The sequence below is a fragment of the Pseudoflavonifractor sp. 60 genome (genome assembly GCF_009911645.1).
Lineage (GTDB): Bacteria > Bacillota > Clostridia > Oscillospirales > Oscillospiraceae > Lawsonibacter.
This window is the reverse complement of the sequence record NZ_QWKI01000032.1, coordinates 1-43,706: the sequence shown is the minus strand read 5'-3', so window position 1 is coordinate 43,706 and position 43,706 is coordinate 1. Positions and strand designations below refer to the sequence as shown.

Below are 43,706 nucleotides of genomic sequence, written 5' to 3'. Positions count from 1 at the left end.
CGGGGGGGGGGGGGGGGGGGGGCGGTCCCGGCGGGGGGGCTTGGCCGCCTTCCTGGGCTGCTGAGCTGCCGGCTTGGCGGGCTTCTGCTGCTTTTGAGCCTGGCGGGGCGGCTGCTCCTGCCGGGAATCTGCGGGTCTGCCCTGCCTGCCCTTGGCCTGCTTCGGCTGGGGGGCGGACTGCTTCTTTTTCTCCTCCGTCTTGGGGCGGGGGGAGGAGAAGAGGGGAATACGCCGGGGGGCCAGCAGACGGGCGGTGGCGTCCATAATCACGTCGCTGTCCAGGGGGTTGGGGCGGCGGAAATCGGTGTTGGGCAGGGAGTCTCCGGTGTCCACCAGCCCGCCGGGACGGACTCCCCGTTTGGGCGGGGCGGGGGATGGAATCTCCGGCTCCGGGGCGGCGGGGCGCAGGACGACCTCTTCGGAAGTCGTACCGCTCCGCTTCCGGCGGCGGCGCTTTTTCTTCCCGGGCTGCTCGGGCGGGACCGCCTCCACCGGCGCGGGGGGCGGCGTCTTCTCCTTGGCGGCCTGGGCAGCCCGGCGGGCCTCCTCCCGCTGCTGGCGCAGCTGACGGGCGGCGGCGCGGGCCTCGGCGTCCTCCTCGTTGATGATTTTTCCGTTTTTGTCCCGCTTGGGGGCCTCGAAGACCTGCATGGGATAGGGGTGGTCCTCCACCAGGGGGACCTTCTTGCCGATGAGCTTCTCAATGTCCTTCAACAGGGGCTTCTCCCCGAAGTCGCAGAAAGCGATGGCCTCCCCGCCCCTGCCAGCCCGGCCGGTGCGGCCAATGCGGTGGACGTAGGTCTCGGGGACCTCGGGGAGGTTGTAGTTGAAGACGTGGGACAGCTCCTCGATATCCAGCCCCCGGGCGGCGATATCGGTGGCCACCAGGGCGCGGATCTTGCCCGCCTTAAAGTCGGACAGGGCCTGCTGGCGGGCGGTCTGGCTCTTGTTGCCGTGGATGGCGGCGGCGGAGATGCCCGCCCGGGCCAGATCCCGGGCCACCTTGTTGGCGCCGTGCTTGGTGCGGGTGAAGACCAGGGCGTTTCGAACCCGCTTGGTCTCCATCAGGTGGGCCAGCAGACTGGTCTTGTTCCCCTTGTCCACCAGGTAGACCCACTGGCGGATGACCTCCACCGGGGAGGAGACGGGATCGACCGCCACCTTCACCGGATTTTTCAGCAGGGAGTTTACTAGGTCGGTGATCTCGGGGGGCATGGTGGCGGAGAAAAAGAGGGTCTGCTTCTTCTGGGGCAGCCACTTTAAAATCTTCCGCACATCGTGGATAAAGCCCATGTCCAGCATCCGGTCGGCCTCGTCCAGCACGAAGATCTCCAGGCTGTCCAGGTGGACAAAGCCCTGGTCGTGGAGGTCCATCAGCCGTCCCGGGGTCGCCACCAGGATATCGACTCCCTTTTTCAGGGCCTCCACCTGGGGATTCTGGCCCACACCGCCGAAGATGACGGCGTGGCGCAGCTTCAGATATTTGCCATAGGCCTCAAAGCTCTCTCCAATCTGGATGGCCAGCTCCCGGGTTGGGGTCAGGATCAGAGCCCGGATGGGGCAGCGTATACCGGCAGGTCCCTCCAGCCGCTGCAAAATGGGGGCGGCGAAGGCGCAGGTCTTGCCGGTGCCCGTCTGGGCGCAGCCCAGCACGTCCCGCCCTGCCAGCGCGGGGGGAATGGCCTTCTCCTGAATGGGAGAGGGTTTGGTGTAGCCCTGCTCCTCCAGGGCCTTCAGAATCTGGGCGTTCAGCCCAAGGTCTTTAAACTGCATGGAATACTTCCTTTTCAAGTTCGGACTGAGGCTCCGCGCCCAACGGGAGCCGCCCTGTCCGGCCCGCGCTTTTGACCCTGCGGGCTGGGGCGTTTTTGTTCAGCGAATCAGGCCGCACTCCTTCAGCGCGGTCTGAACCCACTGCACCGTCTGGTCCAGGGGCTGCATCGGCGGGCAGTCCACAATCAGATCGGCGTATTTGCGGTAAAGGGGGTCCCGGTAGGCCAGCACATCGGCTAGGGTCTGTCCTGGCTCCATGGCAATGCCCCGCTGCGCCATATTTTGAATACGGCGCTTCAGCTCCTCCAGGGGGACATTCAGATAGACGATGGGTCCCAGGCCGCTGAGGTGCCGGGCAGCCCCCTCCCGGCACAGGGCGCTGCCCCCGGGGGCGATGACGGTGCGCCGGCAGTCCAGCGTGCACACCGCCGCCTCCTCCGCCTCCAGAAAGGCGGCGGTGCCCCGTTGGTCCAGAATGTCCTGGAGCAGAGCCCCCTCCCGCTCCTGGATGACCAGGTCCACATCCACAAAGCCCAGGCCCAGCGCCTTGGCCAGCAGGACGCCCACGGTGCTTTTGCCGGAGCCCGGCATTCCTGTAAGGGTGATGTTATCCAAAAGAGTTCCCAGCCTTTACATACAAATTCATTCCTTAGTATACCACAAGGCTGGGAAAAAGAAAAGGGGGAAGGGAACGAAAAAGAAGACAGCGGACCTGCCGCTGTCTCCCTTTGCATTAGTCCGGCTGATAGGCCGCCGCTACCTTTTCCAGTTCCTTGGAGAAATCGCCCTTGATCTCATAGAAGCCGCCAACTGTCAAGGCATTTTTCAGGGCATAAATCTTATCCTCGCTGATTAAGAGCAAAGTGTCCAGCTCCCGTCCTTGCTGTCCGCACAGTATATACTGTGCGCCGTCTTTTACGGCCGCTTTTAAATCATTTGAGTCGATTTTTCCATATACCTTTTCACCGCGGCAGTAGACGTCGTCGAAGCCTCTGGTTTTGTTGTACTTGCTCTTGGAAACATCATCCACCAGGCCGTCGTAACGGTCTGTCACATAAGTAGTACCCGCTTGGAAGTCGCCGCAATAGCCGGTGTAGGTGTTTCGAGTTTGCGTTCCAATAGACTCCATCCCTTCCACCCCCAGACCTTTGGAACTGGAGGAAGATGAGTCGCTATATCCGTCATAGTAGCCACCCAGACCGGGCTGTACCACATAAACCTTGCAGTGTTCCAGAAGCATATCAAGGAAAGTACTGGTATTTGGATAGCATTTCATCAGGGATCCGGAGGATATCTTCCATTTGAGTTCGTCACTTAGCTTGTCAAATTCTCCGTTCATCAGGTATGATTCAATCTTTTGGCGCGCTTCAGCGAGAGAACGCTGGGTCTGGATATACCTATATCCCTGAAACGCAGCGAAGAGTGCGATCAAGACGGCTACCACAATGATAATCAGTTTTTTAGCTCCGAGGGACATTCCGCTTGTACCTGTACTTATGCTTGTATTTGTATTGTTTGCGCTCATAGCAATCCGCTCCTTTTCCAAGAAGAAATATGAAAAGTTGTCGCTTCTTACAACTTTTCGCACATTTTATCATATATATATATATATATATTGTCAAGAGGTTTTTGAAAAATTCTATATAAAAATTTCTTTGTTCCAAAAAGGTGACAAATCAAAGCGGAAATGGTACAATCCCCTGTAGATTGGAAACGGGAGAGGAAACAAATGGATCTGTTGGCTGCATTTGGAGTGTTTTTAGCCGGCGTGGCCGGGTGTATGGCCGGGGGGCGGTCTCTGGCCTGGGCGCTGGCGGCGGGGTTTATATGCTTTTTCCTGGTGGGCCTGCGCCGGGGGCACTCCGCCCGGGGGCTTATCAGGATGGCGCTGGAGGGGATGGGCACCGCCTTTAAGGTGCTGCGCATTCTGCTGCTGCTGGGCCTGCTCACCGCCCTGTGGAGGGCCGGGGGGACGGTGGCCTATTTCGTCTGGCTGGGGGTGCGGCTCATAACCCCGAGAAGTTTTGTCCTGGTCGCATTTCTACTCTCCGGGGTGTTCAGCCTGGCCTTTGGCAGCTGCTTCGGTGTGGTGGGGACGGCGGGGGTCATCCTGATGACCATTGCCCGCAGCGGCGGAGCCAATCTGGCGGTAACGGCGGGAGCCATCATGTCGGGCATCTATCTGGGGGAGCGGCTGTCCCCGGCCTCCTCCTCGGCAGCGCTGACGGCGGCGGTGGCGGAGGTGGACCAGCACACCTTCCAAATGCGGATGTGGCGGGACACCCCCGTCCCCCTGCTGCTCACCCTGGGACTGTACGGGGGGCTCTCCCTCCTCTTCCCCATCCAGGGGGTGGACCCTCAGATCCTCTCCGCCCTGGAAGAGGGCTTTTCCCTCACCTGGCCCGCCATCCTCCCTGCCGCCGCCCTGCTGATCCTGCCCTGGCTGAAGGTGAGCGCCATAAAGTCCATTGCGGTGAGCTGCGGGCTTTCCGCGGCCTGCGCCCTGCTGGTCCAGAGGCTCTCCCCGGGAGAGGTGCTCCGCGCCTGCGTATTGGGCTACCGGCCCGCCCTCCCCCAGCTGGCGGAGCTTATGTCCGGGGGCGGACTGCTCTCCATGGTCAACGTGGTGTGCATCGTTTTGCTGTCCTGCGCTTACTCCGGTATGTTCAGCGGCACCGGCCTGCTGACGCCGGTGACCAGCCGGGTGGGAACTCTGGCGGAGAAAGCCGGCCTCTTCGGGGCCCATGTGGCGGTGTCGCTGGGCTGCTGCGCCCTGTTCTGCAACCAGACGGTGGGCGTTGTGATGAGCGCCCAGCTGCTGGGGGAGGAGTACAAAAAACGAAATCTTCCCCCCATGGAGCTGGCCGCCAACATTGGAAACTCCTGCATCAACCTGGCCGGTCTGGTGCCCTGGGCCATTGCCGCCAGTGTCCCCCTCACCACCATGGAGGTAGGAGCCTCCGCCCTGCCCCTGGCCTTCTACCTGTGGCTGCTCCCCCTGTGGTGCGGGCTGAAAAATTTGCCAAAAAGCGGTTGAGTTTTTGCGGACCCTGATATATAATTGTACTATTACCCACCTGGGCCCTGGCCCGGGCGCAAGACGAAGGAGAAGGTATGAAATTTCAGATTGTCAGCGACAGCTCCTGCGACCTTGGGCGGGAGGAGATGGCCCGGCTGGGTGTGACCATGGTGTCCTACTACGTGGCCTTTGACGACGAGGTCTACTACCGCGAGGAGCGGGACATCCCCACCCACGACTTCTATCAGATGATGGCCGACCGCCCCGGCGTGTTCCCCAAGACCTCCATGCCCACCCCGGAAGACTACTTGGAGGCCTTCCGCCCCCTGGCGGCCCAGGGCGCACCTATTTTGTGCATCTGTCTCAACGCTAAATTCAGCGGCTCCTACCAGACAGCCCGGAACGCCGCCGGGGAGCTGAGAGAGGAGTACCCCGGCGCGCAGGTGCGGGTCCTGGACTCGACCCTGGCCACCGTGCTCCAGGGGATGCTGGTGGAGGAGGCCGCCGCCCTGCGGGACGCGGATTATTCCCTGGAGGAGGCGTTCCAGGCGCTGGAGGCCCTGCCCGAGACGGGGCGCATTTTCTTCACCACCAACGACCTGGAGTACCTGCGCCACGGCGGGCGGATCGGCCGGGCGGCGGCGGCCACCGGGGCCCTGCTGAAGGTCAAGCCCCTCATCGGCTACAAGGACGCCGGACTGATCTCCGATGGCATCGCCCAGGGGCGGAAGAAGTCCCTGGTCAAGGTGCGGGAGCTGTTTTTCCGCCATATCCAGCGGGAGGGCATCGACCTGAGGGACTACCGCCTGGCCACCGGCTTCGGCCTGGACCGGGAGGAGCACGCGGTCTTTGCACAGGCGGTGTACCAGGGCCTGCTGGAGCTGGGCTACGACCGGCCCGAGGTAAAGCGGCCCTATCAGATTGGAGTCACCATTGGAGTCCACACCGGCCCCAGCCCCCTGGGGGTCGGCCTGCTGCGCCGGGCCATTCCGGCATAGCCAAAATAACCGGCGCGCCCCCGCTGAACCGGCGGGGGCTTTTTTGCCCTTATGGGAGAGGGGAGAAAAAATACAAAAAATGGGGGCGATTTGTAACGGTTTTGTCACTTGAAATTTAAGCAAAGTGTGGTATCCTAAATGGGTACGATTTCGACAGGGCGGGAGGTGTTTTCTGTGGCTTATCGGGGAAAACGGACGGCGGGCGGAGGGAGCCTGCTCTGGGCTGTGGCGGCAGTGTTGGTGACCGTCGCCGTGCTGATGACCTTTCAGACTGCACCGCCGGTCCAGACGCCGCCCCCGGCAGATGCCAGCGGGGGAGAGTCCTCCCACATCTCCCCAGACCTGAGCCAGCCTCAGGGGTCCGACGACTCCGCCATCCCCTCTATGGCCCCGCTGTCAGAGCCCTACGACTTCTCCCAGCCCGCCCCGGCGGGAGAGGCGGTGGACAACAGCTACTTTGCCGACGCCGCCTTTGTGGGGGACTCCCGCACTGACGGCTTTATGGTGTACAGCGGCATTGGCTGCGGGAAAAATTTGACCTCTAACGGCCTGTCCATCTTCCGCCTGGATTCGAAAAAGGCGCTGACCATCGACGGGGAGACGTATACCCTGCTGGAGGCCCTGGCCCAGGAGCAGTACGGCAAGGTGTACCTCTCCCTGGGGGTCAATGAGCTGGGCTATCACAACGATCAGGGCTTTTACAACAGCTACTGCCAGGCCATCGACCAGATCCGCGCCATCCAGCCCCAGGCGGTGATCTATATCCAGGGGCTGATCCCCCTGAATGAGGACCAGATTATGGCCTCCAGCGGCCGGGACTACCTGACCAATGAACACCTGCGCACCTATAACGACCTGATGCGCCAGGCGGCCCAGGAGAAGCAGGTGGTCTATCTGGACCTGTACAGCGAATTTGCCGACGAAAACGGCGCGCTGCCCGAGGGCGCCAGCCGGGACGGCGTCCATCTGGGCAAGGAGTACTGCCAGCAGTGGCTGGAGTATTTGAAGACCCACACGGTGGAGCTTGACCGGCTCTACCCCGACGGCCCGCCCGCTGTTCAGACGGTCGGACCGGACACCTCAACTGCGGATGGGAGTGCATTAGAATGAGACGGATATGGAAGCTGACTCTGGCGCTGCTGGTCCTGCTGGGGCTGGCGGCCTGTGCTGGAGAAAACGACGCCCCGCCCCTCTACGCCCTGGGCGACGTGGAGCGGATCAGCCAGTCGGAGGCCTTCACCGCCGAGCTGAACGACCTGGAAGAAGTGGACGCCGACACCGCCTTTGCCCTCTACCGTCTGGGGGACAGCGGCCTGGTTCGGGAGGACCTGAAGGAGTCCGCCGTCCTGCGCTCCGCCGGGGCCACCTGCGAGGAGGCGGCGGTGCTGGTCTTCACCAGCGCGGACAAGGCGAAGACGGCGGCTGACGCCCTTCAGGACTACCTGGCCGGACAGATGGAGTCCAACCGGGACTACCGCCCCGCCGAGATCCCCAAGCTGGAAAACGCCCTGGTGGACCTCCGGGGGGAGACCCTTCTGCTGGTGGTGGCCAACGACCTGGACGCCGCCCAGAACGCCCTGAAATAGCGGAAAATCCTGTGCTCTCAGGCACGGGATTTTTTTGCCCCGGTAAAATCCTTTTCCCCCCGCTCCCCTTTTTTCCCATTGAATCTCCTGCGCCCGTCTGCTATAATGGCGGGGTACGCTTTGACACATACGATAAAGGAGCATCCCATGAGACATACCAAATCCCTATCCCGCAGGGCGGCGGCGCTGCTGTTGGCAGTACTGTTAGCCTTCCCCACCGTCTACGCTGCGGCGGGCGACCAGAAGCTCCAGACCACGACCCAGATCGTGGACGGCCTGACCTACCGGAACACCATTACGGAGAACGCCGGCAGCCGGGTCGAGAGCTTCTCCTTTGAGCTGGCCCCCCACAGTGCGGCCCAGCCCATCCTGGTCCAGGGGGACACCACCATTTACGCCGCGGCCAGCATCAACCGGGCCATCTCCAACGCCCAGGCCGCCGGCTGGCACGTGCTGGGTGGCATCAACACCGACTTTTTCGCCCTGTCCACCGGCGTCCCTCTGGGCATTGTGGTGGAAAACGGCGTCTACAAGTCCAGCAACGAGGGGGAGAACACCATGGTCATTACCGACGGCCTGGTGTCCATCCTGGAGTCCCCCAAGGTCTCCATGACCCTGTACAATCCGGTCTCCGGTTTCTCCACTCCCGTCCACAACCTCAACAAGACCCGCCACCCCCTGGGGGGGCTCTACCTGCTGAACGAGTACTTCTCCGTGGTCTCAACCCGCAGCGACAGCGCGGGCTGGTATGTCCGTATGCGGCAGGTGGCCGACCCCTACACCGGGCAGATGCCGGAGCTCACCGTCAACGCGGCCCTCAATCTGGAGGTTATCGAGGTCTTTCATTCGGACGTCTCCCCTGTGATCGGCCCCAATGAGTACATCCTTACCGCCGCCGCTGAGGCCGGATATGAGGGCACCTTTGAGTCCTTCCAGCCGGGCGACCTGATGACCCTGACCACCGCCTGCGACAACGCGGTCCTCTCCTCCGCCCAGTGGGCCGGGGGCGTGGGGGACATTATGATCCGAAACGGTGCGGTCACCGACAGCACCAGCTGGGTCTACGCCAGTGACGGCCGTCAGCCCCGCACCGCTCTGGGCATTAAGGCCGACGGGACCCTGGTCCTCTACGCCGTGGATGGACGCCAGTCGGGCTACTCGGTGGGCCTGTCCCAGGTCAACCTGGCCGATGAGCTGCTGCGCCAGGGCTGTGTCACGGCGGTCAACCTGGACGGGGGCGGCTCCACCTCCTTCTCCCTGTGGACTCCGGGCCAGAACGGCCCCGCAGTGGTCAACCGGCCCTCCGACGGGAAGCCCCGGGGCTGCGCCACCTATCTGCTGCTGGTGACCGACGAAAAGGGGGACGGCTGGCCCAGCCGCCTGGTCCCGACCCAGGACGGCCAGGTGGTCCTGGCGGGCGCCTCCCTCCCCCTGCCCCAGGTCCAGGCGGTGGACACGGGGCTTAATCCCGTCTCCGCCGACCTGAGCGCTCTGACCTATACCTCTCTCAACGGCCTGGGCACTGTGGGGGCGGACAGCTACACCGCCGGGCTCCAGGCGGGGACCGACACCCTGTCCCTGTCCGCCGACGGCCTGACGGGCACTGCCCAGCTCCATGTAGTGGACCGCCTCACCGAGCTGAAGATAACCCGGGCGGGAAGCACCTCCGCCCTGACCTCCCTGAATCTGAAGGCGGGGGACCAGGTCCAGCTGGCCGCCTCGGGGAGCTACTGGAGCCGCACCGCCCTGCGGAGCATCTCCGACGTGACCTGCACCGTCCAGGGAAATGTGGGCACGATAGACGAAAACGGACTGTTCACCGCCTCCCGCGCCTCGGGAAGCGGGTCCATCACCTTCTCCGCCGGCGGCCTGACCCAGACGGTGAACGTCACCATGACCAACCTCCACGAGGACGTGCCCCCGGATGACTGGGCCTATGAGGCGGTGGAATACTGCTATGCCAAGGGGATTGTCAGCGGCATTGCCCCCAACCTCTTTGGCCGGAACTCTTCCATAACCCGGGGCGACTTTATGGTCATGCTCTACGCCGCCGCCGGCAGGCCGGAGGTCTCCTCTCCCTGCACCTTTACCGATGTGGATCCCAACGGCTACCAGTATAAGGCCCTCTCCTGGGCCCAGGCCAACGGTCTGGCGTCGGGCACCGGGGACGGCGCATTCTCGCCCAACGCCAACATCCTGCGGGAACAGGCCTTTACCATCCTCTACCGCTTCCTGCCCATCGCCGGGAAGGACTGCCCTGACGCCAGCCTGTCCGTGCTGGACCAGTTCCCCGACAAGGACCTGATCTCCACCTACGCCCGAAACGCCACCGCCACCATGGTGGCACAGAAGCTGGTGTCGGGCGGCACCGGCGGCATAGGACCCCAGCGCACCCTGTCCCGGGCAGAGATGGCGGCCCTGCTGCGCAGTCTGCTGGAGCACACCCCCATTACCGATGTGCCCACCGATCCCGCAGAGCCTACCGAACCCAGCGAACCGACGGAGCCCACCCAGCCTGTGGAGCCCGCCGAACCGCCGGAGCCTGAGCAGCCGGAAAATCCCTCCGACCCCTCTCAGACCGTGACGCCCCCCTCTGGCGGGAGCTGGATGCTCGCCCTGGACCAGAGTGCGCTGACCCTGGTCTCCGGCAGCAGCGTCGCGCTGAACGCCGCCATTCTTCCGGCGGCGGAGGGGGCCGTTATTACCTGGGAAAGCAGTGACCCGGAGACCGCCCCGGTGACCCCTGCCGGTGTGGTCACCAACCTGAATCCTGACCGGGAGGACAAGACGCTCACCGTCACCGCCAGCTGGAACGGCCTGTCCGCCAGCTGCACCGTCACCTGCCAGCGGGCCAGCCGGGCGGGTACCGTCACCGGCGCGGATACCGGGCTCAATGTCCGCTCCGGCCCGGACACCAGCTATGGACGCTCCGGGGCCCTGTTCAACGGCGACCGGGTCCTGGTGCTGGGCCAGCAGCCCGGGTGGTACCAGATCCTATTCCGAAATCCCAGCGGCCAGGCCGCCATCGGCTACGTGTCGGCGGACTACCTGACCCTGGACTGACCAAAACTCCCGCTCCTCTTGCAGGAGCGGGAGTTTTTTTTGTGGGCGTCTGACGCCGCTTTTGCGTTTCTGCGTCTGCGCAGGGTAGAACAACCCTGTACACCCTGCAAATTTTGTCCGCTTTTTGAATGGAAGAAAGAATTGGATTTTTTATTGACTTCTCCCCGGTAATTCAGTATGATTAGTGACAGACTGATTTTTTACAAAAGGAGAAAACCGCTATGCTGACCTTGGAGTCATTTAAATCCTCCCGCAGTGTTTTGCAGGGCGTTCTGCGGCCCACCCCACTGATTCACTCCCCCTACCTGTCCAAAAACTGCGGAAATTCCGTCTATCTCAAGCCGGAGAATATGCAGGCCACCGGCGCCTACAAGCTGCGGGGGGCCTACTATAAGATCAGCACCCTGACCCAGGAGGAGAAGGACCGGGGACTGGTCACCGCCTCCGCGGGCAACCACGCCCAGGGAGTGGCCTACGCCGCCCAGGCCGCCGGGGTGGAGGCCACTATTGTCATGCCCACCACAACACCCCTGGTGAAGGTGAACAACACCAAGGATTACGGGGCCAAGGTGGTGCTCCACGGCGAGGTCTTCGACGATGCCGCCGAGCTGGCCGCCAAGCTGGCGGAGGAGGAGGGGCTCACCTATGTCCACCCCTTCAACGACCTGACCCTTGCCACCGGGCAGGGCACCATTGCCTATGAGATTTTCCAGGACCTGCCCGATGTGGAGGCCATTCTGGTCCCCATTGGAGGGGGCGGCCTGGCGGCGGGGGTATCCACCCTGGCCAAGCTGCTCAACCCCCACGTGGAGGTCATTGGAGTGGAGCCCACCGGGGCGGCCTCCATGAAGGCCAGCCTGGAGGCGGGACAGGTGGTGACCCTGCCCTCCGCCTCCACCATTGCCGACGGCGTGGCGGTGAAGACCCCGGGGGACAAGGTGTTCCCCTATGTACAGAGCAATGTGGACCGGATCATCACCATTGAAGACAGCGAACTGGTGGAGGCCTTCCTGGACATTATGGAGCGGCACAAGATGGTGGTGGAGAACGCCGGCCTGCTCCCTGTGGCCGCCCTGCGCCACCTGGACTATCAGGGCAAAAATGTGGTCTGTGTGCTGTCCGGAGGCAATATGGACGTGATTACCATGTCCTCCCTGGTCCAGCACGGGCTCATCTCCCGGGGACGCATTTTCACCTTTGCCGTCCAGCTCCCCGACCGGCCCGGCTCCCTGCTGGCGGTGTCCCAGGTGCTGGCCGCCAACAACGGCAACGTCATCAAGCTGGAGCACAACCAGTTCGTCAACATCAACCGCCAGTCCGGCGTGGAGCTGCGGGTCACCCTGGAGGCCTTCGGCCACGACCACAAGGAGCAGATCCTCAACGCCCTGCGCGCCCGGGGCTTCCACGCGGTGGAGACCGATACGGCGGAATTTTATAATTAATGGTTGTTCCTTGCCGCCCGCCGGAGGCTTGAACGGCCCCCGGCGGGCGGTTATCTGAAAGCGGCGGACCGGCCGGAGCGGCGGGAACGGGATTGGGCCGTGGGCCCGGCCTGGAGCGATCCCCCCGCGTCCGGGGCCTCTCTCCGCTGCATTATCCTATGCGCCGGGGTTGTCCTCAGCGCCTGTCCAACTATAAAGGAGGAGCTGTCATGGTAAAGATTGCCCCATCAATTCTGTCCGCCGACTTTGTCAACCTTGAGCGGGACATCAAAAGGGTGTCCTCCGCCGACTACCTCCATGTGGACGTGATGGACGGAGCCTTTGTGCCCAACATCACCATCGGCATACCGGTGGTGGAATCCATCCGCAGATGTACCAATCTGTTTCTGGACGTCCATCTGATGATTGACAAACCGGCGCGGTATGTGGAGGCCTTCGCCAGGGCGGGGGCGGATATGCTGTCCGTCCACCTGGAGGCCGACCATCCAACCCGCATCGCCCAGGCCTTCAAAATCATGGAGGACTGCGGCGTGAAAAAGGCGGTGGCCCTGCGGCCCATCACCAAGGCGGAGGCCATTCTGCCCTACATCCAGCAGCTGGACATGGCGCTGGTGATGACGGTGGAGCCCGGCTTCGGCGGCCAGAGCTTTATGGAGTCCCAGCTGGAGACCATCCGGCAGGTCCGGGCCATCATAGACCAGTACAATCCCGCCTGCGACCTGGAGGTGGACGGGGGAATCTCCCCCAAAACCGCCCCCCTGGTGGTGGAGGCCGGGGCCAATGTGCTGGTGGCCGGCTCCGCCGTCTATGGGGCCGACGACATTCCCGCCGCCATTGCGGCACTGAGGGGTTGACCGATATGCAGTACTTTCCCCCCGCCCTGGAAAATTTAGTGGAGCACTTCGCCAAACTGCCCGGCGTGGGCGTCAAGTCGGCCCAGCGGCTGGCCTTTCACGTGCTGTCCTTGCCCGAGGAGGAGGCCGCCGCCTTCGCCCAAGCCATTGTGGACGCCAAACGCTCCATCCACTGCTGTCCCGTCTGCCAAAACCTCACCGAGGGGGACGGCCCCTGCCCCATCTGCGCCAGCGCCAAGCGGGACAGCGCCACCATCTGCGTAGTGGCGGACCCCAAGGACGTGGTGGCCATGGAGCGCAGCCGGGAGTACACCGGGCAGTACCACGTGCTCCACGGGGTCCTCTCCCCCATGAACCACGTGGGCCCCGACAACCTGCACATTCGCTCGCTGGTGGAGCGGGTGGCCGCCGGCGGCGTGGAGGAAGTGATTATGGCCACCAACCCGGACACCGAGGGGGAGGCCACCGCCATGTACCTCTCCCGCCTGCTGAAGCCCTTCCAGGTGAAGGTGACCCGCCTGGCCTACGGCATCCCTGTGGGCAGCCACCTGGAGTACGCCGACGACGCAACCCTGGTCCGCGCCCTGGAGGGCCGCAGGGAAATCTGACAAACACCGTTCCATCAGATCAAAACACACCCAACAGGGTCGATTCCTGTTGGGTGTGTTGATGATTTATCAGAGTGCGCCGGCCTCCCCGCCGGCGGCAGGGGAACTCTCCACGGCGGCGGATTCCTCCGTCCCGGCGGTCTCCTCCCCCTCCTTGTCCTCGTCCTTGAGCACACTCTCGCACTCCTCGTCGTCCTCCTTCACCGTGGAGCGCATGGCAATGGCCAGCTTGTAGCCCTCGGGGTCGTTCTCCATCAGATACCGCTCGTCCTCCGGCGGCACCTTTTTGCCCTTCATAATATTGGCGGCAATCTTCATGCACTTCATCTGGACGTCTAGCTGCTTGGACAAAGCGTCCAGCTCCTGCTCCTCGGCAGTGGGCTGGTCCAGCAGATCCAAAATGCCCTGGGATTTCTTCTGCTCCTTCCCGCCGCTGAGCAGCTCCGCCTGGGTCTGAACACGCTGCTCCTCCATGGCCGCAACCCACTGACGGCTCAGCTCCAGCCGGTCCGCAGAGGGACGGGAAACGGCAGATTTCTTCGCTCCGCCTTTGGTGGGAGCGGTGGGAGAAAAGCTGGTATTCTGCCCCCGCACTACCTGACGAATTTCCATGGTCCACGCCCTCCTTTATTTCCGCCGCCGCTTTTTCGGCTCGTCGTCCTCGTCGTCTTCCAGTTCCTCCTCCAGCTCGTCCACCAAAATCAAAGCGGCAATGTCCTGGCACTTCTGCTGGAGCTTCAGCTGCTGGGACATGGCCTCCAGCTCCTCCTCGTCGGCGGGCTCCAGCGGTATATCCAGAGGCTCGCTGGGGAATCGCGCCCTGGCGGCCTTCTCATACAGGGCCATAGCGGCTTCCACCTTCTCCTCCTCGTCCCGTACCTCAAACCGGCGGGTCGCCACAAACCGGTCAATGGAGACGCGGCCCTCCTGCTCTGCTCCGGCGGTCTCCTTGCTGCTGGCGCTTTCGAGAATCTCCATATGGATACCCCCTTTTGTTGATACGATAGGATTATCGGCACAACTGCCCCAAAACTTTAGCCTTTACAGCCCCACTGGAATGGGCCGCCGGATGGTCAGCCGCCCCGGCTCCACAGCGCACTCCAGAGCCAGCACCTCAACCCCCGCATGGGCCGCCCGCCGCAGGGCCGCGCCGAAGTCCGGGTGGGTCAGGTCGTTGGGCTCCACCCGGTCCATGCCCTCCATCTGGACAACGAAGCACACCCCCGCCTCATATCCCGCCTGGCGGGCCAGCATCAGCTCCTCCAGGTGCTTCACTCCGCGCAGGGTCGGGGCGTCGGGGAAGCGGGCCACGGCGTTTTCCTCCAGCGTGACCCCTTTGACCTCCCAGAAGCCCCGGCGGTCCGAATACTCCCAGTAATAGTCGAAGCGGGAATTGCCATAAGTCATCTCCGGACGCAGGAGCTCAGGCGTAAAGCCCAGGCCGCCTGCCGCCGCCCACTCCCCAAAGACCTTGTTGGGTGCCTGGGAGTCCATGTTAATCAGCAGCGGACCCTGGGGCCGCTCCTTCTCCACCGCAATCAAATCGAATTTGGTCTTGCGGGCGGGATTGGCGCTCTCCTCCAGCCAGACCCGGGCCCCGGGGACCAGCAGCTCACGGCACCGCCCCGTATTCTTGACGTGGCAGACCTGAAGCTCCCCCTCCGCCTCCACATGGGCCACAAACCGGTTTAGCCGCGTCAGAAAGGTGCCCGGTAAAATTTTTCCGTATTCCATCTTGCCAATTCTCCTGTTTCTATGTATGATAAGAGACGCTTGCGTTTTGTCCTCGCCATTGTCCCCGCCGGACGGGCCTTCTTTTCTTTGAAAAGAAAAAAGAAACGTTTCCCTGTGGACGCGGTCAGAGGCTTGACGCCTTCTGTGCGGCTGCTCCCATCCTACCATGCAGCCCCTCATTTTGCAATCCGGAGTTGATACTATGTCCCCTAAAACTATGCGGATGTTGGCCAAGCCCATGCTCTTTTCCGCCGCCCTGATCTGGGGCACCTCCTTCTTCATTATGAAAAACGCCCTGGACGTGATGCCCGTCTTTTTCCTGCTGGCCATCCGCTTCACCGCCGGGGCGGTGCTGCTGTCCCTGGCGGCCTGGAGGAAGTGGAGGAAATTCACCTTGGACTATCTGTGGCGGGGAGCGGCGATTGGAGGATTTCTCTTCCTGGCCTACTCAGTACAGACCTTCGGCCTGGCACAGACGACCCCCTCCAAGAACGCCTTCCTGACGGCGGTCTACTGTGTGCTGGTCCCCTTCCTCACCTGGGCGGTGGTGAAGGTGCGGCCCGACCGGTACAACATCGCCGCCGCCCTGCTGTGCGTGACGGGGGTTGGGCTGGTGTCCCTCACGGAGGACCTGACCATCAACACCGGCGACCTGCTCACCCTGTGCGGCGCCCTCTTCTACGCCAGTCACATTGTAGCGGTGGCCAAGGTGTCCCCTGGGAAGGACATCACCCTGCTCACCGTGTTTCAGTTCGCCTTTGCCGCCCTCTACGCCTGGATCTGCGGGGCCTGCACCGAGACCTTCCCCGCTGCCGCCCTGTCCGACCCGGCGCTGCTGCTGCCTATGGTCTATCTTTGCGTCATGGCCACCACCGTGGCGCTGCTGTTCCAGAACGTGGGACAGTTCTGGTCCGACCCCGCCTCCGCCTCGGTGATCCTCTCCCTGGAGTCGGTGTTCGGGGTTGCCGCCTCGGTGATTTTCTATGGCGACCCGGTGACGGGCCGTCTGCTGGCCGGCTTCGCCCTGATTTTCGTGGCGGTGGTGTGCTCCGAGACCAAATTCTCCTTCCTCCACAAGAAAACCTGACTCCCCTCATCCCCACCCCCTGGTGGGGATTATTTTTATAAAAAGAAGAATAAAATTAAATGTTGACTTTTATTTTATTAAAGTATATAATAAAGAGGCAGAAAGGGGGAGCCATATGGCAATTGAACTGCTGCCCGAGTGGATGGCCGGACTGGAGGAAGAGGATGTGGTGTTTATCAAAAAGTTCATTCTGGCCTCCGGGTCACTGAAGGAGATGGCTGGACAGTACGGCGTCACCTATCCCACGGTGCGCCTGCGCCTGGACCGGCTGATCCAGAAAATCAAGCTGACCGAGGACGCCGCCGCCGACCCCTACATCGCTACGATCAAACGTCTGGCGGTGAATGAAAAGCTGGATTTGGACACCGCCAAGGTCCTGATTGCGGAGTATAAGAGGACAAAGAAAAGGGAGGATTTGTAATGGCAATGAATTTTACTGTGGGATTGGTCACAATTCCCGTTATATTGTTTGCGTTTTTACTGCCCATCGCTCTGCTGGTGGCGCTCCAGGTGTTGCTGTGCAAAAAGAGCGTGTACCTGGGGCTGGTCCTGCCGGGAATCTCGCTGGTAATGTCGCTGCTGATGACCCTTCTCCTTGCATTCAATTTGGTGGGCGCCGCACCTGGGAATCTGGTAATCATGGGTATTATCTTCCTGGTGACCAACATCCCCACCATTGTCTTCGGGGGTATCTGGCTGCACTGCAAGGGCCGAAAGGAGACCCTGGACGGCCTGAACCGGATGCGGATCGAGGATCTGGAGTAGCGACCCAATGCCCTGAACGCGTTGCTTGCACACAGACAATTGGAAGCGAGTCCGCCGCCTTCTGCGGAAAAAAGCCGAAGCCCCGGTCAGGGACTCCGGCTTCTGTTATGTTCTGGGGCGGCCCGACGGGTTCGCCCTGCGCTCCGCCTCGGGCATGATTTCAAACAGGGAGGTGCGGCCCTCCCCGGCAGGGGCAATGTTCAGCGCCGGGGCGGTAAACATCCGGCATATACTGCCCGGCCCGTGCTCGATCCCGGGGAACAGATCCCTGTACCGCCCCTGAAGCTCCTCCCCGTTGAGCTGCCACCGGCCCACGGCGGGCTTCTCCTCCAGGGCTCCAGACAGCTCCTGGACGGTCCACTCCCAGGCGCTGTCCAGCGAAGGAAGGACCGGCGTCTCCTCCCCAAAGGTGTATACCAGCAGCCGGCAGCGGTCCAGCCGGGGGTTGAACCGGAGGTTGGAGAGGATGCGCGTCCAGAGCTCCGGCCGCCAGGGGAGATCCCGGTCCTCCCCGTCCACTGTCACCGGCTTGACGGTCTCCTCTCCCTGGCAGCTCCAGCTCCCGGTGACCCTCCCCCCGCTCCAGCACAGCACAATAGAGATATCCCGTCCCTTATTCCTGGCTGTCACCGGTCTGCTCCTCTCTCAAATAGCTCTGGCGCAGGTCCCGTACCGTGGTGGTCCCGCCGGCAGCCCGGGTATAAGCCTCCAGCACGTCATAGGCCCTGGTCCACACCGCTGTATCCTTCAGCTCCCCGGACAGATAGCCGTCCAGGGCCGCGCCGTCGGTCATCTCCCCCTCCTGCATGGCGGTGATCAGCGTCGGGATCTGGTCCGCCGTCAGCCGGGTACGGTAGACCGCCCGCCAGAACTCAGGCTCCAGCTTCACACCATAACGCTCCTCCATGGCCTGAACGTAGAGCCCGACCCCCACGGCGGCGTACTTCTGGAGCTCCTCCTCCGACAGTCCCTCCTTCTCCGCCGGGTCCAGCTTGATCTCGCTGCGCAGATACTCGATGTAAGCCTGAGCGCTTTCAAAGTCCCGCTCCTCCAGCCGCTCCTCCCGGAAGCACTTCTCCGCCTTCATCCCCAGATCCTCCGGCGCCTCCTCCGCCGGCTTTTCCAAAAGAATATCCGACACCGATACAATAATCTTCCCAATGGCGCGGATGACCTCCACCGCCAGTTCCAGCTCGGGGACGCCCTCCAGAAATTTGCTGACGCCGTACATCACCTTGACCTTGCTGCCTATTGAGGCGCACAGACTGGCCGCCTTGCTCAGCCCTCGGCTCAGGGCGCTGCCCAGTGCGTCGGAAATGCTCGAAAATATGCCCATCAATATTCCTCCTGTTGTCTATTTAAAAGTACCGGTCTATGGGGACCCGCCCCAGCGCCTTGTCCCCCTGGGGGTAGGCGGTGAAAAACTCCTGGAGTACCTGGCGCAGCCGGTCCTCCTCCGGGGTTCCCAGCCACCGGGAGAGCCGTCTGCCGTGGGGGATGGTCCACTGAGCCAGGTCCTCCGGCGACACCGCCCCCTCCTCCAGCAGCTCCCCCAGCAGGGCGGCCCACTCCGGGTTCCACGTCAGGCTGTTCTCAATGATCCTCGTGGGGATATCCAGCCGGATCAAATCCAGCGCCCGCCGGCAGCGTTCCGGCGGCAGGGCAAAGGGGTCGGTCTTCAGAGTCATGAAGATATGGGACTCCTCCAGGTAATAGCGGAAGGCCCGCTCCCGCAGCCAGCCGCCGGAGAGAGGGCGGGGCTCCTCCCCCTTGGGGGTCACCTGCACCTGGACCGCCCGCCCCATGCCGTCGCTGAACAGGATGGCCCGCCCCGCCCCCAGGTTGGACAGAAAGCCCTTCTGCTCCCCAGTGAGGGACATGGTGCTGCCGATGGCCTCCTTGTCGTCCTGGGCGAAAATGCGGTGGACAATTTTGGTGTTGGTGTTTTTCAGTACGTCCTCCGCCATTTTGTTGGGGATCTGGTCGGCGATGATAAGGCACTCCCCGTATTTCCGGATCTCGGAGAGCATATCGGAGAACATCTCCACCCCGTGCTTCTTGTTGGCGCTGTCCCCGGGGGTGTACCGGCTGAGCAGGCGGTGGGCCTCCTCCACCAGGAGGATGTGGGAGTGGGGCCGCTGTCCCCGGCGCTCGAACCGCTCTCGCACGGCCTCGTTAAAGGCGGAGAGGATAAAGCCCATAATCAGCGACTTCTCACTGCCGCTGCGCACCTCCTGAAGCTCAAAGACCACCTGCCGGTCCAGCAGGGAATCCCAGTCGATGGACCGGGGGGTGTCCAGCATAGCCCCCTTGGCCCCCAGAGTCAGATTCTTGAGGCGTGCGGTGAGGGAGCCGGTGTAGTCCTTTTTCAGCCGCTCGTCAAAGTCGTGCTCCTCCACCACCTTGGGGATGACCTGGAGGAAGTCGCTCAGCTGGGGGAAGGGGTACACACCGGGGGCAAAGGGGTCGGGGTACCTGGTGTTCCGGCCTGTGGCAATGTCCCAGCCGAAGTTCTCATAGCAGCGGTAGAGGGTCTCCTCAATGAGCTGGGGAATGGCGGCCTCCATGGCAAAGGCGGCCTCCATGCTGGCCTTCATCATGTCCACATGGGATGTAATGCTCTCCCGTGGGAGAAGCTCAAAGGGATTGAGGCGGAAGGGGGCCTCCCGGTCGTCCCCCAGGGTGAAGACGATCATCTCCCCGCACTCCGGATGGCCGGCCATACTCCGGTATTCGGTCTTGGCAGGCTCGATAACCAGGAAGGGGAGCCCGCTGCGCAGCAGAAGGTTCTGACAGGTGGTGGTCTTGCCGCTGCCCGTGACCCCCGACACAAAGATGTGCTTGTCCAAAACTCCCTTGTCCAGGTACACCGGCACGGAGATCACCTTGCCGTTCTGGACCAGGCGGCCCAGCTCAATGCGGTCCTCCTCCCGAGGCAGGGGGCAGTTCAGGCCGAACTCCACCTCCTCCCGCAGGCGCATCCCCACCACCTCCTTCCGGGGCAGGCCGGCAATCATGGCCAGCTCGTTGGTGGTGATCCAGTTGCCCAGAGGGAAGCCCTCCGGTGCGGAAGGGGGCTGGGAGAGCACTGCCCGGGCGGCGCGCTGGCCGGTCCCCGGGAGAAAACGCCCCTGGGGCAGCTGAAGGTTCCAGGCCGCCCGGCGCTGGGGGTCCTTCTCCTCCAGATGGAAGGCGCGCAGGGGGATCCGGTTGCCCTCCTTGCCGGAGTAGAGGGACAGGGCGGTGTTCTCCAGCTTGATCAGGGCGCTGGCGCTGTTGGTCATAACATAACAGGCGGCTGTGAACAGCCCCTTGCCCCTGCCGTAGTCCAGGCGGGGCAAAATCACCTCGTCGCAGTACTTCAGCCACTCCTGGACCCGCCGGTCGGGGTACTCCCGGGAGCGGGACTGGGTCACGCCGCTGCTCTGGCTGGTCTGCTCGCTGCGGCCCTGGGTGGAGGTGTGGGTGGTCCGGGTCCCCGTCTCATGGCTGTCAGAGGTGTTGGTGGTCCGCCCAGCGCTGTTGGTGGTCCGCTCGTCCACCGTGGTGTTGGTCTGGTCGCCGGTGGTGGTGGTATTGACCACCGTTCTGTCCTGGGTCTCCTGCCCCGCCTCCACGCTCTGGGTCGTGCGGTTCCCGCTCACCGTCTGGGTGACGTCCTGTTTGTTCTTGCTGGTGGCCTTGGTATCGGTATTCCGGTCGTCCTTCTGGGTGTTGTGGGTATGGACCTTGGCGGTGGATACGTCCCGGCTCTTCCCCGAGGAGGAGGACTCCGCAGTCTGCTCGCAGTGGGTCTGAGCGTCGGTCTCGGCGGTGCTGTCGCTGTCCTCCCGGGTCTGGGTGATCGTCCTGCCCTCCCCCAGGCTGCGTCCCTCCTGGACCCCGCACCGGAGAAGGGGGGCCAGAGTGTTGTAGGTCTGGCAGATGTCCCCCTCCAGCCGGGCGATCTGCTCCTGGTCCAGCGCCTTGGCTACCACCAGCAGGCAGAACTCCCCCTGCCGGACCAGCGGCCCCTCCGGGTCCCCCTGCATCACGTCCACCAGCCGGTCCACGCTCTGGAAGCGCTCGTCGTCCTTCACGCTGCCGGCGACCCCCTCAATGCGGGCCACCTTCTTCATGCGGCGCATTCGCTCTAGGATGGCGTCCTGGTCCTCCACCGCCGTCACCTGGCTGCCCCGGAAGTTGCCCGCAAGGCTGTCCTTCAGCACACTGCCGCCCAGCTCGGCAATGGTCAGCCTGTTATCCCGGGCGGGGGCGGAGTAGTCCCGGGACAGCCCGTAGTAAAACTGCACTCCGGCGGCGCTGCCCAGCAGCAGGTAGACGAAATTTACACCGGGGATGCGGGCGGCGCTCATCACATTCTCCAGCGCCTCCTTCCAGGGGGCCTCCTCTTCATAGGTGATCTCGTCGACCCGGAAGAGGATCACGTCCTGGGGCCGGAGGGTCTCCGGCTCCAGCGGCTGCACCTCCGGAGAGGAGGTCAGGCAGTGCTCCGCGGTCCGGTCCAGAAAATCCAGCAGCGCCAGGCCCGCTGACAGCTCCTGTTCGTCCATGGGTTTGCCTCCTTTTTCTGTGGTGTTGCCTAATACAGCCCGTCCAAAAGGGCCACAATGTCCCCTATGACCCCCTCGTCACAGTGGCACAGCACCCTGGCCCCCCAGTCCTGCACCTCCCGGGCGCAGTTGGCGGGGGCAAAGGGGATGGCGGACAGGGCCAGCATGGGAATGTCGTTCTGATTATCGCCGACGCAGTAGACGTGCCCCGGGGCGATGTGCAGGTGGTCCGCCAGCCGTTGGACCATCCCCCCCTTATTGCTGCCGAAGTCGGTCATCTCCAGCAGATACCGGTTGGAGAAGATGACCTCGTAGGCACCGGGGAAGGTGTGCAGCATCCACCGCTGGACCCTTTGCAGATAGGGGAAATCCTGCTGGAGGATCACCTTGGTCCAGGGAACCGGGATGTCCGCGATACGCGTACACTGGATATAACCGGTGCCCACCTTGGCCATGTGGGAGTCGGTGACAGTGTTGGGCTGGAAGACGTAAATGTCCTCGCCGAAGTAGGCCTCAAAGCCGATCTCGGGAAACTGTTCGGCCAGCGCCTCCAGGTCGGCGGGGGCCTGAGGGCGCAGGAAGGTCTGGCAGATCATTTTGTTCTGGGCGAAGTCGTAGAGGGCGGAGCCGTTGGACAGCACCGCCGGAGCGTTCATGGGTACCAGGTGGGCAAAGGGGGCGAAGGTGCGGTGGGCTCTGCCGGTGGCCACGGCAAAGCGGCCCCCCTGATCGGTGAAGTAGCGGATGGCCTCCAGATTGCGCTCTGGAATGCGCAGGTCCAGGCCGTACAGAGTATCGTCAAAGTCGCTGGCCAGCAGCAGACCGTCAAATTTTCCCATGGAACCTCCTTTGTATGCGGAATGAATGATTGACAATGCCGGATATGCTGGGATATAATAGGTGTGCCCATCAGCCAGATGGGACTCAAGGCGCGTTGTTCATAACGGTAGGCGGTTTGTCCCCTGACAGGGGGCGCTTCTGCCCCCTGATCTCAGGAAAGGGGGGCTGTCCAATGGTTACATATTCGGAGCTGTTTCAGTATTCGCTCGTTATCATTGGTGTTATCGGTCTCTTCATTGCGGCTCATAACAAAAAGAAGTAACCGCCTCGCTTCCCCAAGCTACGGTTACTTCTTTTAACCACACGGGGGGCTGACCGCTTATCGACAGCGCCCTTCTGTTTCTATTATACCGCAAAGCCCTGTTTTGTCAAGGGGCACAGCGGATTTTGTGTGAGAGGAGAGGACAGGGATGACCAAAAAAGAACTGCTGGACCGCTGTGCCCGCAGCGGGGAGGAGCGCATCCTTCTGGCCCGGGTCCTGGACAAGCTGGAGCAGGCCCAGAGCCGGGGGGTCCCCGCCCGCACCGCCTTTCTCTCTCCGGCGGAGCAGGCGTCAGTGACCGGTCTGCTCAGCGCCCGGGGTCCGGCCCGGCATCTGTTCTGGGGCGGCTATCCGGACAGCGAGCGGTGCATCTGTCTGTTCCTGGCCCCCTGGCAGGAGGCGGAGGACCTGGTCCTCACCATGGACGAGCACCTGGCCGCCGTTCAGGCCCGCTTCCCGGAGGAGGCCGGGCTGACCCACCGGGATATTCTGGGCTCCCTCATGGGGCTGGGGCTGGAGCGGGAGCTGCTGGGGGACATCCTCCTGCCCCGGCCCGGGCTGTGTCAGGCGGCGGTGCTGCGGGAGACCCTGCCCATCCTCCTGTCCCAGTGGGAGGGAGCCGGGCGGCAGCGGATCCGCCTGGAGGAGATCCCCCTGTCGGAGCTAACCCCCATCCCGCCCCAGGTGAAGACCATCCGGGATACGGTGGCCGCCCTCCGGCTGGACGCGGTCCTCGCCGCCGGGTTTTCCATGTCCCGGAGCAAGGCGGCGGCGCTCATCGCCTCGGGCAGGGCTGCCGTCAACCACCGGGAGTGCCTCAAGTCCGACCGCCAGGTGGCCCAGGGGGATGTGATCTCCTGCCGGGGGCTGGGCAAGTTTGTGGTGAAGGAGGTCTCCGGTCAGTCCAAAAAGGGCCGTACCATGCTGATTTTAGAGCGATATCTGTAACTTGGGAGCCATTGGAATAAAATTAAAAATTTTCACGTGAAGCCCGGAACTTTTTTTCGGGTTTTTTCGTCTATTAAATAGACATGCTCTCAAAATCCGGAAATAGGCGTATCTTAAAAATTCTTTAAGAATTTGTAATCACTCTGTAATTGCCTATTTCAGGAGATGGGGCATATAATAGGGACTGATGGACAAACGCGGGACTGCCCACTGGCACAGCAGCCCCGGGCAGTACTGTTTTTGAAATGGAGGAAACCATTATGGCAGAAGTAAAAGAAACAGCCCCCGTACAGGATACGGCCATACAGGAGGCCCCACCCGCCGCATCCCCCAGACCCCCGGCAAAAAAGCCCTCGGGGAAGGGCAGGAAGAAGATGATAAAGCGGCTGATTGCCCTGGGGGTACTGCTGGCCATTGTGGCCGGGGCGGGCTTTGGCATGTGGTATCTGGTCTTCCGGGAGGACAACTCCCTGGGCCAGCCCCTCACCGACGTGGCCCAGCTCAACACCATCCAGAGCGTGGTCCAGGGCTACGGCAACGCGGTGCCCAAGGAGTCGGCGGCCATCACCCTCAACGCCGCCGGCACGGTGCAGGAGGTCTACGTCACCGTGGGCCAGACCGTCTGGGCCGGGGACCCGCTGTACACCATCGACAGTCAGGCCGCCCGGGACAACCTGCAAAAGGCCCAGGAGAAGCTGGACAGCCTGTACAAGGACATGGCCGACCTGCAAAAGCAGATGGACAACCTGACCGTCCGGGCCCCCTTCGCCGGGAAGCTCCAGGATGTGCAGGAGTTCCAGCCCGAGCAGGAGATCACCACCGGGATCAAGGTGGCGACCTTGGTCAACGACCGGAAGCTGAAGCTGTCTCTCTACTTCAGCTACGCCTATGAGGACGAGATCCACACCGGCCAGAGCGTAGACGTATCCATTCCCGCCGTAATGCGCTCCTTTTCCGGCACGGTGGAGGAGATCCACCGGGTGAGCTACATATCCCCCGAGGGGGCGGTCCACTTTGAGGCAGTCATCGTCTTCGACAATCCGGGAACCCTCACCGCCGAAATGGACGCCTCCGCCGTACTCACCGCCTCCGACGGCGGAAGGATCTACCCCTATGAGAACGGCAAAACTGAGTTCTACGAGACCCGCACCGTGGAGACCAAGGCGGGCGGCCCGGTGCTGGGCCAGGGCAACCTGCTCAACTACGCCGACGTTCAGGAGGGGGAGGCCCTGCTCTATCTGGGTTCCGACACCATCGAGTCAGACATCCGGGCCAAGCAGGAGCAGATTGACCAGGCCCAGGAGGACGTGACCAAGGCCCAGGAGGGGCTGCAAAACTTTAACGCCGTGGCCCCCATTGACGGCCAGGTCTTCTCCTGCACCCTGACTCCCGGCCAGGACGTGAAGGAGGGTGACACCGTCATTACCATCTCCAATACCACTACCATGGTGGTGGATATTCAGGTAGACAGCCGGAATATCGGCTTTATCCAGGCGGGCATGACCATGGAGCTCACCGACGACTACGGCAACCCGGTGATGGGCACCGTCACCAACGTGGCTATGCAGGGTGAGGTGGGCTCCGGAACCACCACCTACCCGGTGACCCTGGAGGTGGACAACTCCGGCGGCTCCATCTACAACGGCTCCTGGCTGAACTATAAACTGGTCACCGCCGAGGCGGTGGACTGCATCACCGTGCCCAACCAGTGCATCAAGCGGGTCAACGACCTGGAGGGCAACCCCCAGACGGTGGTCTTCATCCAGGCCGATGCCCAGCCGGACAACGCGGTGGAGCTGGACCCGGAGAGCATGGGGACCGATATGCCCACCGCCGAGGAGGGCTTCTGGCCGGTGCCAGTGACCACCGGACTGTCCGACACCTACAACTGCGAGATCACTGAGGGCCTGGAGATGGGCACCACCGTCTTCACCGGCCGCGGGACCGGCCAGGAGAACGGCATGGGCGGCGGAATCATGATCGGTTAAGGGGGCGCTCCCATGCTGATTGAAATACAGGATATCTTCAAAATCTACAACGAGGGGAAGGAGAGCGAGGTCCGGGCCCTGGACGGCGTCTCCCTCCAGATCGACCGGGGCGAGTTCGTGGCCATTGTGGGCCAGTCGGGCTCCGGCAAGTCCACTATGATGAACGTGCTGGGCTGCCTGGATATCCCCACCTACGGCACCTATCTGCTGGACGGCACCGAGGTCACCGACCTGACCGACCGCCAGCTGGCCCGTATCCGCAACCGGGAAATCGGCTTCATCTTTCAGGGCTACAACCTGATTCAGGAGCTGGACGCCCTGGAGAATGTGACCCTGCCCCTGATTTACCAGGGGGTGTCCGTCTTCGAGCGGGAGGACCGGGCCATGGAGGCGCTGGCCCGGGTGGGTATGGACAGCCGGGCCCACCACCGCCCCAGTGAGATGTCCGGCGGCCAGCAGCAGCGGGTTGCCATTGCCCGGGCCATTGCAACCCGTCCCCCTATCATTATGGCCGACGAGCCCACCGGCGCGCTGGACTCCAAAACGGGGCGGCACGTGCTGGAGATCCTCCGCCAGCTCAATGCGGAGGGCTCCACCATCATCCTGATCACCCACGACGACGGCATCGCCGCCCAGGCCCGCCGCCGGGTGCGGCTGACCGACGGCAGGATCGTCTCCGATGAGCGGATAAAGGAGGCGGCAGTATGAATTTAGTACAGGCCTTTAAAATGGCCTTCAAATCCATCTATGTGAAAAAGACCCGGTCCTTCCTCACCATGTTAGGCATTATCATCGGCGTGGCCTCAGTGGTTATCATGGTGTCGGTGGTGGCGGGCCAGAACAAGCAGCAGATGGCCTATATGGAGATGCAGGGCAACAATATCGTGCAGGTCAACGCCAGCTCCTGGACGGGCCAGGACATGGACGCCATCCTCAACGAGTATGTGGCCGCCCTGGACAAGAGCTTGGTGGTGGGTATCTCCCCGGATATCCAGCTGTGGAACGAGATGATCGTCCGCTACGGCGGCAAAAGCTATTCCACCAACAACTGGGAGACCTATGAGGATATGATCCAGGTGGTACTGGGCAACGACTCCTACGGCATCTGCAATAACTATGAGCTGGCCGACGGGCGGGAGCTGTCCTTCCTGGACATTGAGAAGGAGAACAACGTCTGCGTCCTGGGGGCCGGCATCAAGGAGAAGCTGTTTAACTACACCGACCCCCTGGGTGAGACCATCACCATCAACGGCCTGCCCTACCTGGTCATTGGCTGGTATCAGTCCAAGTCGGTGGAGGGCTGGGAGGAGGTAGACAATGTGGTCCTCCTGCCCTACACGGTAAACCGTACCCTGAACCAGAATCAGACCATCAGCAGATGGAAGGTGAAATGCGCCACCAGCGCTGCCACCAGTGAGGTAACGACCCGCATCCAGGGCTTTCTGGACGGCATGTTTCCCGTTGACGAAAACGGAATGCAGCAGGGGGGCTGGGGCAACGCCTACAGCAACAACACCTGGCAGGAGAGCCGGCAGGAATACGCCAGAATGCAGACCCTGGTCATGGGAGGCATCGCCTGTATCTCCCTGATTGTGGGCGGCATCGGCATTATGAACATTATGCTGGTCACCGTCACCGAGCGCACCCGGGAGATCGGCATCCGCAAGGCCATCGGCGCGGAGCGGCGGTCCATCATTGCCCAGTTCCTCATTGAGGCCGCTGTCATCTGCGGCATCGGCGGCATCCTGGGCATCATTATCGGGTGTATGGGCTCCCTCATCGCGGGGAAGTTCCTCCTCAACGGCATGATCCTCTGGCCCGCCCAGAGTATTGTACTGGGAGCCTTCCTCTTCTCGGTGGTGCTGGGCGTCATCTTCGGTATGTACCCCGCTGTGAAAGCCTCCGGGCTCCAGCCGGTGGAGGCCCTGCGGGCAGACTGATACGCGGCGTCAGCCGCCAGCGGGGGATTGTCGTCCTACAACGCACAACTTCGGGACCTTAGAATTACTTCTGACGGTCAATCCCCATCCGCTTCGCGGGAACCCTGGCGGAGCGAATCTCTCCACAATCCTACCGGCAACCAACAAAGAAAGGTGAGAAATTCTATGAGAAATACAAAACGGCTGACGGCGGCCATTTTGACAGCGGCGCTGGCTCTGGCGCTGCTGGTGCTGCCCGCGCCGGCTGCGCCCTCCTCCTTTGGCGACATCTCGGACAGCACCACCGCCGTCAACGCGGACATTCTGCGGCTGATGGGGGTTGTCACCGGCACAGGGGACGGCCGCTTTAATCCGGACGGAACCCTGACCCGGGCTCAATTCTGTACTATGGTGATCAATTTCCTCCAGAAGGGAGACGAGGTGGCCCAGTACGCCACCCGCACCATCTTCTCCGACGTGAAGGGAGACCACTGGGCCCGCAGCTATGTGAATCTGGCGGCCTCCTACAGCCCCGTGAAGGAGGGGGACAAGGACATTCCCCTCATCTCCGGGGTGGGCGACGGTCGGTTCCAGCCCGACAGCACCATCAGCCAGGCCGAGGCGGTGACCATTCTCCTTCGGGCTCTGCGCTACACCAGCCAGCAGACCGGCGCGGTGTGGCCCCAGGGCTTTATGAATCTGGCCGGTTCCATCGGGCTCACCGCCGGGCTGCCCGCCGACTACAGCGCCGGCATCAACCGGGCCCAGGCCGCCCAGCTCTTTGTCAACGCTCTGAAGTGCAAGGACGTGGACGGCAAGGTATACTATGAGAGCCTGGGCACCGTCCTCCCGGAGAAGACCATCATCCTGGCCGTCAACGTGGAGACCGACGACGGCAGCACCCGGGGGGCCATCCGCACCTCCAGCAACCAGAACTCCGAGGCCTACCTCCCCGCCCACGGGGATGGCAATCCCGCCTCCCTCCAGGGCAAGCGGGGGAACCTGGTTCTCAACGACAAGGAGGAGATCGTCACCTTCATCCCCGATGACTCCACCGCTGTCTCCATAACCCTGTCCGGCGACGCCCAGTCTACTTCGGTGAAGGACGTGAAGGGGGCCCAATACACCATCTCCGCCCGTACCCCAGTGTACACCGCCTCCGCCGGCCAGAGCACCAGTTATCTGGACGCCTATACGACCCTCTACGCCGGGACTCAGCTGATGCTCTACTCCGAGAAGGGCAAGGTGGTGGCCGTCTACGCCACCAGCACCGTCACCACGGCGGACTCCGACGCGGTGGTCATTCTGGAGCGGGCCACTGCCGCCTCCTTCCATAAGCTCACCGGCGGCGTCACCGACTTTAAGATTGTTAAGAACCGCCAGAGCGTGGGCCTGTCCGATATCAAGCCCTACGACGTGGTCACCTACGACCAGATGACCAACACCCTGGTGGTGTCCGACCTGCGCATCACCGCCACCTACGCCGACCCTAAGCCCTCCGCCAAGACTCCCCAGACCCTCAGTGTGGTGGGCAACGAGTTCCAGGTCCTGGAGAGCGCCTGGGATACCATCGGCGACCTGAAGCCCGGCGACAGCGTCTCCCTTCTCCTCACCGCCGACGGCAAGGTGGCCGGCATCCTCCCCTCCTCCCCCCAGACCCGCTCCACTGCGGTGGGCGTAGTGGAAGGCGGCTCCGCCAAGATCTTCCTGCCCAACGGGGGCACTATGACCCTCAGCGGCACCATCACCAACGGCGACAACCTACAGGGCCAGCTGGCCGTCATCACTGCGGGCAGCGACCACCTCAGCGCCGGACGGCTGTCTGAGAACCGCGCCCCTGGGGCCTTCCAGATTTCCTCCATGAAGCTGGGCAGCTACAATGTCTCCCCCGGCGTGCGCATCTTCGAACGGGTGAGCAGCGGGGCCACCGTGCCCATCAGCCTCAGCACTCTGACCATGGAGCAGATCGAGGTAGCCAATATCTACGCCTACCACATGAACAGCTCCAACGTGGTGGACTACATTGTCCTCCGGGAGGTCACCGGCAGCGCCTACATCTACGGCATGATGGTGGGCGGCTACTCCGGTGAGCCGGGCGGCGTGGACGAGGAGGGCAACACCATCCCCGACACCCAGCGCCACTCCTGGTACCTGCGCAACGGTTCCAGCGAGATCAGCTTCATCAGCGCCGCCACCTATGCGGGAGAGAGCGGCGATATGGTGGGCGTTATTGTGGGGACCCCCATCGGCAACACCGAGGGGAGCCAGCACACCCTCACCGGAGTTATCAAGCTGACCGAAATCACCGGCGTGAAAGGCAGCGACTTCTTCGAGAGTCAGGGCGCAAACTACGTCACCGCCAAGGGCGAGACCTACCGCATTGCCGACGATGTGGAGGGCTTCTACTGCCGCAGCAGCAGCAACCGGGTCGCCCAGGAGAACTGGCTCACCGGCGAGGACCGGCTGGCCGCCATCAAGGGCTACTCCCAGAGCTTTACCATCTACGTTGACCCTGTGGGCCAGCAGGTGCGCATCATCGAAGCGAAATAACCGCAATAAACCAACCCCCTGACACCGTGATCTGCGTCAGGGGGTTTTTTGTATATGGTGGAAATGAATCAGTGGGCGCTTCTCCAATTCTGCTGCCTGGGCAGCTCGTCGAGTACCTTAGCAATGTCGATCTCCTCCGCGTCGCTCCACAGCCGCTCTAGGTCATAGAACTTCCGGGCCTCGTCGGTAAACACGTGGACCACAACGCTGGAGAAATCCATCAGCAGCCAGGCGCCGCCCCGGTGCCCCTCGATGTGGTGGGCGTTCTCCCCGTTGGCCTCTGCCGCCTCCTCGCAGGCGTCGGACATGGCCTTTACCTGGGTGTTGGAGGTGGCGGTGCAGATGACAAAGTAGTCCGCCAGGGTCGTCAGCCCCTCCGTCTTCAGCACCTTGATCTCTCCGCCCTTTTTGCTGTCCAGCGCTCTGGCCAGCAGGACCGCCAATTCATAAGATTCCATGGTATTCTCCTCTCTTTTTAATCAATACCCAATTTCAATCACATCCGAAGGAACTTCCGCTGTCCTTACGCCGCCGCGCTGCTCTCTCCGGCATTTTCCGGCTCCACGATGACAGGAGCGGCATCCGAGGTCGGGTCAGGGAAAATCTCACTGGGGTCAATGGCGCTGATGTTGCCGGGCTTTGCATCCTCTCCCGGCTGGGAGATATCGCCGGACTCCCCACTCTCTCCAGGCTGAGACGTATCCCCGGACTCCCCGCTCTCTCCGGGCTGAGTGGTATCCCCAGGCGCCCCATTCTCGTCAGGCCGGGAGGTATCGCCCACATCTCCTCCGGGCTGGATTTCACCGCCGGGGTTCTCCCCCTCCGGCGGTTCCTGCTCCTCCGGGGCGGGCTCCTCCTCCTTGGGCTTGGCCACCGGGACCTGCCCCACGGTGGGGTCGGCCAGTGTGGCGTTGGTCACGTTGTAGCCGCCCCCACGCTTGCGGTACATCAGCTGCAAATCGCTGGCCTGGATCTCATCCTGGTAGGGGTTGATTCCGTCGTTGAGCACCTCCAGCAGCTCGTCCTGCCGGGCCAGAGCCAGGGCCGCGCCCTTGTAGGAGGTGTTGTCAAAGGGCATAGCCACAAATTTAACTCCGTTTTCAATGTCCATCCCCACCGCCAACTCGGCAAAGGCCAGAATGTTGCCGATGGACAGGTCAGTGCTCACGTTGTCCACAAAAATCTGGGCCAGGGCAGGCAGCTTCAGGAGAATATCCGGCTGGAGGCACTCCTTGATGACCGCCGTGAGGAAGTCCCGCTGAATCTGCGTACGGCCCGAGTCCCCCAGGATGTGGGTCCCGTTGTTGTTTTTCCGGAAACGGATGACCTCCATGGCGTCCCGTCCGCTGAGCAGCCGCAGGCCGGCCTTCTGGTGGATGTGCAGGTCCTGATAGGGGTCGTCGTAGTCCATGTCGAAGGGGACCTCAAACTCAACCCCGCCGATGGCGTCCACCAGCTCGCCGATGGCCTCCCACTCCACCAAGACATAGAAGTTGGGGTAGATACCGGTGAGCTTGCTCACCTCCTGTTTCAGGGCGGTCATGCCGTTTTCAACCCGCTCCTTCTCAGACAGGCTCCGCCCCCCCATGTTCCGGGCAAAGACCACATTCAGCCGCTTCTGGGCCCCAGCTTTCGCTGAGGTGTTTACCATGGTGTCCCGCAGCAGACTGATGGCGTTGATGGTCTTGCCCTTGGTGTCGTAGGTGATGAGGATCATGGTGTCGGTGGCCCCGCTGACCACGTCCCGCCCGGCCAGGAGGAAGGTATAGTAACCCGGCTTCTGACCGCTTCGGGTCACCTGGGGCAGCTCCGCCCCCGCATACTCCAGGCCGTTCCCCCCGGGCAGGTTTGCGGACAGGTCCCCCGGGGTGATCTGGGAGCCGTTCGCCACAGGTCCCGGCGGCACGGTGGGCACCTCGGGCAGTCTGATCCAGGACCGCAGGCACAGCGCAATCACCAAAATCACCGCCGCTGTGATCCCCAGCCCCAGGCACACCCGGTAGCGGATGCGCTGTCCCCGGCTCAGCCCGGCAACCCAGTTCCGATACCCCCGCCACCACCGGACCAGTGGGGAGGGGGCCTCCCGTTTTCCACGATGCTTGTTTGTCTCGCTCAATAGTCTCACCCTTCTGTTGTGACTCCATGCTCCCGCAGCCACGCCTGGGCCTGGAGCGTATTGCGGTGGACGGGCAGATTCCGGTCCTTCATCTCCTGGACGGTGGTCTCTACTCCCAGGAGGAGGGCCCTGTCCAGGTCCTGATAGGCCAGCTCCCGCAGGCGCTCCACCCCGTCAAAGGTTCGGTTGGGCTCCATGTAGTCGGCCACATAGAGTATCTTCTCCAGGACCGTCATATCCGCCTTGGCGGTGGTGTGCCAGAAAATGGCCTCGTACACCTCATCAGGTTCTCCAAAAATATGCCGGGCCATACACGCCCCCGTCTTGGAGTGGAGCAGCTTGGGAGCGGTGAGCTCCAGCTCGTCCAGGGGCACGCCGTACTGGCGGCAGATGGCGATGTGCTCCTCCCCGGTGAGGTATTTGGTGCAGTCATGGAGGATGCCCGCCCGCCGGGCCATGGTCTCGTCCGCCCCCCAGCGCCGGGCCAGGCGGACCGCCTCCTCCTCGGTGCCCCGAATGTGGCGCACCCGCTTTTCCAGCACCATGGAGTAGGAGCAGGCCCGCAGCTCCGGGATATCCAGGTGCTTTAAATCGGCGCGGGTCCCGTAGAGCTGATTGCGCAAAATGTACCCGTAGACGCCGGGAGTCAGGTACTGGGCCCCCTCCCCCTGGACCAGCAGCTCCCGCAGGCGGGTTGAGGAGATGTCCACCAGATTTGGAATCTCAATGGTCTTGACCTTGACCCAGGGCCAGCGCTCTTTCAGATATGCCTGCTGGGCCACAAAGCGCTCCGCCCGGTCCCGGGGACTGCGGCGGAATGTACACAGGTTGGCATTCTTCACAATGCGCTCCGGTTCGTGCCACTTGTGGAGGGTCAGGAACATGTCCGTCCCCAGAAGAAGCCAGAACTCCCCGTCCTGATACTCCTGGCGCAGGTCGAGCAGGGTGTCGGAGGTGTAGCTCTTACCCGGTCGGTCCAGCTCGATGGCGGACACCTCCACCTTGTCCGGCAGCAGAAGGGCGTCCGCCAGCTTCTCCGCCATTGCCAGCCGGTGCTCCGCCGTCGGGGTCCCGGGGGGGAGCTCCTTGTGGGGCGGGATGGCCGCCGGGATAATGAGCAGCTTATCCAGCCCCAGACTGTCGATGGCCGCCTGGGCTGCCGCCAAATGTCCCAAATGGGGCGGGTTGAAGGTCCCGCCATAGACTCCAATCTTCATTTCTGACACTCCCTCTTCTTCATTCAGAATGAACATGCAGAACGCTCAGGGCTGGGGAGACGGTTCTATCTCCGTCCCTCCGCTGGACAAGACACAATGAAGCAGCTCCGGCCACCACTCCCCGCTGTTCACAACGGGCCAGACAATCCCCCCGCCGGAGTTGAACACCATCCAATCGGGGCCCGCTACCAGCTCCCAGGGGCTCCCTCTCCCATCCAGAAAGCGGACGGAACAGGGGGCGGTGTTTGTCTGATAGGGAAAATAGTCGCCCCGGAAGGCCGGACGGACCTGGCAGCCCTCCAGGACCTCCTCCAGCGTCTTCGAATCCAGCCGGACATCAAATTCTCTGTCCTCAAACCCGTACCTGGTCTTTGGCTCAGATATAGGCCAGGCGACTTTTGTCAGGGGGCGGGGGAGATACCAGAAGAGCAGCCAGCCCGCCAGCATCAGCGCCGCCCCGGCCAGCCACCACCAGCGGCGGAAGAGCTGCTTGTTTCTCACGGCGCCGCACCTCCTTACGTCCGTCGCTTCCTGTCGCTCACCAAGACAATTTTATCCTTTTTGTCCTTCTTATGGCTTGGGCGATATAATATGAACTTTGTTCCAATCACCTGGACAATTTCGCTCCGGGTCAGGGGGGCCAGCTTCTCCGCCGCCTCCCGTGGGGAGAGGAGGGAGTTCTCCAGCACCTTGCCCTTGATGAGCTCCCGGGCCTCCAGGGCGTCGTTGGCCTGCTTGACCAGGTTGTCCCCGATGCCCTCCTTGCCCACGATCAGGATGGTGTCAATGCTGTTGGCCAGTCCCCGCAGCTGGGAGCGCTGTTTGCTTGTCAATTCCATTTCAAATCCTCATTTTTCACAATTTTTGCAGGGTGCGCTCTACTGATGCAAATACTCCTCCAGCTTGACCTGAAACGCCTCAATCGCCTTGCCCCGGTGGGAGATGGCGTTTTTCTCGTCAGCGGACAGCTGAGCGAAGGTCTTTTTCAGCTCCGGGACAAAGAACACTGGGTCATAGCCGAAGCCGCCCTCTCCTATGGGGGCGTAGGCGATGGTGCCGGGGCACTCCCCCCGGGCGGAGATCACATCCCCGTTGGGGAAGCAGCAGGTAATCACCGAGACAAATTTCGCCGCCCGGGTCATCTGGCCCCGCATATTCTCCAGCAACAGACGGTAGCGGGCCGCGTCGTCCAGCCCCTCGCCGCCGTAGCGGGCGGAGTACACCCCCGGGGCCCCGTTGAGGCAGTCCACGCACAGGCCGGAGTCGTCGGCAATGGCGGGCAGCCCGCTGGCCTCCATGACGGCCCTGGCCTTGAGCAGGGAGTTCTCCTCAAAGGTGGTCCCCGTCTCCTCCACCTCCACGTCAACTCCGGCCTCCGCCTCAGAGCAGACCTCAATTCCCAGGTGGGACAAAATGTCGTTCATCTCCACCAGCTTTTTCCTGTTCTTGCTGGCCAGTACCAGTTTCATACGGCCTTCCCCCTTATTCTACCATATTTTCTCATTCTGTCTATTGATATTCTATTAATTTTTATGCCGGCCCAGAGAGGAAAAACGAAGTTTTTCCAAAAAGTTTCTTTTGCTTCTTTCCCGCTTCGCGGCACTAAGAGTCCCTAAGCTCATACTCCGTATTCACTAAGGGACTCTATGTCTTTTCAAAGAAAAGAAGGTCCGTCCGGCGAGGACAAAATCAGATCAGCGCCTGGGCGAACTCCCGGGCGTCGAAGGGCCGCAGGTCGTCGATGCCCTCGCCCACCCCGGCGTACTTCACCGGGACCCCCAGCTCTTTGGCGATGGCGATGGCGATGCCCCCCTTGGCGGTGCCGTCCAGCTTGGTGAGGACGATGCCGGTGATCCCCGCCGCCTCCTTAAACTGCTTGGCCTGGATCAGCCCGTTCTGGCCGGTGGTGGCGTCCAGCACCAGGAGGGTCTCCCGGGCGCAGCCGGGCAGCTCCCGGTCGATGACCCGGCTGATTTTGTTCAGCTCGTTCATTAGGTTCTGCTTGTTATGGAGCCGGCCGGCGGTGTCCACCAGCACCACGTCGGACCCCCGGGCCTTGGCGGCGGACATGGCGTCAAAGACCACGGCGGCGGGGTCGGCCCCCTCCTGCTGCTTGATGATGTCAACCCCCGCCCGGTCCGCCCAGATGGTCAGCTGCTCGGCGGCGGCAGCCCGGAAGGTGTCGGCGGCGCAGAAGAGCACCTTCTTCCGCTGGGCCCGGAGCTGGCGGCCAATCTTTCCAATGGTGGTGGTCTTGCCCACGCCGTTGACCCCGATGAACAGCACCACCGAGGGCCTGGTGGACAGGTTCAGCGCCAGCTCCCCCGCGCTGAGGGTGTCGGTGATGACGTTTACCATCACCTCCCGGGCTCCCTCCACCGTCTTCACGCCCTCCCGCTTGACCCGGCGGCGCAGCTCCTCCACCAGCTCCAAAGTCACGTCCATGCCGGTGTCCGCCAGGATCAGCGACTCCTCCAGCTCATCGTAGAACTCGTCGGTGAGCTCGGAGCCGAAGCCGGCAAAAATGTTGATTTTTTTCAGCTTGTCAAAAAAGCCCATAGGTCCTTCCCTCTCTTACCAGTTTTCGTTTTTGACCCCACATTGGGGACACTTGGGGTAGTCCATCTCATAGAGGATCCCGCAGCCGGTACAGCGGGTCTGAGCGATGCGCCCGGCCTCCTCCCCCTCACGGTCGAAGAAATCCCCCCGGAAAAACTCCAGCCTGCCGCACTTGGGACAGCTGAAAATGGCTGTCTCCAGCGCGCCGGACAGAAGATTGTCCAGACCGCCCAGGAATAGACCTGTCTGGCCCAGCTGTATTTTTTCCCGGGTCATAAATTCCATCTCCATGCCGCAGCGCAGACATTTTAATGCTTCCATCACTCCACCTTCTTTCCGCAGTACGGGCAGAACTGGCCCCACTGGAAGCTGTCCGGCAGCTCCCTGCCGCAGTGGACGCAGAAGCTGGGGGCCTCCGCCTCTCCGCTCTGGACGGCGCTCTGAGAGAAGGATCCGCTCGGCGCAGTGTCCGGGATGTCTTGGTGTATGGCCGCCCCCAGCCCCCAGAATACAAGCTTGACCCCCGCAAACAGCACCGCAATCAAAAGGATGTCGCCAATGATCCCTTTCCAGTCACCGATCTTTTTCTCGTTTTCGTTCAAAATGACCCTCCAATCCAGTCCCGGCCCACCAGCTCGTCCAGACTGACCATGAAGAAGTCGGCCAGCTTGATAAGTTGAGTAATGGACGGCTCACTTCTGCCACCTTCATAATTTTGATAGGTTCTAAGGTTAATACCCAAATATTCCGCAGCTTCTCGCTGCTTTTTTTTTGATTCCTTTCGAATCGACTTCAGCGAATCAGAAAATTGACTCATTTTTAAAACTCCCACTTGACGTAGTAAAAACTGCCGTATATAATATGAACATATTCACACATAAGGAAGGTACAAAATGGATTTCCACATTTTAGAAATGCTCTACAGTATTCCGGACCTGCAAGACCTATCATACCAGATTTACCGGCAAATACCAGAGCGAATTTCACAGGAAAAACTGCTGGACCAGGTCTGGCAGGAGTGCCAGGCAGTTCCTGATCCCCATGTCCAGGAGCTTTTCCACAAACTGGAGGACGCCGAAAACAGTATTGGCGACCTCCAGGAACGGGCAGCCTTCTTCGCTGGGCTCTACTTCGGACAGGAACTATCCCAGAGCGGCCTGTAGGACGGGACGCCCCCGGTCCACCACCCTTTCACCCCTGCGCCAGCAGGGGCGGGCCCCTTTGAAAAGGGGCTCCCGCGAAGCGGGTGGGGATTGATTTGCTGGCACTGCTTCGACTTAAAATCTAAAATAGAAGATAGTCTGCCGATGACAATCCCCCGCCCTCGCTTCGCTCAGGGGCCCCCTTGGCCAAAGGGGGCAAGCGGCTTCGCCGCTTGGGGGGCCCTGCTCCGCAGGGCCCATCCCCCGCTGCCAAAAGGGGCGCGCCCCTATTTAATATTCAATTCCTTCTCCACGTCATTCAAATTGATGGTGAGCATTCGGGACACGCCCTGTTCCTGCATGGTGACGCCGTAGAGCACGTCGGCCTCCTCCATGGTACCCCGGCGGTGGGTTATCACGATGAACTGGGTCTTGGCGGACATGGTGCGCATATAGTGGGCGAAGCGGACCACGTTGGCGTCGTCCAGGGCGGCCTCGATCTCGTCCATGACCACGAAGGGGGTTGGCCGGACCTTCAAAATGGCGAAGTACAGGGCGATGGCCACAAAGGCCTTCTCGCCGCCGGAGAGCAAAGTGATGATTTTCAGCGCCTTACCCGGGGGCTGGACCTTGATCTCGATGCCGCAGTTGAGGATGTCGTCGGGGTCCTCCAACTCCAGGGTCGCCTTGCCGCCGCCGAAGAGCTCCAGGAAGGTCTGTCCGAAGGCCTCGTTGATGGTGTCAAACTCCCGCTGGAAGATTGTCTTCATCTCGTTGGTGATGGAGGCGATGATCTCCTCCAGCTCCCGCTTGGCCTTGTCCACATCGTCCCGCTGGTCGGTGAGGTAGGTGTAGCGCTCGTTGACCCGCTGGAACTCCTCAATAGCCCCCACGTTCACGCTGCCCAAAGCCGAGATGGCCCGTTTCAGCTCGGCGATGCGGCGGCTGGCCTTCTGCACCGACTCAATCTCAACCCGCTGCTGCCGGGCGGCCTCGTGGCTGAGCTCGTAGTTCTCCCACAGCTTGTCCAGCAGCTGCTTCTCCTCCAGGGAGGCGGCCACCTTCTTCTGCTCCAGGCGGGAGACCTCCCCCTCGGTGCGCAGCAGCTCCTCGTTGAGGGACTGGCTCTCTCTGGTGGCCTTCACCCGCTGGCCCTCCAGGTCAAGCTTCTCCTGATTCAGCTGGGCAATGGCCTGGTTCTGCCTCTGGTTCTCCTCCAGGAGAGCGGTGAGGGCGGCCTCTTTCTCTCCAATTTCCGCCGTAAATCCGGCGTTCTTCTCCTCGTAGTCTGCCATCAGGGCCCGGCTCTGGTTCCGGTCCCCTGCCATATTCTTCTTCAGCTCCTCCAGCTCCGTCAGGCCGGAACGAGTCGCCTCCCGCTCCGCCTCCAGAGCGGCCTGGGCGGCGGTGAGCTGGGCCGCCTCCTGGGTGATGCGGGCAGACCGCTCCTGGACCTCGCTCTGCCCCTTGGCCTTGCCCTCCGCCTCGCTCTTCAGGGCGGCGGTCTCCCCCTCCAGGGTCTGGATGCGCGCCCGGGCGGCCTGGGTGTCGGTCTCGATCTGGGCGGCCCGGCTTTTCAGCTGCTCCAGCTCCTCCTGCTGTATCCCCTGCTGGCGCTCCAGCTCGGCGGTCACTGTACGGCGCTGGGACAGCTCGCCCTCCGCCTTCAAAATGGCGTCCTCCCACTGGCGCAGCTGGCTCTGGGCGGTCTCCAGCTGGTAGTTGGCGGCGGTGGACTCCCGCTCTGCCTCGGCCATGGCCCGCTTGCCCTCCTCCAGCCGGGCCTGAATGCCGGAGAGCTGCTTGTTCAGCCGCTCCAGCTCGTTGGCCCGGCTCAAAATTCCGGCACTGCGGCTGGCGGAACCGCCGGTCATGGACCCGCCGGGGTTCAGCACCTGGCCGTCCAGGGTCACAATGCGGAAGGAGTAGCCGTATTTCCGGGCCGCGGCAATGGCGGCGTCCAGGTTCTCCATCACAGCAACCCGGCCCAGCAGATTGGAGAACACATTTTTATAATAGGGGTCGAAGGAGATGAGCTGGTCGCCCACTCCCACAAAGCCGGGCTCCTGGCGCAGGCGGTCGGCGTCCCGGAGAAAGCCCGGGCGGATGGAGCTGACGGGCAGGATGGTGGCCCGGCCCCCGTCCCGGCGCTTCAAATACTGGATGACCGCCTTGCCGTCCTCCTCCCGGTCCACCACGATGTTCTGCATGGCGCCGCCCAGGGCGGTCTCAATGGCCACGGTGTACTGGTCTGGCACCTTCAGCAGGTCGGCCACTGGGCCCCGGATGTTTTGCAGGGTCCCCCGCTGGGCCTCGTTCATCACCAGTTTGACAGCCCGGGTATAGCCCTCGTGTTCCCGCTCCATCTCGGAGAGGAGCTTGATGCGGGAGGTGAGGGCGTTCTCCTCCATTTGCAGCTTCATGTGGGCGTCCTTGGTCTGCTCCCACTTCTTCCGGCGGGACTCCATGCGCAGCTGGTAGCCCTGGATAACATTCTTAACCGCGTCCCGCTCCTCCACCGCGTCGTCGTACTTCCGTTTGGCGGTGCGGACCTCCTTTTGGGCTTCCTCCAGGCGGTCGGACAGCTCGTGGGCCTCCCGGCGCACCGTCTCGTCCCGGTCCATCACCTCCTGGGCGGCGGCGGCCAGGGCGGACAGCAGGGCTTTGGCCTCGGCGGCTCCGGCGCTGCCCAGGTCAGCCTTGCTCCGCAGCTCCTCCAGCTCATGGGCCAGAGTCCCCGCAGAGCGGGCGGCCTCCTCCGCCTCCCGGCTCTTGGCCTCCAGGGCGGCCCGGCCCGCCTCCAGCTGCTCCTCAATCTCCGCCAGACGGCTCCTGCGCTGGGCAATCTGCCCGGCCAGAGATCCCTCCCGGTCCTCCTGCTGCTCCAAGTCGGCCTTAATGCGCTGGGCGGACTCCAGATTGTGCTGGATGCTGCTCTTCAACACCGCAATGGCCGACTCCAGCTCGTTGGCCTGGGCCTGCCGGGACTGCATGGAAAAGCGCAGCCGGTCGGCCTCCACGTCCTTGGTGTGCATCTCCTCCGAAAACTGCTCGGCGGCGGCGTAGGCCTTCTCCTGGGCGGTTTTGACCTCCTCCTTCCGCCGGGCAGCCTCCTGGTAATCCGCCTCCAGCTTGATATTGCTGGCCCGGATGCGCTCCAGACTGTCCAGCCACACTGAAATCTCCAGCCCCCGCAGCTCGTCCCGGAGCACCAGGAATTTTTTCGCCTTCCCGCTCTGCTCCCGCAGGGGCTCCACCTGAAGCTCCAGCTCGGAGATCTTGTCGTTGATGCGCACCAGGTTCTCGTCGGTACGCTCCAGCTTCCGCTCCGCCTCCTCCTTCCGGTGGCGGAACCGGGAGATGCCGGCGGCCTCCTCAAAGACCTCCCGGCGGTCGGCGGACTTTACCGACAGAATTTCGTCAATGCGCCCCTGGCCGATGATGGAGTAGCCCTCCCGGCCCAGACCGGTGTCCATGAACAGCTCGTTCACGTCCTTCAGCCGGACAGAGCGGCGGTTAATATAGTACTCGCTCTCCCCGGAGCGGTAGTACCGGCGGGTCACCATCACCTCGCTCTCCTCCATGTCGAAGAGGTGGGAGGTGTTGTCCAGCACCAGGGACACCTCAGCGTAGCCTGTCTGCTTGCGCTTGGCGGTGCCGCCGAAGATCACGTCCTCCATCTTCCCCCCCCGCAGGGCCCGGGTGGACTGCTCCCCCATCACCCAGCGGATGGCGTCGGAGATGTTGGACTTGCCCGAACCGTTGGGGCCCACAATGGCGGTGATATCCTCGCCGAAGGTAAGCACCGTTTTATCGGGAAAGGATTTGAAGCCCTGGATTTCCAATGCTTTTAGGTACATACTCTCACCCGCCTCTCTGCACAGGCCATGCAAGCCTTACGCACATGGATGTTTAGAATTGACTGCCAACATCCTGATTCATTGACAGTCAAGCTGTCTTTGTGTTTTGTCGTAATATATGCCCCTTTCTGCGATAGCCGGAACATAATATAACAAAGTATTATAGCATAAGTAGGTATCAATTTCAACACAACGCCTTAAATTTCGTTTCAGTGATCCACATATTTTTCCAGTTTCCCGCCTTTGCTCTACTCCACAGCCGGCAGGGCTCCAGCGTGCGCACTGGAGGGCTTTTTTCCAAGGTGCGGCAGCGCAGGATGGAACAAAATTGATCTGAGGTCTTGACAAAGCGCCCTGCATGTGATATTTTAATTCCGCAGTTAGTTTGCACTAACCTTTTGTGGCACAATGACCTCCTGTTTTCTCCCCCCCAAGGTCCCTCCCCTTGGGGCTTCTCTCCCCGCAAAAGTTAGCTTTAACTAACTACAACCAAAAATATTCCATAAAGGAGTGTGCCAAATGAACAAGATCGCAATTGTATTCTGGAGCGGGACCGGCAACACGGAGACCATGGCCAACTGCATCGCCGAGGGGGTCCGGGCCGCCGGCGGCGAGGCGGAGCTGATGGGACCCGAGGACTTCTCCGCCGGACAGTTCACCAGCTACAGCGCCGTGGCCTTCGGCTGTCCCGCTATGGGCAGCGAGGTACTGGAGGAGATGGAGTTTGAGCCCATGTTTGCCGGGCTGGAGGGCGCTCTCAGCGGCAAGCGGATCGCCCTGTTTGGCTCCTACGGCTGGGGGGACGGCCAGTGGATGCGGGACTGGTGCGCCCGCTGCGACAGCGCCGGAGCCTACCTGCTGGACGAAAACGGGCTGATGCTCAACGAAACGCCGGATCCATCCGGCGAGGATGCCTGTAAAGAGCTGGGCAGAAGGCTGGCGGCGTGGTAAGCCAGGGGGCGGGGACATCCCGGAGTTTTGAGGCTGTGCTGGTCCGGCAGTGCGCCCCCACGCTGGCCGGAATGAAGCCGGGGAGCCTCTTCTGTTTTCACCATTCCCCGCCGGAGGTCCTCCGCCGGAAGGTATGCCAGTGGAATGAGCGTCTGGCTCCTCTGGGCCTCACCGTCCAAATCCTCCTGGAGCGCCCCGGCGCGGGCTCAGCTATTATCTATGTGTACCGGCGAAATCATCTGGAGCAGCTGCTGTCCGGCGGCGCACACCAGGAGTTTTTGCGGAATGTGGGCTACACAGGTACGGACCTGGACAGTCTGCTGCCGCAGCTGGCCCGCCGCCTGGAGCGTCAGCCGGAATTTCCCCACGAGATCGGCCTGTTTCTGGGCTACCCCCTCCGGGATGTGATCGGCTTCATTGAAAATCGGGGGCGGAACTTTACCTGCTGCGGATTCTGGAAGTCCTACGGCGACCCGGCGGAGATGCAGGTGTGCTTTGCCTGCTACCGCAGGTGTATCCAGAGCTATGTGGCCATGTTTGAGCGGGGAATCCCCATTGAGCAGCTGGCTGTGCCGGCATAAAAGGAGAATCGGATATGGAATTGCACGCGTCTGGGGAGGACTATTTGGAAGCGGTTTTGATTTGGGGGCAGCGTATGGGGCGGGGCCGGGCTGTGGATGTGGCGCGGTATCTGGGCTTTGCCAAGACCAGCTTCAGTCATGGACTGCGGCTTCTGCTCCAGGGCGGTTTCCTGACCAGGGACGGAGACGGCTATCTGTATTTCACCGAGGCCGGGCGGGAGACAGCGGAGAAAATTTATGCCAGACACCGCTTTTTTACCCAGTGGCTGATTGGGGCAGGCGTTGCGCCGGATGTCGCCGAGCAGGACGCCTGCCGCATGGAGTACGCCATCAGTGAGGAGAGCTTTCGCAAGCTGATGCAGGCGCTGGCGGACCCGGAGCACGGTGAAATAAATGCCCACAGTTCGTCTTGACTCCCCGGGTTTTTGACCGATATAATCCATATATTGCAGGCCGGCATCCATTCCCGCCGGCAAAAAGGGCGGCTCTCCGTCAGATGGAGGTGATTTCAATGAAGCAGCACCGGTTCTGGGCCTGGGGCGCCGTCTTTTGTATGGTTATGGTAATGCTCACTGGGTACAAGCACAAGTGAGCAAGGCAGAAAATCAGGAGGAGATTTTATGGATTGTGATAAGTGTGTCAAAAATCTGGCCGTCTTCGCAGGCGGGGTTCTGTTCGGCTCCGCCGGACTGAAGCTGCTGTCCAGCCGGGACGCCAAAAAAGCCTATACCCACGCCACAGCCGCCGCTCTGCGGATGAAGGAGTCGGTCATGGAGACCGTGACCACGGTGCAGGAAAATGCCGCCGATATCCTGGCCTCGGCCAAGGACCTGAACGCCCAGCGGGCGGAGGAGGAAGCTGCGGACGCCTCTGAACCGACAGAGGAGACCTGATCCACACACAGGACAGGGGGCTGCGGCCCCCGTCCTTTTTCTTTGGGGGTTACAATGAACATCATCATCAAACACAAAAACCGGGGCCGCATCCGGGTTCAGCTGGCCCAATCCCGGATGTCCCCGGAGCAGGCCGATCTGCTGGAGTGCTATCTCCAGGGCCTGCCCCAGGTCCTCCACGCCACCGTCCATGAGCGGACCCGCTGCGCCATTGTGGTGTATCGGGGCCCTCAGGCGGAGCTGCTTCGCGCGTTTCAGCGGTTCTCCTACCAGATGGAAACTCTGCATCCTCCCCTCAGCAGCCGGGCGCTCAACCGAACCTATGAGGAAAAGCTGGTGGGTATGGTAGCCGCGATACGGTGCAATCAGAACGCATTTCGGTACTTTGGAGGATACT

At 62.2% G+C, this 43,706-nt stretch carries 42 protein-coding genes and 1 pseudogene; 22 read left to right on the top strand and 21 right to left on the bottom strand.

The window, feature by feature from the left end; translation table 11 throughout:
* From D1646_RS03755 to D1646_RS03745, 3 genes are all read right to left on the bottom strand, one after another.
* Positions 1 to 1,773: DEAD/DEAH box helicase (locus tag D1646_RS03755; RefSeq protein WP_160635162.1), on the bottom strand; the 1,773-nt coding region annotated here is incomplete at its 3' end.
* A 99-nt stretch (positions 1,774 to 1,872) separates the two neighbouring features.
* On the bottom strand, positions 1,873 to 2,388 hold the full coding sequence (locus D1646_RS03750; protein WP_160635161.1) for a shikimate kinase: 516 nt from the start codon (positions 2,386 to 2,388) through the stop codon (positions 1,873 to 1,875).
* A gap of 118 nt (positions 2,389 to 2,506) precedes the next feature.
* Positions 2,507 to 3,298, bottom strand: coding sequence for a hypothetical protein (locus D1646_RS03745; RefSeq protein ID WP_160635160.1), 792 nt, complete (start codon positions 3,296 to 3,298; stop codon positions 2,507 to 2,509).
* Between the two features lie 204 nt (positions 3,299 to 3,502).
* On the opposite strand from D1646_RS03745, the gene D1646_RS03740 reads away from it, so the two are divergent.
* The 8 genes from D1646_RS03740 to recR all read left to right on the top strand — a co-directional run bounded on the left by D1646_RS03740 (position 3,503) and on the right by recR (position 13,343).
* Positions 3,503 to 4,810: a Na+/H+ antiporter NhaC family protein gene (locus tag D1646_RS03740; RefSeq protein WP_160635159.1), complete on the top strand. Its 1,308-nt coding sequence runs from the start codon at positions 3,503 to 3,505 to the stop codon at positions 4,808 to 4,810.
* Between the two features lie 77 nt (positions 4,811 to 4,887).
* Positions 4,888 to 5,790 (top strand): DegV family protein, encoded by a 903-nt coding sequence (locus D1646_RS03735; RefSeq protein WP_160635158.1) that lies wholly within the window; start codon positions 4,888 to 4,890, stop codon positions 5,788 to 5,790.
* Positions 5,791 to 5,964: 174 nt separating this feature from the next.
* Positions 5,965 to 6,900: a GDSL-type esterase/lipase family protein gene (locus tag D1646_RS03730; protein WP_160635157.1), complete on the top strand. Its 936-nt coding sequence runs from the start codon at positions 5,965 to 5,967 to the stop codon at positions 6,898 to 6,900.
* Positions 6,897 to 7,376, top strand: a complete 480-nt coding sequence (locus D1646_RS03725) for a DUF4358 domain-containing protein (RefSeq protein ID WP_160635156.1) — start codon at positions 6,897 to 6,899, stop codon at positions 7,374 to 7,376. Before D1646_RS03730 ends, D1646_RS03725 begins: the two co-directional genes overlap by 4 nt.
* A 147-nt stretch (positions 7,377 to 7,523) precedes the next feature.
* Positions 7,524 to 10,439 carry a phosphodiester glycosidase family protein gene (locus D1646_RS03720; RefSeq protein WP_160635155.1) on the top strand — a complete coding sequence of 972 codons (2,916 nt, stop codon included), beginning with the start codon at positions 7,524 to 7,526 and terminating at the stop codon, positions 10,437 to 10,439.
* Positions 10,440 to 10,660: 221 nt separating this feature from the next.
* Positions 10,661 to 11,881: a threonine ammonia-lyase gene (gene ilvA, locus D1646_RS03715; protein WP_160635154.1), complete on the top strand. Its 1,221-nt coding sequence runs from the start codon at positions 10,661 to 10,663 to the stop codon at positions 11,879 to 11,881.
* 209 nt (positions 11,882 to 12,090) lie between these two features.
* The gene (rpe, locus tag D1646_RS03710) at positions 12,091 to 12,735 is read left to right on the top strand and encodes a ribulose-phosphate 3-epimerase (protein WP_160635153.1); all 645 of its coding nucleotides are present in this window, start codon (positions 12,091 to 12,093) and stop codon (positions 12,733 to 12,735) included.
* 5 nt (positions 12,736 to 12,740) lie between these two features.
* Entirely contained in the window at positions 12,741 to 13,343 is a 603-nt protein-coding gene (gene recR / locus D1646_RS03705; protein WP_160635152.1) for a recombination mediator RecR, read from the top strand.
* Between the two features lie 69 nt (positions 13,344 to 13,412).
* On the opposite strand, the gene D1646_RS03700 is transcribed toward recR, so the two are convergent.
* The 3 genes from D1646_RS03700 to sfsA all read right to left on the bottom strand — a co-directional run bounded on the left by D1646_RS03700 (position 13,413) and on the right by sfsA (position 15,077).
* Positions 13,413 to 13,955 (bottom strand): hypothetical protein, encoded by a 543-nt coding sequence (locus D1646_RS03700; protein WP_160635151.1) that lies wholly within the window; start codon positions 13,953 to 13,955, stop codon positions 13,413 to 13,415.
* Positions 13,956 to 13,970: 15 nt separating this feature from the next.
* The gene (locus D1646_RS03695; RefSeq protein ID WP_160635150.1) at positions 13,971 to 14,321 is read right to left on the bottom strand and encodes a hypothetical protein; all 351 of its coding nucleotides are present in this window, start codon (positions 14,319 to 14,321) and stop codon (positions 13,971 to 13,973) included.
* Positions 14,322 to 14,384: 63 nt separating this feature from the next.
* Positions 14,385 to 15,077 carry a DNA/RNA nuclease SfsA gene (gene sfsA / locus D1646_RS03690; RefSeq protein ID WP_160635149.1) on the bottom strand — a complete coding sequence of 231 codons (693 nt, stop codon included), beginning with the start codon at positions 15,075 to 15,077 and terminating at the stop codon, positions 14,385 to 14,387.
* A gap of 202 nt (positions 15,078 to 15,279) precedes the next feature.
* On the opposite strand from sfsA, the gene D1646_RS03685 reads away from it, so the two are divergent.
* The 3 genes from D1646_RS03685 to D1646_RS03675 all read left to right on the top strand — a co-directional run bounded on the left by D1646_RS03685 (position 15,280) and on the right by D1646_RS03675 (position 16,929).
* On the top strand, positions 15,280 to 16,164 hold the full coding sequence (locus D1646_RS03685) for a DMT family transporter (protein WP_243154007.1): 885 nt from the start codon (positions 15,280 to 15,282) through the stop codon (positions 16,162 to 16,164).
* Positions 16,165 to 16,279: 115 nt separating this feature from the next.
* Positions 16,280 to 16,585 (top strand): DUF2089 family protein, encoded by a 306-nt coding sequence (locus tag D1646_RS03680; RefSeq protein WP_160635148.1) that lies wholly within the window; start codon positions 16,280 to 16,282, stop codon positions 16,583 to 16,585.
* Positions 16,585 to 16,929, top strand: a complete 345-nt coding sequence (locus D1646_RS03675) for a hypothetical protein (RefSeq protein ID WP_160635147.1) — start codon at positions 16,585 to 16,587, stop codon at positions 16,927 to 16,929. The genes D1646_RS03680 and D1646_RS03675 overlap by 1 nt, the downstream gene beginning before the upstream one ends.
* A gap of 105 nt (positions 16,930 to 17,034) precedes the next feature.
* Here D1646_RS03675 and D1646_RS03670 read toward each other — a convergent pair whose 3' ends face one another.
* From D1646_RS03670 to D1646_RS03655, 4 genes are read right to left on the bottom strand one after another with little or no spacing between them, the layout of a single operon-like run.
* Positions 17,035 to 17,559, bottom strand: a complete 525-nt coding sequence (locus tag D1646_RS03670) for a hypothetical protein (protein WP_160635146.1) — start codon at positions 17,557 to 17,559, stop codon at positions 17,035 to 17,037.
* Complete coding sequence (locus D1646_RS03665) at positions 17,543 to 18,265, bottom strand: hypothetical protein (RefSeq protein ID WP_160635145.1); 723 nt, start codon at positions 18,263 to 18,265, stop codon at positions 17,543 to 17,545. Before D1646_RS03665 ends, D1646_RS03670 begins: the two co-directional genes overlap by 17 nt.
* A gap of 22 nt (positions 18,266 to 18,287) precedes the next feature.
* Positions 18,288 to 21,482 (bottom strand): ATP-binding protein, encoded by a 3,195-nt coding sequence (locus tag D1646_RS03660; protein ID WP_160635144.1) that lies wholly within the window; start codon positions 21,480 to 21,482, stop codon positions 18,288 to 18,290.
* A 29-nt stretch (positions 21,483 to 21,511) separates the two neighbouring features.
* Positions 21,512 to 22,321 (bottom strand): HAD-IIB family hydrolase, encoded by an 810-nt coding sequence (locus D1646_RS03655; RefSeq protein WP_160635143.1) that lies wholly within the window; start codon positions 22,319 to 22,321, stop codon positions 21,512 to 21,514.
* Between the two features lie 411 nt (positions 22,322 to 22,732).
* Here D1646_RS03655 and D1646_RS03650 point away from each other — a divergent pair, with 411 nt between their 5' ends.
* From D1646_RS03650 to D1646_RS03630, 5 genes are all read left to right on the top strand, one after another.
* A complete protein-coding gene (locus D1646_RS03650; protein WP_160635142.1) occupies positions 22,733 to 23,533 on the top strand; it encodes a YlmH/Sll1252 family protein in 801 nt (266 codons plus the stop codon).
* 260 nt (positions 23,534 to 23,793) lie between these two features.
* Positions 23,794 to 25,521, top strand: a complete 1,728-nt coding sequence (locus tag D1646_RS03645; RefSeq protein ID WP_160635141.1) for an HlyD family efflux transporter periplasmic adaptor subunit — start codon at positions 23,794 to 23,796, stop codon at positions 25,519 to 25,521.
* 12 nt (positions 25,522 to 25,533) lie between these two features.
* Positions 25,534 to 26,229: an ABC transporter ATP-binding protein gene (locus tag D1646_RS03640; RefSeq protein WP_160635140.1), complete on the top strand. Its 696-nt coding sequence runs from the start codon at positions 25,534 to 25,536 to the stop codon at positions 26,227 to 26,229.
* Positions 26,226 to 27,461, top strand: a complete 1,236-nt coding sequence (locus tag D1646_RS03635; protein ID WP_160635139.1) for an ABC transporter permease — start codon at positions 26,226 to 26,228, stop codon at positions 27,459 to 27,461. Before D1646_RS03640 ends, D1646_RS03635 begins: the two co-directional genes overlap by 4 nt.
* Positions 27,462 to 27,626: 165 nt before the next feature.
* Positions 27,627 to 29,990 carry an S-layer homology domain-containing protein gene (locus tag D1646_RS03630; RefSeq protein ID WP_160635138.1) on the top strand — a complete coding sequence of 788 codons (2,364 nt, stop codon included), beginning with the start codon at positions 27,627 to 27,629 and terminating at the stop codon, positions 29,988 to 29,990.
* Positions 29,991 to 30,058: 68 nt separating this feature from the next.
* Here D1646_RS03630 and rsfS read toward each other — a convergent pair whose 3' ends face one another.
* The 10 genes from rsfS to D1646_RS03580 form a co-directional block, all read right to left on the bottom strand.
* Positions 30,059 to 30,448, bottom strand: a complete 390-nt coding sequence (gene rsfS, locus D1646_RS03625; protein WP_160635137.1) for a ribosome silencing factor — start codon at positions 30,446 to 30,448, stop codon at positions 30,059 to 30,061.
* A 65-nt stretch (positions 30,449 to 30,513) separates the two neighbouring features.
* Entirely contained in the window at positions 30,514 to 32,106 is a 1,593-nt protein-coding gene (locus D1646_RS03620) for an LCP family protein (RefSeq protein ID WP_160635136.1), read from the bottom strand.
* A gap of 5 nt (positions 32,107 to 32,111) precedes the next feature.
* Positions 32,112 to 33,323: a nicotinate (nicotinamide) nucleotide adenylyltransferase gene (gene nadD, locus D1646_RS03615; RefSeq protein ID WP_160635135.1), complete on the bottom strand. Its 1,212-nt coding sequence runs from the start codon at positions 33,321 to 33,323 to the stop codon at positions 32,112 to 32,114.
* Positions 33,324 to 33,368: 45 nt separating this feature from the next.
* Complete coding sequence (locus D1646_RS03610; protein WP_160635134.1) at positions 33,369 to 33,824, bottom strand: hypothetical protein; 456 nt, start codon at positions 33,822 to 33,824, stop codon at positions 33,369 to 33,371.
* 14 nt (positions 33,825 to 33,838) lie between these two features.
* Positions 33,839 to 34,162 carry a YhbY family RNA-binding protein gene (locus tag D1646_RS03605; protein ID WP_160635133.1) on the bottom strand — a complete coding sequence of 108 codons (324 nt, stop codon included), beginning with the start codon at positions 34,160 to 34,162 and terminating at the stop codon, positions 33,839 to 33,841.
* A gap of 39 nt (positions 34,163 to 34,201) precedes the next feature.
* Positions 34,202 to 34,792, bottom strand: a complete 591-nt coding sequence (locus tag D1646_RS03600; protein ID WP_160635132.1) for an XTP/dITP diphosphatase — start codon at positions 34,790 to 34,792, stop codon at positions 34,202 to 34,204.
* 220 nt (positions 34,793 to 35,012) lie between these two features.
* Positions 35,013 to 35,882 (bottom strand): signal recognition particle-docking protein FtsY, encoded by an 870-nt coding sequence (ftsY, locus tag D1646_RS03595; protein WP_160635131.1) that lies wholly within the window; start codon positions 35,880 to 35,882, stop codon positions 35,013 to 35,015.
* Positions 35,883 to 35,897: 15 nt separating this feature from the next.
* Positions 35,898 to 36,203, bottom strand: a complete 306-nt coding sequence (locus D1646_RS03590) for a hypothetical protein (protein ID WP_160635130.1) — start codon at positions 36,201 to 36,203, stop codon at positions 35,898 to 35,900.
* Positions 36,203 to 36,484: a zinc ribbon domain-containing protein gene (locus tag D1646_RS03585; RefSeq protein WP_160635129.1), complete on the bottom strand. Its 282-nt coding sequence runs from the start codon at positions 36,482 to 36,484 to the stop codon at positions 36,203 to 36,205. The genes D1646_RS03590 and D1646_RS03585 overlap by 1 nt, the downstream gene beginning before the upstream one ends.
* On the bottom strand, positions 36,481 to 36,699 hold the full coding sequence (locus D1646_RS03580) for a helix-turn-helix transcriptional regulator (RefSeq protein ID WP_160635128.1): 219 nt from the start codon (positions 36,697 to 36,699) through the stop codon (positions 36,481 to 36,483). Before D1646_RS03580 ends, D1646_RS03585 begins: the two co-directional genes overlap by 4 nt.
* A 76-nt stretch (positions 36,700 to 36,775) precedes the next feature.
* Between D1646_RS03580 and D1646_RS03575 the strand changes: the two genes are divergently transcribed.
* Positions 36,776 to 37,045, top strand: coding sequence for a hypothetical protein (locus D1646_RS03575; RefSeq protein ID WP_160635127.1), 270 nt, complete (start codon positions 36,776 to 36,778; stop codon positions 37,043 to 37,045).
* A 266-nt stretch (positions 37,046 to 37,311) separates the two neighbouring features.
* Here the strand turns inward: D1646_RS03575 and smc are convergent, their stop codons facing one another.
* Positions 37,312 to 40,884, bottom strand: a complete 3,573-nt coding sequence (gene smc / locus D1646_RS03570; protein WP_160635126.1) for a chromosome segregation protein SMC — start codon at positions 40,882 to 40,884, stop codon at positions 37,312 to 37,314.
* Positions 40,885 to 41,403: 519 nt separating this feature from the next.
* On the opposite strand from smc, the gene D1646_RS03565 reads away from it, so the two are divergent.
* From D1646_RS03565 to D1646_RS03545, 5 genes and pseudogenes are all read left to right on the top strand, one after another.
* A complete protein-coding gene (locus D1646_RS03565) occupies positions 41,404 to 41,835 on the top strand; it encodes a flavodoxin (RefSeq protein WP_160635125.1) in 432 nt (143 codons plus the stop codon).
* Positions 41,829 to 42,416, top strand: coding sequence for a DUF3793 family protein (locus tag D1646_RS03560; RefSeq protein ID WP_347565124.1), 588 nt, complete (start codon positions 41,829 to 41,831; stop codon positions 42,414 to 42,416). The genes D1646_RS03565 and D1646_RS03560 overlap by 7 nt, the downstream gene beginning before the upstream one ends.
* 14 nt (positions 42,417 to 42,430) lie before the next feature.
* Positions 42,431 to 42,829, top strand: a complete 399-nt coding sequence (locus tag D1646_RS03555; protein WP_160635124.1) for a metal-dependent transcriptional regulator — start codon at positions 42,431 to 42,433, stop codon at positions 42,827 to 42,829.
* Between the two features lie 207 nt (positions 42,830 to 43,036).
* A complete protein-coding gene (locus tag D1646_RS03550; RefSeq protein ID WP_160635123.1) occupies positions 43,037 to 43,309 on the top strand; it encodes a DUF6110 family protein in 273 nt (90 codons plus the stop codon).
* 54 nt (positions 43,310 to 43,363) lie between these two features.
* A pseudogene (locus D1646_RS03545) lies at positions 43,364 to 43,706 on the top strand (hypothetical protein); the annotation flags it as partial.

Coding starts and splice junctions, on each gene's coding strand:
- recR (WP_160635152.1), top strand. CDS start 12,741: ATGCAGTACTTTCCCCCCGCCCTGGAAAATTTAGTGGAGCACTTCGCC.
- D1646_RS03635 (WP_160635139.1), top strand. CDS start 26,226: ATGAATTTAGTACAGGCCTTTAAAATGGCCTTCAAATCCATCTATGTG.
- D1646_RS03600 (WP_160635132.1), bottom strand. CDS start 34,792: ATGAAACTGGTACTGGCCAGCAAGAACAGGAAAAAGCTGGTGGAGATG.
- D1646_RS03590 (WP_160635130.1), bottom strand. CDS start 36,203: ATGGAAGCATTAAAATGTCTGCGCTGCGGCATGGAGATGGAATTTATG.
- smc (WP_160635126.1), bottom strand. CDS start 40,884: ATGTACCTAAAAGCATTGGAAATCCAGGGCTTCAAATCCTTTCCCGAT.
- D1646_RS03640 (WP_160635140.1), top strand. CDS start 25,534: ATGCTGATTGAAATACAGGATATCTTCAAAATCTACAACGAGGGGAAG.
- D1646_RS03700 (WP_160635151.1), bottom strand. CDS start 13,955: ATGGAAATTCGTCAGGTAGTGCGGGGGCAGAATACCAGCTTTTCTCCC.
- D1646_RS03565 (WP_160635125.1), top strand. CDS start 41,404: ATGAACAAGATCGCAATTGTATTCTGGAGCGGGACCGGCAACACGGAG.
- rsfS (WP_160635137.1), bottom strand. CDS start 30,448: ATGGAATCTTATGAATTGGCGGTCCTGCTGGCCAGAGCGCTGGACAGC.
- sfsA (WP_160635149.1), bottom strand. CDS start 15,077: ATGGAATACGGAAAAATTTTACCGGGCACCTTTCTGACGCGGCTAAAC.
- ilvA (WP_160635154.1), top strand. CDS start 10,661: ATGCTGACCTTGGAGTCATTTAAATCCTCCCGCAGTGTTTTGCAGGGC.
- nadD (WP_160635135.1), bottom strand. CDS start 33,323: ATGAAGATTGGAGTCTATGGCGGGACCTTCAACCCGCCCCATTTGGGA.
- D1646_RS03655 (WP_160635143.1), bottom strand. CDS start 22,321: ATGGGAAAATTTGACGGTCTGCTGCTGGCCAGCGACTTTGACGATACT.
- D1646_RS03660 (WP_160635144.1), bottom strand. CDS start 21,482: ATGGACGAACAGGAGCTGTCAGCGGGCCTGGCGCTGCTGGATTTTCTG.
- D1646_RS03675 (WP_160635147.1), top strand. CDS start 16,585: ATGGCAATGAATTTTACTGTGGGATTGGTCACAATTCCCGTTATATTG.
- D1646_RS03650 (WP_160635142.1), top strand. CDS start 22,733: ATGACCAAAAAAGAACTGCTGGACCGCTGTGCCCGCAGCGGGGAGGAG.
- D1646_RS03685 (WP_243154007.1), top strand. CDS start 15,280: ATGTCCCCTAAAACTATGCGGATGTTGGCCAAGCCCATGCTCTTTTCC.
- D1646_RS03665 (WP_160635145.1), bottom strand. CDS start 18,265: ATGGGCATATTTTCGAGCATTTCCGACGCACTGGGCAGCGCCCTGAGC.
- ftsY (WP_160635131.1), bottom strand. CDS start 35,882: ATGGGCTTTTTTGACAAGCTGAAAAAAATCAACATTTTTGCCGGCTTC.
- D1646_RS03575 (WP_160635127.1), top strand. CDS start 36,776: ATGGATTTCCACATTTTAGAAATGCTCTACAGTATTCCGGACCTGCAA.
- D1646_RS03680 (WP_160635148.1), top strand. CDS start 16,280: ATGGCAATTGAACTGCTGCCCGAGTGGATGGCCGGACTGGAGGAAGAG.
- rpe (WP_160635153.1), top strand. CDS start 12,091: ATGGTAAAGATTGCCCCATCAATTCTGTCCGCCGACTTTGTCAACCTT.
- D1646_RS03695 (WP_160635150.1), bottom strand. CDS start 14,321: ATGGAGATTCTCGAAAGCGCCAGCAGCAAGGAGACCGCCGGAGCAGAG.
- D1646_RS03725 (WP_160635156.1), top strand. CDS start 6,897: ATGAGACGGATATGGAAGCTGACTCTGGCGCTGCTGGTCCTGCTGGGG.
- D1646_RS03740 (WP_160635159.1), top strand. CDS start 3,503: ATGGATCTGTTGGCTGCATTTGGAGTGTTTTTAGCCGGCGTGGCCGGG.
- D1646_RS03745 (WP_160635160.1), bottom strand. CDS start 3,298: ATGAGCGCAAACAATACAAATACAAGCATAAGTACAGGTACAAGCGGA.
- D1646_RS03720 (WP_160635155.1), top strand. CDS start 7,524: ATGAGACATACCAAATCCCTATCCCGCAGGGCGGCGGCGCTGCTGTTG.
- D1646_RS03555 (WP_160635124.1), top strand. CDS start 42,431: ATGGAATTGCACGCGTCTGGGGAGGACTATTTGGAAGCGGTTTTGATT.
- D1646_RS03645 (WP_160635141.1), top strand. CDS start 23,794: ATGGCAGAAGTAAAAGAAACAGCCCCCGTACAGGATACGGCCATACAG.
- D1646_RS03735 (WP_160635158.1), top strand. CDS start 4,888: ATGAAATTTCAGATTGTCAGCGACAGCTCCTGCGACCTTGGGCGGGAG.
- D1646_RS03630 (WP_160635138.1), top strand. CDS start 27,627: ATGAGAAATACAAAACGGCTGACGGCGGCCATTTTGACAGCGGCGCTG.
- D1646_RS03550 (WP_160635123.1), top strand. CDS start 43,037: ATGGATTGTGATAAGTGTGTCAAAAATCTGGCCGTCTTCGCAGGCGGG.
- D1646_RS03580 (WP_160635128.1), bottom strand. CDS start 36,699: ATGAGTCAATTTTCTGATTCGCTGAAGTCGATTCGAAAGGAATCAAAA.
- D1646_RS03605 (WP_160635133.1), bottom strand. CDS start 34,162: ATGGAATTGACAAGCAAACAGCGCTCCCAGCTGCGGGGACTGGCCAAC.